This window comes from Streptomyces capparidis, from assembly GCF_054782095.1.
In genome coordinates this window covers 1-57,163 of the sequence record NZ_BAAGTD010000030.1, presented here as the reverse complement: position 1 = coordinate 57,163, position 57,163 = coordinate 1, and the positions used below count along the sequence as shown (strand labels likewise).

Sequence of the window (57,163 nt, the reverse complement as noted above, 5' to 3'; positions counted from 1 at the left end):
TCAGGGCTCCGCGCGGGACGTGCGCGTCCGGAAGTCCCCGAGCCTCCTGGCGTCCGCGCGGCTGTCCCCCCGAGATCGAAAGGCACGGGAGACGCATGGCTACCACAGAGGCGACCCGTCGGCGCCACGATGACACCCCAGACACCGCGGAGGAGTTCCGCAGGCTGGCCACGATGCCCGAGGGGCCCGAGCGCGACGAGCTCCGCAAGGCCATCACCTGCGCGTGGATGCCGGTGGCGGAGAGGCTGGCGCGCCGGTTCCGCAACCGGGGGGAGAACCAGGAGGACCTCGTCCAGGTCGCGGCGCTGGGCCTGGTCAAGGCGGTGGACCGCTACCAGCCGGACCGGGGGACCGCGTTCGAGTCGTTCGCCATCCCCACCATCGTCGGCGAGCTGAAGCGGCACTTCCGCGACCATCTGTGGAGCCTGCACGTGCCCCGGCGGGTGCAGGAGCTGCGCAACAGGACCCGCTCGGCCCGCAACGAACTCCTCCAGGAGCTCGAGGGGCGCGGCCCCACCGTCAGGGAGCTGGCCGGGTACACCGGCCTGTCCGAGGAGGACGTGCTGCTGGGGATGGAGGCGCAGGACGCCTACAGCACCGTCTCCATAGACGCCCCGATGCCCGGGTACGACGACTTCTCCATCGCCGACACCATCGGCGGCCCCGACTCCACCATGGAACTGGTGGTGAACCGGGAGTCGCTCAAACCGCTGCTCGCGGAGCTGCCCGAGCGGGAGCGGCGCATCCTGTACCTGCGGTTCTTCAAGGACCTCACCCAGACCCAGATCGCCGACATCGTCGGGATATCGCAGATGCACGTGTCCCGTCTGATCAGCAGGACGTGCAACGACCTGCGGGAAGGACTGCTCGCCGACGCGGCATGACCGGCGAGCACCGGCCGCTCCCCCACCCGGCCTCCGGGGGAGCGGCCGTTTTCCGCGTGCTCAGGGGTTTCCGCGCTCAGGGGTCGCCGTGCCAGAGGGCCCGGCGGGCCCCGGCGCCTACTCCTCGCGGGGCAGCAGGGGGCCGAGGGGGCCCAGGTCGAGGTTGAGGTCCTCGGGGCGGAGGCCGTAGCGGTCGCGGAGCTCGGCCATGCGCTCGTCCAGGAGCATCAGGGTGAGGCCGATCCGCTCCTCCTGGTCCTCGGTGAGGCCGCCCTGGTCCACCCGGCGCAGGGCCTGGCGCTCCATGAGCTGGCGCAGCAGCTCCACCACGGTCAGGACCAGCTTCATCAGGTCGCGCTCGACCGTGTCCCGGTCGGTCTCGATCCGGCGCGGCAGCTTGTAGGCCTCGGTCATGGGTTGTCCCACCTGTCCCAGGGCGAAGGGATGTCGGCCCGCACGGAGGTGATCACCGCGTTGAGCGAGATCCGCACCAGGTCCACGTCCGCGATGCTCAGCGTGACGTCCCCGGTGATCACCACTCCGCCCGCGAGCAGCCGGTCCAGGAGGTCGACCAGCGCCACCTCCCGGCTCTCGGCGGTCGTCAGGGGCAGCGTGCTCACGCGGGTGCCCGCCCCCCTGCCCGGTCCTCCTGCGGGGTGAACGAGTAGGGGGCCCACGGCCCGGTCAGCTCCACCCGCGCCGCGGTCTCGCGGGCCGCGAGCTCCCTGACCCGGGCGGTGAAGGCGTGTTCGCGGGCGCGGGGGACCAGGTAGGCGGCGTTGAGCACCATCTGGCCGCGCGCCCCGGACAGCTTCGGGTCCTGCGCGCGGTGGTGGCGGACGTCGTCGGCGAGGGTCCGCAGCGCCTCGTCGATGCGCCGGGCCAGCTCGGCCGCGCGCCGCAGGCCGTCCTCCCGCCGGTGGCGCTCGCGCAGCCGCCGCTGGAGGTAGGCCCGGCCGCCGGCGGCCGCCGGTTCCTCGTCGGCCGCCGGCGCGGTCGCGGGTGTGTCGGCCGCGGGCTCGGCGTGGACCTTCACGCCCCACTCGACCCGCCCGTCCAGGCGCTCCAGCGCGGCCCTGAACTCCGCGTCCCGCTCGCGCAGCACCTCGCGGACCCGGTCCCGGTCGCGGTAGACGGTGGCCAGGCGCAGCGGCAGCACCGTGGCGTGCGAGGCAACCGCGTCCACCACGCCGTGGTGGGCCCTGGCCAGCGCCTCCAGGTGCCGGAGGTCCTCCAGCCGCTCGCGCAGCGCGCTCTCGGAGAACTCCTCCGGCGGGACGTCGCCCACCAGCGCCACCAGGCCGGTGTGCTCGTCCCGCACCGGCCGCACCGCCTCGCCCGCGACCCCGCGCACGCCCGCCAGGCGCGCGTCGTCGGCCCGCCCGGCGACGGCGTACAGGTACACGCTCATCGCTTGTGCTCCTCCTCCGCCTCGGCCGCCCCGTACTCGCCCGCCCCGTACTCGGTCGCGGGGACGGCCGGGGGAGCGGCGGCGGAGGCGGCGGGAGCGACCCGGTCCGCCGCCCCGGCCTCCAGGGCGGCGAGCCGGGCCCGCAGCTCCCGGTTCTCCTCGGCGAGCGCCCGCTGCTCGCGCTCCTCGCGCTTGGCCGCTCCGGACGACAGGGCGGGGTCGTGCTCCCACCAGTCGATGCCCATCTCCCTGGCCCGGTCCACCGAGGCGACCAGCAGCCGCAGCTTGATGGTGAGCAGTTCGATGTCGAGCAGGTTGATCCTGATGTCACCGGCGATGACGATGCCCTTGTCGAGCACCCGCTCCAGGATGTCGGCGAGGTTGGCGCCGCCGCCCTCGGCGTACACGCTGCGCGCGGGTACGCCGGAGCCGCGGACGCCGGGCCCGTCGAAGTCGGGGAAGCCGGAGGCCGTGGAGCCGTGGGCTCTCGGCGTCGGGTTCGTCACGGTCGGGTACTCCTTCCGGGCGGCGCCTGGCGGCGCCTGGCCTCGTCGAGCCGGTCGAGCAGCTCGTCCTCCCGGCGGTCGAACTCCTCCTCGCCGATGCGCCCCTGCACCAGGTCCTCCTCGAGGGCCCGCAGTTCGCGCGTGATCGCGGCCGGGTCGTAGTACTCCCGCTCGGCCGTCTCCACGACCTGGCGGATCACCCAGCCCGCGCAGCGCACGGGCGCGGCCGGGAGGAGGAGCAGCTCACCGATCAGACCCATGGTCAGGCCGTCCGGAGCGCGGGCTCGACGAAGCTGTACGGAGGCAGCGGCCCGTGGACGCGCACCTGGAGGTGCTCGTTCGCCTTCTCCAGCTCGGCCGCCGCGTCCCGGAACCTGTCGGCGGCGGCGCGGTCCACGAGGAAGGAGTAGTTGCACAGGCAGTCGCCCACTTCGGGCGCGGTGGCCTCGGCCTCGGCGAGCGGGCGCAGCCGGCCGCGGACCAGCTCGGCGTCCCGCGCCTGCTGCTCGCGCACCGCACCGGCGACCAGTTCGCCCAGGCGCAGCTTGTCCTCGTGGGAGGCGCCGGCGCGGGTGCGGGCGTTGAGCTCCCGTATCCGCTGGTCGGTGGAGACGATCCGGCGCAGCACCTGCTCCTCGTGGTGCACCGCCTTGACGTTGAACTCCACCCGGCCGTCGAGTTCCTCCAGCCGCTTCAGGAAGTGCTCGGTGCGCTCGTGCAGCACCATCCGCACGGCGGCGTCGTCGTCGGCCACGCTGCCGAACCGCATGGGCAGCACCGGTCCGGCCCCGTCCAGCGCCGCCAGCACCCGCTGGTGGGCCAGCAGGTCGCGGCGCTTGGCCCGCAGGCCCTCGGGGGCGTCGCTGACCACCGCGGTGAGTCGGCCCTCGGTGACCGGCCGCACCTGGGCGGCGGGCTCGCCGACGCCGAGCAGCGGCTCGTCACCGAAGCGGTGACCGGCGCGCACGATGGCGTAGACGTAGCTGCTCACTCACCCGCCTCCTTCTCTTCCTCCTTCTCGGACTTGCCGCGGCTCGTGGTGGTGCGCCGGGTCTTGGGGCGCATCTCCTCGAGCTTGGCGCTCGCGTCCTCCCGGACCTGCCGAAGCGAGTCGGTGACGCTCTGCGCGGCTCCGCCGATGGCCCCCTTGGTCTTGTGCCGGGCGCCGCTCTCCTGCATGTCGCCCACGAGTTCGGGGAGCGAGGCGCTCTTGTTGGGGCCGCTCTCCAGGTCGAGGCGGTTGCACGCCTCGGCGAAGCGCAGGTAGGTGTCGACGCTGGCGACGACTATGCGCACGTCGACCTTGAGGATCTCGATGCCGACCAGCGAGACGCGTGCGAACACGTCGATCACCAGGCCGCGGTCCAGAATGAGCTCCAGGACGTCGTACAGCGAAGCGCTGCCACCGCCTCCGCCGCCGCGCGCGCCGTAGGTCTGCGTCTGCTCGGCTGCCGCGATGGTCATGGCTGGAATCACCTTCTTCTGGTGGTTTTCCGGGAATATCCGGCTTATTGTGGGCGGCCGTGGCCGTTCGGACCGGAGTGCCGGCCGCTGATGAGCCGCCGGGTCACGCCGGACGGCCGTGGCCGCGCCGGCGGCACCCGCGGGAACGCCGCGAGCCGTGCCCGGTCAGCGCCGGTCGGCCCGGCCGCGCTCGTAGCGCGCGACGCGTTCCCATCCGGTGAGGCCGCCGTCGGGGTCGGCCCGCACCTCGTAGCTCGCCATCAGGCTCATCGTGTCGGGAACGCGTCGCAGTTCCAGCACCTCGGCGCGCAGGACCCAGCCGTCCTCGTCCCGCCGCATCGAGGTCACCGCCTCGGGCTGATGACCCGTCAACTCACTGAACTGCGACAGGATCTCGCGCATGACGCCGGCGGTGTCCGCCATGCCCGCTCCTCTCGCTGTCGCGTGTACCCGCCGCTCGGGCGGGATTTCCCTGTCGGGGTGCGGGTGCCCGGTTCCCCGACCGGCAAACGCCCGCTCGACCGAGGCGGGAACACCTGCGCCATTTCCGAAGCGGCGATGCCGCAGTACCGTGCCGTGCGGACCGGTCGCCCCGCGCCGGGGCCACCGTCGCCGCAGCAGTTCCCGGCACCACTGCGCAGCAGCGCGGACCACGTCGTCCGCGGCACCGTCATCGCAGGAGGAGGCAGGTACATGACGGTCTACGAGGCCCCGGGCAGTCCCGGCAGCCCCGCGACCTACGCGTCGCGCTACGACAACTGGATCGGCGGCAAGCGCGTCGCTCCGGTCGAGGGCGGCTACTTCGAGAACCCGTCCCCCGTCACCGGCGAGGTCTTCACCGAGGTCGCCCGGGGCACCGCGGCCGACGTCGAACTCGCCCTGGACGCGGCCCACGCCGCCGCGCCCGCCTGGGGGCGCACCCCGCCCGCCGAGCGCGCCGCCGTGCTGAACCGCATCGCCGACCGCATGGAGAAGCACCTGGTCGAGCTCGCCGTCGCCGAGACCTGGGACAACGGCAAGCCGGTGCGCGAGACCCTCGCCGCCGACCTGCCGCTGGCCGTGGACCACTTCCGGTACTTCGCCGGGGTGGTCCGCGCCCAGGAGGGCGGCATCTCGCAACTGGACGACGACACGGTCGCCTACCACTTCCACGAGCCGCTCGGCGTGGTCGGGCAGATCATCCCGTGGAACTTCCCCATCCTCATGGCGTGCTGGAAGCTCGCCCCCGCCCTGGCCGCGGGCAACGCGGTGGTGCTCAAGCCCGCGGAGCAGACCCCCGCCTCGATCATGTACCTGATGGACCTGATCGGCGACCTGCTGCCGCCCGGCGTGCTCAACGTCGTCAACGGGTTCGGCGTCGAGGCGGGCAAGCCGCTGGCGTCCAACCCCCGCGTGGCCAAGGTGGCGTTCACCGGCGAGACCACCACGGGCCGGCTCATCATGCAGTACGCGAGCCAGAACCTGATCCCGGTCACGCTGGAGCTGGGCGGCAAGAGCCCCAACATCTTCTTCGCCGACGTGGCCGCCGAGCCGGACGAGTTCTACGACAAGGCGCTCGAGGGCTTCGCCATGTTCGCCCTCAACCAGGGCGAGGTGTGCACCTGTCCGTCCCGGGCGCTGGTGCAGGCGTCGATCCACGACGGCTTCCTCGGCGACTGCCTGGAACGGGTGCGCTCCATCCGGCAGGGCAACCCGCTGGACACCGACACCATGGTCGGCGCGCAGGCCAGCAACGACCAACTGGAGAAGATCCTGTCCTATGTGGACATCGGCGTGCGGGAGGGCGCCAAGCTGCTCACCGGCGGGGAACGGGTGGACCTCGGCGGCGCCCTGTCCGGCGGCTACTACGTGGCGCCCACCGTCTTCGAGGGCCGCAACAGCATGCGGATCTTCCAGGAGGAGATCTTCGGCCCCGTGGTGTCGGTGACCGCCTTCGACGACTTCGACGACGCCGTCGCCATCGCCAACGACACCCTGTACGGCCTCGGCGCCGGCGTGTGGACCCGCAACGGCAACACCGCGTACCGCGCGGGCCGCGCCATCCAGGCGGGCCGCGTGTGGACCAACTGCTACCACGCCTACCCGGCACACGCGGCGTTCGGCGGCTACAAGAACTCCGGGATCGGCCGGGAGACGCACAAGATGATGCTGGAGCACTACCAGCAGACGAAGAACTTGCTCGTGAGCTACTCGACGGAGGCGACGGGGCTGTTCTGACGAGCCACGCGGACGCGCCTGACCTGCGGTGACGCGGGTCAGGCGCCTTCCGGAGCGGAAGCTCGAGCCGCGAAGCGTTCTGTGGTTCTCCTCCCGATCTCTCCCGCCGGTATCCCACCTCCGACCAGAAGATCCGGACCACACACGGCCCAAGCGCGGGCCGGATCGTGCCGCTTCGCGGCCATCGCTGCGATCGCGGGGGGATGGGGCACGAGGACGGCCGCGATGTCTTCCGTCGGGCTCACGCTCGAGGGGAGCGGCTGGACCGGAGGCGTGGTGCAGCACTCGGACGGCAGCTACCCGCGGGACGAACCCGGGCCGCCGTGCCACGGACCGATCCGGTCGTAGACTGCCTGACGCCGCCCTGGCCTGCGGGGCCCGGTACAGGGTCCGGTGAGATCGTGCTGCGCCCCCAGGGAACTGGTCGACGACGAGGGCCGGACCGCCTGGCGCACCCGCACCACCCTGTGGGGCACCACCACCTGGGCGCGCGGCTCCACCGCGTACACACCGCTGCGCTTCCCCGGCCAGTACCACGACCCGGAGTCCGGCCTCCACTACAACGTGCGCCGCTACTACGCCCCCGAGACCGCCCGCTACACCAGCCGCGACCCCCTGGGTCTGCGTCCCGCGCCCAACCCCGCCGCCTATGTGCGCAATCCGCATGCCCAGACAGACCCGCTGGGTTTGTCTCCTTGCACCACGGGCAGGCAGGACGAACGTGCGGCCAATCGAAGAGTTCTCCCACCGGCAGGTCACATGGCACTTTCATCGCGCGGCCCCGGGGGATGCGGCACTTCACGCCCGCCGTCCCCGGAACAATCCGTCACGGCCTCCTACCGGCACCTTCGTGCACCGCAACCACAGGAGGCCGAATCAGTTGGCCGCCTCCCACCCGCGGCTTTTGCGCGTCGAAGGCCGGGACCTGTATGTCACCGATCTCGACGCGGTCGGTGGAACTCCGGTCATCGACCTTGCTCCTTGGTTCCCCGCCATGGGGCCCCGCGGGGAAGTCCGCGTGCCGCATTGGGTTCAGGAGATCCTGCGGAACTACTGGGCAAACGCCGAGGATCGCCCCTGATCGTGGGCAGCATCCCTCGTTGCCACCCCACCGCTGGAAACCGGGAACTCGGGAGGGCCGCCGAGCGCGTCCACCTCGTCATGGGCGTGGCCTCCCGCCGCCGAACCGAAATGGTCGACCGGCGCCCGGAGCGGTTCCGCCGGCAGCTCGCCCTGCACCCGGCAGCCACCAGCGCCACCGCGCTGGGCATCAACGACGTGCTCCAGCACCACCGCGCGCAGACCGCCAAGGCACTGCCCCCGGGGGTGCCTCCATGTGTTTCGTCAAGCGAGGCGTGGGGGTCTGGGTTCGTAGAAGGTGCCGTCTCGGAGCATGGCGAACAGGACGCTGATGCGGTGCCGGGCCAGGCGAAGGAGGGCTTGGGTGTGGGTCTTCCCGCGGCCTCGGCATTTGTCGTAGTAGGTGCGGGAGGCGGGGTCGTGCAGGGAGGCGAATAGGGATAGACCTCGATACGCCTGGTTCTGGCGGTCGCGGATGGCGCGACCGTCTGATCCACCGCATCCGCCGTGAACGCGACCGCGGCCCATGCCACGGCCGCCGCAAAGGCTTCACCGAGTCCGAAGACGCCCGCCTGCTGGACACTGCCCACCCGACCTCACGTCGTCATAGCCCCGCTGATGAAGATCCCTATATCGGGTCGACGCCGTCAATGGTCGGCACGACCGGTCGGATGCTGCCATCGGCGTTGAAGTACAGGCGGTCGATCATGGTTTCGCGGTGGGTGCCGTCGCCGTTCGGGATGGCGAAGCGGTGGTAGGCGATGTACCACTGGTCGGTGCCGGGGACCTGGACGACCGAGTGGTGACCGGTGGCCTTGATGCCTTGGCTCAGGTCCTTCTGGAGGATCGTCCCGACGCGGTTGCTCCAGGGCCCGGTCGGTGAGGAGCCGGTGGCGTAGGCGACCTGGTAGTCCTCTGAACGGGTGTCGTTCTCCGACCACATGAAGTAGTACGTGTTGCCGCGCCTGGCGACGAAGCTGCCCTCGTTGTAGTTCGCTGGCCGGTAGGTGCGCACCTGCGAGGAGTTGAACGAGACCATGTCGCTGTTCAGCGGCACCTGGTGCGAGGAGCCCTGGCCCCAGTACAGGTACGACCTGCCGTCGGCGTCGGTGAATACGGCCGGGTCGATCATCTGGCCCGCATAGGAGCCGGCCGGCACGAGCGGCTTGCCGAGGGCGTCGCGGAACGGGCCGGTGGGTGAGTCGGCCACCGCCACACCCAGGTGCTTGCGGGTGTCGCCGCTGGCGCGACCGGCCGAGAAGTAGAAGTAGTACTTGCCGTTCTTCTCGGCGATGCCCGGGGCCCAGGCCGAGTTGTCCGCCCATGCGATGTCGCTGTCGACGTCCAGGATCACCCCGTGGTCGGTCCAGTTGACCAGGTCCTTGGAGGAGAAGGCCCGGAACTGGGTGCCCGACCAGCCGGCGAAGCCGTCGGTGGTCGCGTAGAGGTAGTACGTGTCGCCGAACCGCACGATGTTGGGGTCGGCGAACAGTCCCGGGATCGCGGGGTTCGACACCGTGTTCAGCTCCCACTGCTGGTTGGACCCGGTGCCGCAGGTCTGCTGCCGGAGGCGGGTGCCGTTGGCGGTCGAGGCGCCCGGGACCTCGAGGCATTTGCCGGAGTGCCGCGCCATCAGCCGGGTGTGGCCGGCGCCGGTGTTCTCGATCTTCCACTGCTGGTTGGTCCTGGAGGAGCACGACCACTGGATGACCGCCGCGTTGTCGGCGGCAGAGGCATCCGAGACGTCCAGGCACTTGCCGGAGTGGCGGGCGGCGAGCCGCACATACCCGTTGCCGAGGTCGCGGATGCGCCACAGTTGATTCAGCCCGTCATTGCACGTGTACTGGCCGACCTCGGCGCCGTCGGCCGTCGAGGCGCTGACGACGTCGGCGCACTTGCCCGAATGCCGGGCGATCAGCTCGACCGAGGTCCCGTCGGTCAGATGGTGGGCGGCCGCCGCCGGGGAGACGGTGGTGAGGGCCAACCCGAGGCCGAGTATGCCGGTGAGCGCCGTTCTGCCTGCCGTTTGCATGACAACTCCTGAAGGTGTGATCGGAGGAATGCGGGTGCTGTTCAGCCCGGGGCGAGTTCGACGCAGTCGAGGTTCGGCAGACCGCCGGCGCCGGTGGGGTTGAAGCGGATGATGTTGCTGCCCTCGTCGAGGTTGTGACGATGAGATCCGCGGGCCGGGCCAGTCGTGGTGCCATGGGCGAACCTGACCGCGATGGTGGCGGTGCCCGCGCCGGCCGCGCTCACGGTGAACTGTGCATAGGCGCCGGCGGCGTTGTCACCGTCGCAGAACCCGGTGCCCGAACAGCCGGGCCAGTCGGCGTCGATGGTGCCGCTGCACACCGCCGGCGCCGACGCCATCGATCTTCTGGTATTCCGTCGAGCCGTTCACGGTCACGTTGCGGCCGCCGGAGCCGGGGGTTCGATCGCGGCAGTGCCGGCGACAGCCGTTATCATCGCGGCCATCACGGCGAGCAGTCGACTTTTCATGGCGACCTCAGCAGGTCGAGTTCGTTTGGGTGAGCAGGCCGAGCCGCCACGGCAGCAGGCTGTACGGGTCGCCGGCATTCGGGTCTTTGCCCTGATACAGGTACCGCATCCCGCACGGGCTGATGGGCAGTGTCTGGTCGATGCCGTTGCGGATCATCTCGCCATGGCTGATGTCGCGCGTCCACGTCGTGCCGCTGAATGTCACGTTCGCCGCGCCGGCGAACGGACTGGCCTCTGTCACGGCCAGCGCCGTCCACGGTCCGGTGATGGCCGGTGACGTCCACGAGCGGAAGTAGCGCTTGCCGCCGGAGCCGATCGCCTCGACTATGAGCAGATATTGCGAGCTCGCTGAGCGGTACACGTTGGCCGCTTCCCACAGCGGATATCGAGCGCTGTCCTGCATGGCGATGACGGTGTTACCGAAGCCGTTGGGGAAGTTTGACAGTGAGGTCTCCGACCGGTACAGGTGGCCGTTGTCGTCGGAGGAGAACAGGTAACATTTCACGCTGTCACAGATCACCCAGAAGTCGACCCAGTAACCGTTGCCGATGTTGTCCCTGATGATCTGCGGCATTCCGTCGGCGTAGAAAGGCTTCGGCGCGCTCCACGACCGCGGGTTGCTGATGTCGGACGTCGTCGAGTACGCCGCGTTCGATCCGGTCTGGAAGACGAGATACCACTTTTGCTGCGGCGCGAAGTAGAATACCTGGGGCGCCGCTTTGTAGCCGCCGCCGATCGCGGTCTGGTCGAGGTAGTGCTGCGTGGCAGAATTCGCCTGCGACCAGTCGGTGAAGTTCAGATACACCATGCTGTATGCGCCACTTTGGTTGGTGGTCGTGGCGAAGACGTGATACCGGCCGTTGTGGTGCACGACCGACGGATCCTTGAGTGCGCGGATGTTGTGCGTCGCATCGGATTTCGGCGAGATGAGTATCCCGCTGGAGCTCCACTGGAAACTGCCCGGAAGCCCGCCCCCGAGATTGAAGTCCAGATAGTCGATGTTGGGCAGCCCGGTGGCGGCAGCCGACCTGATACGGATGATGTGGTCTCCGGCGCTCACCGGCACCGTGAGCGTTTTCGTCGTCCAGGACGACCAGGAACCGGTGGGCTCGAACGAGACACTTTGGACGGTCGCGCCGTCGACCAGAACGTCTGCCGGGCGCGCGGTTGTTCCACCGTTGGCGAAGCGTATGCCGAGCGTGGCTGTGCCCGCCGTCGCCGCGCTCACGGCAAATTGTGCGTGCGCCCCGACGGCATTGTCCGTGTTGCAGAAGCCGGTGCCGGAGAACCCGGACCAGTCCGCATCGATGGTGCCGACGCAACTGGCGGCGGCGCTCTCCGCCTCGTACCGCGCCGCCGCCGCGTGCGCCGAATTCCCTTGAGCCACAACGAACGTACTGATGAGCAGGCATAAGGCCGCGATGGCAGACTTCAGTCGCATGACGGCTACTCCAGGTGGTAAGTGGCGTCCGCGCGGTCGGTGGCGGTGCTCAGCGGCTGGGCGTAGAGCGCGTAGCTGTAGTGGCGCAGGTAGCGGCCCGGGGTGCTGACGGACTCGAAGCTCACCGCGGCCGGGTCGGCCTGGCCTGCCCGCCGGGTGAAGCTCGCACTGTTCTTGAACCCGGTCGTGCCGTCGCTCTTGTCCAGCCAGATCTCGTAGTTCCGGTTCCGCAGGTAATAGCCGGGATTGCTGGTTGACTCCAGCGACACCGTGCCGCTTCCGGCCAGCCCGGTGACCATACGGAACTGCGACTCGGCCAGGTTCGTCATATCCGCGTCGATCCGTCCGCGGAACGAGACCTGCCGGATGTAGCGGTCCGGGAAGTTGTACGACCTGAACCGGTACGGCGTCACCCCGTCCGGCACCGGGATGCCGAAGTTCGGCGTGCCGTCGGCGTTCCAGTACAGCTTCTGGATGCGGGTCCGCCGGTTCGGGTCGTTGAGCGGATCGCCGCTGATGTCGCGGTAGCTGCGGTCGTGGTAGACGAGGATGTCGCTCTGGCCGTCCTCGGAGACCGTGAACGAGTTGTGCCCCGGGCCGTACTGGCTCGTCGCGGCGTTGCTCCTGAACACCGGCTGCTGCCTCTTGCTCCACGACGCCGGGTTCATCAGGTCGGCGGTCACCGGAGCGGTCAGCATTCCCATGCAGTAGTTGCTGTCCGTGGCGCTGGCCGAGTAGGTCAGGAACACCCTGCCGTTGCGGATGAGCACCGACGGGGCTTCGTTGACCTTGTGCCCTTTCGTCTCCCACGACAGCGTCGGCGCGCTCAGCCGTGCCGGGGTGCCGGAGATCGTCCACGGGTTGCTCATCGGCGCCAGGAAAAGGCTGCTGTTGTTGCCGATCGTCGGGTCCTGCTGGGCCCAGGCCAGGTAGCGGGTGCTGTTGTACGCGAATGTGGTCGCGTCCAGGGAGAACGTGTCCGCGTTGGTGACGATGCGCCCCTTTTCGGTCCACGTGCCGGTGAACGGGTCGGCGCTGCTGTTCTCCAGCACCCACATCCGGATCCGCCAGACGTCGTTGCTGCGGCCCGCGGCGAAGTAGATGTACCACTTGCCGTCGATGAAGTGGATCTCCGGCGCCCAGATGTGGGCACCCATGTCCCCGCTGGCGTGCTTGCGCCAGATCACCGACTCGCTCGCGCCGCCCAGCCCTTGCAGCGTCGATGCCCGGCGCAGGATGATCCGGTCGTACTCGGGCACCGTCGCGGTGCAGTAGTAGTAGCCGTCGGTGTGCCGGAAGATGTGCGGGTCGGCCCGCCGTGCGATCAGCGAGTTCGTGTACGTCACCGGAGGTGACGCCCATGCCGCTGATCCGGTCAGCAGGGTTGCCGTGGCCGCCGCGCCCAGTGCGGGGACGGCGAGGAAGGTACGTCTGCGCATCGGTCGCTCCTTCCTCAGACGGGTTGCAGCTGCCACTGCTGGCAGTTGTTGTTGAGCCAGCGCCACTGGCGTACTGCGGATCCGTCGGCGGTGCCGCAGCCGGGCACGTCGGCGACCTTGCCGCTGTTGACGTTGGTCAGCCGCACCCAGCCGCCCTGATCGGTGACGGGCATGCGATATTTCTGGCAGTTGTTGTTCAGCCACGACCACTGCTGGATATTGGTGCCGTCGGCGGTGCCGCAGGCGTCGACGTCGAGCGCCTTGCCGCTGCGGACATTGACCAGCCGGCTGGTGTCATCGCCGAGATCCTCGATGCGCCACTGCTGGTTGGTGCCGCCGGTGCAGGTCCACTGGATGACGTCCGCGCCGTCCGCGCCGGAGGCGCCGGACACGTCAAGGCATTTGCCGCTGTGGCGGTTGACGATCCGGTACGCGGACGGCGTGGTCACGGTCTCGCCGGCCGGGCCGGCGAGCGTCACGCCGGTTGCCGCCGGAGTCCCGAGGTTCGGCGTCCCGTTCGCGTTCCAGGTGAACTTCTGCGCCCGGGTGGTCCGCGCGTTGCCGCAGCCACCGTTGGAGGCCGAGTTCGCGTGGTAGACGATCCAGTTCTCGGTGCCGTCCGGGGAGGTGAAGAAGCCATTGTGACCGGGCCCGTAGGCCCTGTTGGCGTCGTTGCGCTGAAAGACCGGACCGGCTGCCTTGGTCCAGGACGAGGCGGACAGCGGGTCGCCGCCGTTGTAGGTGAGCAGGCCCAGCTTGTAGTCGGCGGTCTGGCACGAGCTCGCCGAGAAGGTGACGAAGGTCTGGCCGTTGCGTTGCAGCGCCACCGGGGCTTCGTTGACCGGCGCGCCGGACCGCTCCCACGAGTTGGTCGGCTGCGAGATGACGCTGAACGTGCTGCTGGCGAGGGTGTACGGGTTGCTCATCGGCGCGATCACCAGGCTCTGCGCACCGCCGCTCACGAACCCGCTGCCGAGCAGGTAGAGCGAGCCGCTCAGACGCAGCACGCTGGCGTCGATGAGCCAGCCACCCGGAGTGAGATTGGAGCCGGCGAGCATGTTCTTGTACGTGTACGGGCCCATCGGGTCGGCGCCGGCGCTCTCCAGCACGTGGGTGCGCTGGCTGTCGCAGCAGGCGGCGCCGACCTGGCCGGCGGAGTAGTACAGGTACCACCGGCCGTCGATGAAGTGGATCTCGGGGGCCCAGAAGTTGGTCCCGCGCGAGGACGTGCTGTCCTCCCAGACCTGCACGCTGGGCGCGGTGGCGAGCCCGGCCAGCGTCGGCGCCTTGCGCATCAGCAACTTGTTGGTGAACGTCGTCGTGATCAGGTAGTAGTTGCCGTTGTAGTACTCGAGCCAGGGATCGGCCCCCTTCTGAGCCTTGATCGGATTGGTGTACGGGCGGCCCGGTGCGGCGGAGGCCGGCTGCGCGATGCCAACAGACAGCGCCGTGCACAGCGCCATCAGTACGGCCAGGAGGACGCGGTAGCGAGTACCGGACATGTCGGAGCCCTTTCGACACTGATCGTTTCGGTCGCTCCACGACGGGGCGGCTCAGCCCCAGCGCTGTAGCAGCCGGTCGTACTCGGCCTGGGTGACGGGGAGGACGGTGCCGTGGCGCGGCCGGCCGGGCAGGGAGTAGCCGGAGACGGGCGCCCATTGCCGGACGTTCAGGTCGGTGGTCGTGAACGGGACGTAGCCCCGCCCGCCGTACTCGTCGATGAACATGTACCAGCGCTCGTCGGTATTCGATTTGAAGACCAACGGGCCCTCGCCCTGGCTGATCGCGTTGTTCCCGAGGCATTCGGCGACGAACGAGTAGGTGCGGTTGAGGATGGTCGCCGACTTCTCCGCGAGGATGAACTTGCCGCACGCGGTCTGCGACGCGCTCCGCTCGTCCTTCGTGAAGCGGTAGTACGTGCTGTCGTGCTTGATCAGCGTCGAGTCGATCGTCGAGTAGCCCTTGTCGACCCAGACCTGTGGGGCGCTGAAGGTCCGGAAGTCGGATGTGGTGGCGTACATCATTCGGTTGTAGCTGCTGCCGGTGTGGTTCGGATCGCCGGCCGAGTACAGCTTCGACGCCCAGAAGACGACGTACTTGCCGAGTTCTTCGTCGTAGTATGCCTCCGGGGCCCACGTATTGCCGGCCGTGTCCGGTGAGATGCGTGCCAGGCGTGGCGCGCTCCAGTTCACCAGGTCGGTCGACTCCCAGACCACGATGGACTTGCTGCCCGTCCGCTGGACCTGGTCCCAGTTGCCGTTGCCGTACATCCGCAGGTCGGTGGCGATCTGGTAGAACTTGTCACCCTCCGGTGAGCGGATGATGAACGGATCGCGCACGCCGCGGGTGCCCACGGTCGAGGTCAGCACGGGCCGTCCGTCGTTCAGGTGGCGCCACCGGGTCGGGTCATTGCCCTGGCTGAGCGCGAAGTAGACCTGCTCGCCGGCGGAGGTGTTCTCACCGGTGAAGTAGGTGAACAGATAGCCGGCGTACTTCGGGACCGGTGCCGCGTCGACACGGACCAGTTGCCACTGCTGGTTGGTGGCGCCCGTGTCGGTGTACTGGGAGATCCGCGCGCCGTCGGCGGTGGAGCGCTCCCAGACCTCCAGCGCCTTGCCGCTGTTGTGGTTGATGAGCTTGACGTATCCGCTGTCGGTGTCCACGACGCGGAATTGCTGGTTGGTGCCGCCGGTGTCGGTCCATTGGATGACGTTCGCGCCGTTCGCCGTGGACGCCGAGGAGACGTCCACCACCTTGCCGCTGTGCCGGGCCCGGAGCTTGTAGTAGCCGCTGCCGGAGTCGACGAACTGGAACTGCTGGGCGGCCTGGTCGGCGCGGGTCTGCTGCTGGACGGCGGCGCCGTCGGCGGTCGACTGGTCGGCGATGCCGATTGCTTTGCCGCTGTGCCGCGCCACGAGCTGGTAGTACGCGCCCGGATCGATCACGGCCGCATTCGCCGACGGTCCCACGATCGCCGCGAGGCAGCTGGCGATCAGTGCGCCGACGAGGACGAATATCGTGCGGCGGCGCAACGGACGTCTCGGTGCGGCCGGTGCGTGGAAAGGCTGTCTCACGGAACCCTCCTGGGTTGCAGATGGCTGACCAGGGACAGGTTGTGTTCGCGGACCCCCTCGACGACCAGGTCCGCCATCTTCCCGGCGCCGTACTCGGAGAAGTGGGTGTTGTCCGTGACCCCGTCCTCCGACTGGCGCAGGTAGAGCGCGGCGGAGCTGGTCGGCCCCAGCGACTCCACCAGCGCTTTGCTCATGGCGGTCAGGTCGATGACCGGCACGTTGAGCGCGGAGCCGATCCTGCGCATCTCGGCCGGCAGGTCGACGCCCACGCCGTTGACATGGAGCGCGGTGGGAGTGAGCCGGTCACCGTTGAACTGCCGCCGCACCGGTGGTGTGACGAGAACGGGGTCGCCGCCCTTTTCCCGCACCTGGTTGATCATGGAGGTGAGGTTGCTGCGGAACGCCGATGCCGACGTGGACTTGTCGTTGTGTCCGAACTGGATGAGTACCAGGTCGTTGCTCTTGATCAGTGGCTTCATGGTGGGGAACAGCGCCGAGTTGCGCAGGAAGCTCCCCGAGCTCTCGCCGGAGTCCCCGTAGTTGGCGATGGCCGCGCCCGCCGTCACATGCGTGGGCAGGATCTGGCCCCAGCCGGTCCACGGAGCGAGCATCTGGTCACATGTCGTGGAGTCCCCCGCCAGGTACACCACCAGGGGGTCGGTCGCCGCCTGCACCGTCAGGCCGGACAGCCGCGGCGCCGTTCCGGCAAAGGTGATGTCCAGTCCGGGAGTGCCCGTCCCGCCTTGGCCCGTCGGCTGGCCCTCCGGCTGCCGCACGTTGATGGTGAAGGTGTGCTGGGTGAGCGTGCCGGCCGCGGTGTCGACCGCGGGCAGGACGCGGCGGCGGGCCTCCACGGACATCGAGGTGTTGCCCGCCGCGGCGCTGTCGCCGATCCATGCGGTGACGGTGTAGTTGCCGGGAACGACGTCGAAGTGGCAGACGATGGGTGCGCCGCCGGAGCACTGCGGCGGCCGGCCCGGCGGCTCGGACGACGTACCGGCCTCGACGTCGAGGTGGTCCACATTGGGAAGACCGACGGCGCTGGTCGGACTGAGCCGGATCGTGTTGCTGCCCGGATTCAGCCGCACCGACGAGGTTTTCGTGGCCCATCTGTTCCATCCGCCGGTGGGCTCGAATGACGTCGACAGCACGGTGACGCCGTTCACCGTCACGGCGGCGGGGCGTGCCGTGGTGGAGCCGTTGGCGTATCGGATCGCCAGCGTCGCCGGACCTTCCTCAGTCGCGCTCACCGTGAACTGCGCCGCCGCGCCGACCTCGTTGTCGCCGTTGCAGAATCCGGTGCCGGAGTAGCCGTCGTGGTTCGACTCGATCAGCCCATCGCATGTGGCCGGCGCGGCTTCCGCCTCGTACCGGGGGGCCGCGGCGGACGCCACCGCGGGGCTGACCATGTGGCCGGCGCCGGCCAGTATTGCGGCAAGTACGGCAGTGAGCAGCGCTCCGCGCCGTCCGGCTAGAAGCATGATCGACCTCCAGAAGCGTGGAGTGGGGCGGTGCCGGATCATCGGCCCCGCCCCACCACACGTCAGACGCGGCGACGGGCGAAGCGCTGGTTGGCGTTGCCGGAGTAGGTGTACTGGGTGATGCGACCGCTGTTGGCGGTGGAGTACTCCCAGACGTCCATGGCCAGGCCGGACTCCCGGTTGACGAGACTGATCACGTCACCGCCGTGGTCGACGACGCGCCACTGCTGGCCGGTGGCGCCGGAGTCGGTCTGCTGAACGATGTCCGCGCCGGTCGTGGTGCCCGCGGGCTGGAGGAACAGGCCACTGTGCCGGGCCTTGACGCGGACGTGGCCGTCGCCGGCGTCCACGAACTCGAACTGCTGGTTGGGGAGGCTGTTGGCGGTGTACTGGACGAGCCGGGCGCCGATGGCGGTGGAGGCCTCGGAGATGTCGGCGGCCTTGCCGCTGTGCTGGGCCACCAGGCTGTAGACGGCCGGGCCGCCGGGGGTGCCGCCGCCTAGCTGGGCTTCCCACCTGGTGTTGGATCCGGCCGCGTCGGCCGGGAGGCGGTCCCGTGCGGCGGTGTCGTCGTACATCGTCCAGCGGGCCCAGTCGACGACGGTCCTGGGGAAGCGCTGGTCGCTCCAGAAGCTGGTGTGGCTGCCGCCGACGAAGGTGAGGAACGCCTTGGGCCAGGTGATCTCCGAGTACGCCTGCCGGGCCGAGGAGTACTGCGTGGTGGAGTCCCGGTCGCCGTGCACGAACAGGACCTTGGCCGTGACCGAGCTGGACGGGTTGCCCATGTCCACGCAGGACTGGGGGTTGGCGGAGATGATCCTGCTGTCCGGCCAGGAGGTCAGCAGGCCGTGGGTGACCATGCCGCCCAGGGAGTGGCCCGAGACGCCGACGCCGATGCCGGTGTTGATGCGCCCGGCCAGCGGTCCGCTCGCGTTGAGCGCGAGGGTGTTGGTGAGGATCTGCGTGACGTCCTTGGAGGTGTTGCCGTTGTTGACGTCGCTGAAGTTGTGGTTGAAGTGCGGGGCGGGGACGATGAAGCCCGCGGAGGCCAGGGCTCGGATGATGAACAGGGAGTTCTGCGGGCTGCTTCCGTAGCCGTGGGTGAAGTTGTAGACGGGGAAGACACCGTCGGCGGCCGGGGCGTCCGTCACCGGGTTGCCGCCCGGGGTGCCGGTGGCGGGGTAGTAGACGTAGGTGGTGCACGGACGGCTGCCGCGGGTCCAGTTGTACCTGCGTACGCCGACCGCGAACGGCGTGGTCGGCGCCGTGCCCAGCGGGCTGACGGCGGCCGGTGCCGGTCCCGTGCCGAGCAGTGACAGACCCACGCCCGTCGCCCCGACGGCGCTGATGCGCAGGAATGTGCGTCTTTGCATGGTCATGGATGGCTCCTTGGGTAGGGGGAGAGGGGGCGCTCACGACCTGTTGGCCGCTTTGGGGACGACGTCGACGACCGCCGTGACCGGTCCCTTGCCGGTCATCCCGGTGACCGTCACCTCACCCGGCTTGTCGGTCGCGCCGGGCGGCAGCGGCTTCCAGCGGACGGGGACGCCGTTGATCGTGTCGTTGGCGGTGGTGAGCATGCGGATGGAGGAGGGCAGCTTCGGGGCGGCACCCACCGTGGTGGCGGTGTAGACGGTGTCCTGGAGGATGTGCTTGGCACGGCTGGCGTTGAAGACGTTGATGGACGCGTGCGGCTCCCATGTGTTCGGCAGTTCCGGCACGACCCGGAACATCGGCTGGAAGCCGGCCGGCTCCCACACCAGCACTCCTGAACCGCGGTTGTCGACCACGTCGTTGGCGGCCTGGAAGACCCGCTGGATGGCATCCGCCTGTCCCTGAATCGTGCGCGGGTACGGTGAGCCGGGCACCGGCGAGCCGTCGCCGCCCGAGGCGGGGTAGGCGGTTTCGGCGACGTCGACTTCGTAGTCGGGGTAGGTGGTGGCGATGGTGTTGAGGTTGTGATCCAGCGCCTCGGGCGTGCCATGCCATTCCGGGTAGTACGAGATGGCCAGCACGTCAGGGTTCTGGCCTTTTGCCTTCACCCGGGTCAGGAACTGGTCCCAGAACTCCATGGTTTTGGCCAGCCCGTCGTTGTCCTTGTCGACGATCACGTGGATCTCGACCTTGGACTTCGGTGACGCGTCACGGACGGCCTTGATCCCGGACGCGGCCAGGGTGGTGAAGCGGTCCCACGACTCGTCGTAGAGCTTCCGCTCCGCCGGGTCGGTTGACTTCCAGTACTTCCAGAGCAGGCCACCGCCGGGTTTCGACTGGTAGACATCGGCCTGGTCAACGAAATACGGCGGATTCGTGGTTCCGATGTGGGCCGCCTCGCTGCCGTACATGAATCCGTTGATGATCTCGTTGCCGACGGCCACTTTCTCCGGCGTGGTGCCCTGCTTGATCAGCCGGTCCAGGTAGTCGGCGGTGTAGTCGTACACGGCCTTGGACAGGTCCGCGAACTCCAGCTCGGCCCAGCGGCGTGGTTTCGGCTGCTTGCTCGGGTCGGCCCATGAGTCCGCGTAGTGGAAGTCGATGCCCAGGCCCATGTCCCGCTGCTTGATCCACTTGGCTGAGGTCAGTGAGCGCTCTGGACCCTGGCGCGGCACCGGCGTCGGTTCGCCGGTTTCCTCGCTGCGCGGCTCGTTGAAGATCCGCAGCCGGGCGTACTGCATGCCACGGTCCTTGGCCACGTCGAGCAGGTGTGGACCGGCGCCGCGGTCCTCGGCCAGGGGATTGACCCAGTACTGCCGGTCCTGGACGTCGTCCATCCAGGACAGATCGGCACCGAGGGTGAGGTTGTCGCGCAGGTAGTTGAAGACCTGGAGCTCGCTGACCCCGGTCCGGGGACTCCCCTGCCCACCGGTGAACATCAGCCGGACGAAGCGCGTTCCCGGCCGGGTGAACAGGTGCACTTCCCCGCGCGCCACGGCCCGGTTACGGGACCGGTCGGTGATGGTCTTCCACCGGCGGCCGTCGGATGAAGCCTCGACCACGTACGGGTAGGCCACGCCACGGTCCGGGAAGATGACCTTGACCTTGCGCAGGTTGTCGTACCCGCCCCCGAGATCGACAGTAAGCCATTCCCGGGCGCCGGCGCGATCGGGGTGCCAGGACGTCGTCGGGTCGCCGTCGATGGCCAGCCCGGCCTGTGACGAGCCGCTGCTGGCCGTCGCCGAGGCCCAGGCCTTGGCGGCGATATTGCTTTCGATCGGCTTGATGTCCGCGCTTCCGTAGAGCGCATTCGCCGGCGTGGACGCCATGAGCAACGTCGCGGACGCCACGGTGACCAACGTCGTCGTGGCTGCGATGACGCGGGCCGGACGCTTGCCGCTCATTCCTTCTCCTGACCATGTGACGGTGTCGTGGTCCGAGGCAGGCGGTGCCGCACGCTCTGCCGGTCGGAGAAGGAGACCGGCAAAGCGTGCAGCGGGTCAGGCAGCCGGGGCAGCGACATCGAGGCAGTCGATGTTGGGTAGTCCGGCTGCCGTGGTCGGATCCAGCCGGATGGTGTTGCTGCCGGCTTTCAGCGAGACGGTTGCGGTCTTGGTCGACCAGTTCGACCACGCGCCGGTCGTCTCGAGGGAAACGGGTCCCACCGTGGTGCCGTTGACGACGAGGTTCGCCGGCCTCGCCCCGGCACTGGCGGCGTTGGCGAACCGGATCCCCACCGTCGCCGTGCGGGCGGTCTCCGAGTCCATGGTGAACTGCGCGTACGAGCCCGCGGCATTGGCGCCGTTGCAGAACCCGCTGCCGGAGAAGCCGGAGTGATCCGAGTCGATCGTGCCCTGGCACTCCGCCGGGGCGGTCTCCACCTCGTAGCGGACCCCCGGCGGCGGTGATGTGTCGCCGGAGGTCTTGACGAGTGAGAGCTGGTCGACGATGACGCCGCCGGATCCGGACGCCCGCACGGTGACGGTGGCGGCCCCGCTGGGTAGCTCGATGCCGGTGAGCTCGCGCTTGGCCCAGCCGCTCGACGACGGGATGCTGAGGGTGCGTGCGCTGCCGTTGGCGCCGGTGATCACGACCTGTCCGGCGCTGCCCCGGGCGTGCAGGGACAGGGTGTAGGTGCCCGCGGGCACCGACGCGATCCGCTGCTCGACGCCGCCGCTGTTGCTCACCTGGAGGGCGAAGCGAGAGCCGTTCACACCACCGTCGACGTTGGTCACCGAACCGCCCAGGTTCCGCCAGCCCCGCACGCTGGAGACGATGATGCGGTCGGCCTGGATGTCGGGGTTGAGGATGTAGTTGTTTGCCGGCCCGACGCGCCACTCGCCGGTCGTGACGTTGAACTGCCACTGGCTCATCGAATGGAACTGCGGCCGCGCACCCGTCTTGGTGATCGGCACCCACTGGTTGTAACCGATGCCATTCCAGGCGAAATCGGCCCAGCGGTCGCCGGCATAGAGCACCGTGTTCTGTTTGGTGCCTTTGACCGTTACGAAGAACCCGGTCTGGGTCACGTGGCTGTAGTCCATCTCGGTGCCGGCAAGGACATACTCGCTGCTGTAGGAGCCCTGGACGTTGCCGCTGGTCGACTCATTGACGTAGTTGACCGAGGTGTTCCAGCCGTGCAGGTCCGACGCCGCGTGGTAGTACTTGCCGTCGAGCTTGAACATGGCATTGCCCTCGCGACCGTCGCCGCGGCGGATCTCCACGCCTGGCTCGATCCGCAGCGAGTCGGACTCCCGGAACTTGGCCACGAATCCGCGTGAACGTCCTTCGCGGTTGGAGAAGATCAGGTAGTCCTTGCCGTCGTCGTCGGTGAAGACGGTCTGGTCCCCGGTGCCGGTTGTGGGCGAGTTGGTGATCTGGGTCTGGAAGTAGCCGTAGTCGAAGGTGTCGGTCGGCGAGTCGCCCTGTAGCAGCAGAACGCCGTGCCCGCCTCTGCCGGTGTGCCACATTTGGGTGGCGAGCACGTACTTGCCGGTGTTCTCGTTGTACGAGACGCCGAGCCGCCCGACCCAGCCCGCACCACCCATGTTGGCGCCGCTGCCGACGCCGGTGGAGCGCGTCGCGACGCGGTTCTCGAACTTCCAGTTCACCAGGTCCTTGGACGAGTACACGGGGATCGATACGAAGCTGACGTCGCCGTCGTACTTCCTCGTCGGATTGGCCCGGTAGAGTTCGGCGCCTCGGTAGTGGACGCCGTACCAGTAGTACGTGTCGCCGAACTTGAAGACCCCGCCGCCCTGCGAATAGATCGGGTTGCCGTCGGTGTCGTTCCAGAAGGTGTTGTTCGTGATGGTCTGGAACGTGCCCTCGTCAGCGGCCTTCAGTTCGCCGGCGGCGGCCATCAGGGCTGTCTTCGCGTCGGCGACTTCCGACTTGCCGGCAGATGCGTCGTCGGCTACCGCAGCCGCGGTCCGCAACGCCTTGGCGAAGGGTTTCCAGGAGCGGGCCGTGTACTTCGACGGAGTCCGGGTCTGGTACTCGGACACGATGTGCTTCAGGCCGCGCTCCTTGACCGGTGCGGCAGCGGCACGCTGGTCTTGGACCTCCTTCTCCGGCGCCTGCGCCGTCAGTTTCTCCTTGACCGGTGCCTCTGCCGCAGCGGTACTCGCCGACACCGGGGCCGCCAATGCCATGGATAGCACCGCGGCGGCGGCCCACTTCCAGTACTTCGAGACAGCACGCGATCTGTGTCGCAAGATGTCACCTTCCATCATTCTCAAAGGCGCCGAGATCCGGCGCACTTCCGCTGAAGGGCAGCCCCACATTGGTGCCCCTGTCGATCAGGGCACTGTTCGCCGCGGGACGGAGGTGGGGCAGCGCCGGCAGGCTTCCGTCGGTCTGGCGGGGTGCGTCCCAGCCGGCCGTCGACACGCTCTGGAACTGGGAGTCCGACAGGGGGATGCCGAGATTCCAAGTGTTGTGCGCGGCGTTCGTGCCGTCCATGTAGGACGTCGGCGTCCCGGTGTAGGCGATGTTGTTGCGCAGATTGCCCCGGCCGACGGCGGCGCCGCTCGAGTTGATCCCCCGCATGTTGAAGTTGGGGTGGTTTCCGTAGCCGGTGTTGTTGAAGAAGTCGTTGGCCACCGGGTGGTGGTTGGCGTAGAAGCCAGCCGCCTTGTTGAGGAACGCCACCGAGAAGCGGACGGTGTGCTTCGGCGCGTTCGCCTCGTAGTCGCCCCCGTAGCCGCCCGACTTGAAGCCGGCTCCGTTGCCGGAGGGCGTCGTCGTCCCCGGCACGTATCCATTGCGCCAGGCCCACGAGTTCTCGATGATCACGGGCGAGTAGGTGGAGATGAGGTCGAAGCCGTCATCGGCGTTCCACCACGCGCGGCAACCCCGGAACACGTTCGCGGCGCGGCCGGCCGGGGTGTAATGCGCACCGAACCCGTCGGCGTTCTCACCGGGCCCGTCATTGCTGCGCAGGTCGTAGTTGTCATGCGAGTCCGAGTTGAGGACGAGGTTGCCACCGCCGCCGTTGATGAACAGGCCGGTTCCCATGTGATGGTGGGTGTCGATCTGCTCGAAGACGTTGTTGCTGCCGGACACCCAGATTCCCCAGGACTCGGCGTTCTGGTTGTTGTTCTGGGGAACGCCCTTGACCTCCAGTCCCTTGAGATGGATCCAGCTTCCGGTGACGTTGAAGCCCTTGATGCGGCAGTTGTCCGTCATTCGCGAGAAGTCGAAGACCGGTTTCTCGCCCGGCTGGGCCCAGTACCGGATCGGGTTGCCCGAGCTGCCGCTCTTGTTCAGGGTGATCGCGTCGACTCTGGCGGACTGGCTCGAACAGGCGCTGTTCGCCCGGGTGTAGGCGTAGGTGCCACCCCGGAAGTAGACCGTGTCACCCGCCTTGGCGACGGCCTGCGCACGGGCGATCGATGCCCACGGAGCGGCCTGCGTGCCTGCCGCGCCGTCATTGCCGTTCGGGGCGACGTAATAGATGTTTCCGGCCGCCGCACCGATCGCGGACGCCGAGCCGGCGGTCATCGGGATGGAGCCCGCCGCGACCACCGAGAACAGGACGCCAGGGATGACGGACTTCGCGATTCTCACAGTGTCATCTCCCGGGGTAGGTGATGTTCGGCCGGGGCGGCCGGGCCATCCCGGCACCGAGGAAGTAGTCGACGTGGTGGGACTGCATGTATCCCTTGAGCGTCATGGCGTTGCGGTAGGCGGGGTTGTGCGCGAGCGTGTACAGCCTTGTGCTCGTCGGGTGATTGGTGGTGAAGATGATCAGCTCGTTGTAGCTCGCGTTGGTGTACACGGCTTCCTCACGCCAGTCGCCGAGGATGTCGCCGTAGAAGGTGGGCTGGACGTCCTGGCTCGCATCGACCGCTCCGTAGTTCGAGGTGGTGAGCAGCCTCGGCAGGCTGTTGCTGGGCGTGGGGTTGTTCGGGTTCCACTTCTCGAACTTGCCGTCGTTGAGCAGTTCCATCGTGATGTCGCCGTCCCACCACAGGCCCAGCTGCGGCCACGGCCGCAGCGAGGTGTTCGGTTCGGTGAGGCGGTTGGCAGGCGCGTTGTAGAGGCCCGAAAAGGACCAGACCTCCATGCCGGGGAACCGCGGGTCGATGTCGCCGGCCATGCCGCGTCCCACGTCGGCGGTGCCGGACGCGGTGTGTCGCCAGATGATGGAGCCGTTGGTGGCGTCGTAGTAGTACTCGCGCAGACCGCTGGGGTTGTCCTGTTGGACGCCATAGCCCTGCAAGCCGGGGCGGTTGGGGTCCATTTTGGCGATGTGGAAGCGGTCGCCGTGAATGATGCCCGCGGGGCCCAGGGAGTACCGCAGGGTGCCGTCGCCGTTGAGCACGAACCCGATCTCGGCGACCTCGTCGGTCCCGTCCCCGTTGACGTCGACAACGCGGGTGTTGTGCCCGTCGGGTGTGTTCTGATTGCCGCGCAGCCATTTCCACTGCTGAGTCAGGGACTGACCGTTGAACTGCCAGGCCCCCATCATGAGGTTGAACCCCCCGTTGCCGATCCGGTTCTTCATGAAGGCGACCAGACTGGGCCGGGAACCGTCGAGGTAGCCCACACCGAACCGGGCGTACATCGGGCCGTCCGCCAGGTAGTCCGTCGGCACGGGAGCGGTCGCGCGAGGCGCCCCGGTCATGCCGTCGAGAATCGCGATGAACTGGCGGTTGTTGTCGCTGTTGGTGAATGTGGTGCCGTTGCCGAAGCGGACACCGTTGGCGATCCGCACGGCCACCTCGGCGCGGCCGTCGCTGTCGAAGTCGTAGACGGTCACGCCGTCGTTGTGGCCGACGTTGATCGTGGACGATCCGCCTTCGATGTTGTTCTGGTTGGTGCTGTTCGGTCCCATGTTGACCGACCAGAGGAGCTGCCCGTCGCGCCGGTAGGCCTCGAGTGTCTGCGGCGATGTCTGGCGGTCCAGGACGAAGTCGTACTCACCGTCGCCGTCGAGGTCACCGACCCAGACGAACTTCACCGGGCCGCCGGCGCGCAGCGGTACGCGAACGGCCGGCTCGACGGCGTGGTTGGCGGTCAGGGTGAAGGCGCCGCTCGGCGGCTGCTCCGCGCCGTTGATCACAGGCCGTACCCGGTAGGTGTTCGACCGGGTCAAGTCGGCCGTCGAGTCGGTGAAGTTGGTGCCTCCGGTCAGAACCGCGGAGTTGAGCTTGACCTCCTGGCCGCCGGCGGTGGACCGGTACACGTTGAACCCGATGCCGTCCGGATCGAGTCCCAGTAGCCGCCAGGAGACGAGAACACTGGTACTGCTCGACCGCACGGCCACGACGCCGCGGCCGAGGTTCTCCATCGGTCTGGCGGCCGCCGCCGCGACGCTGCCCGCCGGCGCCGCGGCGCCCGCGTCGACCGAGAGCGCCGTGGCCGCGGCGGACATCAGGACGGCCGTGGCCCCGGCTATCGAGATCTTGATGGACTGTTTCATGGATCCTCCCGTGCGGGGCAGGGCAGGTGATCACCATCGACTGGCGCCGGCACGGCTTGGCCCGTCGAGGTGGTGAGGGACAGCTTTCTGCCGCGGGGCGCGGCGCCGACCGGGGGAGTGGGACGGGAGAGCTCGGGCGTTGGCGCCCTAAGACGCTGTTAAAACGTTTACTATCAGCGGGTGGCATGATCGTGTCAAGACAGCGGGCACGCTCTCCGTAGTCGGCACTGGTACTGATCATGCTGCGACTCAGTCTTGAGCCCCGAAGATCACTGCAAACGCTTTAATCGATACTCCCCCGGTCAACGGATTGCCGTCTCCCCGCACGGGATGGACCAGGCACACGGGGGGTGCCCGGGTGTCGGCGGACCGCGCGACCCGGACGGGATCGAGGACGGGCTCGAGGCCCTGCCCGGTTTCCGTGCCGCCGCGACCGTGGAGGCCGTGGACACCGATGCGTTCGGCGTGTGCTCCGCCCCGCCGCACCTGGTGGCGCAGCTACCACGGGTGTGAATGATTGAGTAACCGTTTTCGCCTTCTGAAACAATGCTTCCGATCCCGCGGTGGGAGGAAGGGCGGTGGACAATGGCGCGACGGGCGAGCGAGCCCGGAGGCGGGCGACGGCGGCCCACGATCCGCGAGGTGGCGGACCGGGCCGGGGTGTCCGTCGCCACCGTCTCCCGGATCCTGACCGGCGACTACCCGGCCTCACCCGCCACCCGCAAGCGGGTCATGCGCGCCGTCGAGGAACTGGACTACGTGGCGAATGCCCACGCCCGCGCCCTCGCGGGCACACCCGCCAAGAGCATCGCCATCGTGCTCAACTCGGTGATCTCGCCGCACTACGCGCATGTCGCCCAGGGCGTGGAGGCCCAGACCGCCGCCGAAGGCCGGCTGTGCCTGATCGGCACGACCGGCGGTGACCCCGAGCGCGAACTCTCCCTGGTGAAGTTCATGCGGGAACAGCATGCCGAGGCGGTCATCCTGGTCGGCAACGTCATCGCCGACGAGAAGTACCGGCAGCGCATGAGTCAGTACGCACACGCCCTGGCCGCCATCGGGTCCCGGCTGGTGCTGTGCGGCCGCCCGCCGCTCGGCCCCGACGTGCCCGCGGTCGCCGTGGAGTACGACAACACCGGTGGCGCGTTCGCCGCGACCAGCCACCTGCTGTCCGCGGGCCACGAGCGGATCCTGTGCCTCGGCCACCGTCCCGGCTACACGACGGCCGAAGGCCGGGTGGCCGGGTACCGCCGGGCGCTGGCCGCGCACCGCGTGCCGCACGACCCGGCGCTGGAGGTCGAGGGCATGCTGGAATGGCACGAGGGCTACCGGATGATGAAGGAGCGGCTTGCCGCCGGCCCTCCCGACTTCACCGCGGTCTTCGCCCTCAACGACCTCATCGCCGGGGGTGCCTGCCGGGCACTGACCGAGCACGGGCTCGGGGTGCCCGACGACGTGTCGATGGTGGGATTCGACGATCTCCAGTCCTCACTCGACCTCAATCTGACCACGGTGCACCTGCCGCACGAGGAGATCGGGCGCACCGCCGTGCGCCTCGCACTGGAGCACGAGGCACGCGGCGGCACACCTCCGCACGTCGTCCTCGGTACCCACCTGGTGGTCCGCGGTTCGGTCCGCCCCCGCGTGACCTGACGCCCGGGTGGCGGGCTCAGCCGGCGGTGGCGTACTCGTCGATCAGTGGTCACGGCGACGTTGGACCGTGGCCGACCGGGCCACAAGCACCACACCCCGCTGATACCGCTGCTGGCAGCGTCCCCGCCGATCCGCGGCAAGCGCGGCCGTCCCCGGAAGCGTCCGAGACAGGTCCTGGCCGACCGCGGCTACGACCACGACTGCTACCGCCGTCAGGTCTGGGCGAAGGGCATCAAGCCGGTCATCGCCCGCCGGGGCACCGAACACGGCTCGGGGCTCGGTGCCCAGCGCTGGGTGGTGGAGCAGCCCCTCGCCCTGCTGCACGGCGTCCGCCGTCTACGGATCCGCTGGGAGATCCGCGACGACATCCACGAGGCCCTCATGCGCCTCGGCTGCATCCTGATCTGCTGGCGCCGCCTTCAAACCACATTCCGGTAGGAACTCTTAGCGCCGGTTTTCGTTCCGATGTTCCTCAACCCCCAAGAGTCCCGTGAGTTCACGCGAACTGAAGGGTCCTCGGTGGGAACTCAAGGGTCCGTCGTCGTGCTCTGCGGAGTTGCTCACGTGGGTTCGGGGCCAACTCGCGACCTTGCCGTTCCTGGTCCCCTGGACCGGCAAGACGCCGAGCGGCCCCCTGCCCGAACGCAGCGAAGCGGAGTCGAGAGCTTGGGGGCGGGGCAGCCTCGGGTCGCTGCTGTACCGGCGGGCGCCGGGCGCGGCCGTCGCCACGGCGCTGGCGGTACGCGACGGCGCGCCGTCGACCGGCCCCGCACCCGCGTACGCGCAGGTGCAGGCCCTCGTCGACCGGCCCGGCGTCATGTGCCGGTGAGCTTGTCGAGGTCGGGGGCGTAGACGGTCATCCAGTGCGGGTTCAGCCGGTAGTAGACGACCTCGCGGTTCCAGTCGAAGGCGTCGTCGCCGTAGAAGTCCTTCAAGTAGGCGAGGAGTTCCTGCCAGTCGGCCGTGGTCTCGGCGTCCTCGGGGTTCATCTCCTCCACCGTGCCGTGGGTGAACACGCCGAGGTCCTCGCCGCGCATGTGCGCGACGCTGGCGGCCGGACGGGCCGCGAGATGACGGGCCTTGGCGGCGTTGCGCGCCGTGCCGAAGTGCCACCGGCCGTGCAGGAAGTGCCCGTCGGCGCCGCTGATCCGCGGTTCGCCCTTTGCGGTCACCGTGGAGAGGGCGAGCGTGCACATGCCGGTGAGGACCTCGGTGAGCTGCGCCGCCGTGATGGTGCGGCCCTCGACGATCGAGCGGAGGTGTGCGGTCGAGCCGGAGAGGGAGGAGTCGAGGAGGGACTGGAGCTTGTCGAGTTCTTCTGGGGTCTCGCGCATACGTCCATCGTCGGCCGTAAAGGTGACACCCTCTGTCGTCATTGATGAAGCAGCGGTGAGGTTGCTCCGCGCGGGTTGCGCTCGGTGCTGCGTGGATGGCAACAGGTGGGGGACGAACGCCGGGACATGTTCATGTCTTCGCGGTTGATTGACGAGCTGTGATGCCGTTGGTCCTGCTGTCAGGCCGCACGACGCGGTGTTCCCTTGAACTGATTGAGCAGCCATGATGTGCCGCAGCGACGGATTTCGTGGTTTTTCTCGCCATCGCAGTGATCGGGTTAGTGGCGACCGGCTTGGGAGCGGTTGTTGGGGCGGGGGCAGCTAAGTTCGGCGCGGAAAAGAACGCCGAAGCCGTCCGGCGGCAAGTACAGGACCAAGGTGCCGTCGAGCACGGTCACTGGATGTGCCAAGAACGCCTCAACACCTACGAGAGCTTTCTTGAAGCCTGGGGTGAGTGCCTGCGCCTCTCCCAAGGATCTGCTGACGCCGACTCCAAGTCCCGTCAATCCGGCCAAGTTCTTTTCCTGAGGGCGATGCCGAGTGCTCGGCTGCCTGTTCCAGTAGTGCCCGTGCGGAGTCCGCGTAGCGCATCGCAGTCTTCTCGTCGAGCCCGAACACCTCGACGAGGTGAAGCGGATCGGGCCCGTGGGTCAGGGCCTCTTCGAGCTGCCGGTCGACGCGGAGCCGCTCCAGCGTCGCGTCCTGGCTGCGCATCGAGGAGCTGATCCAGTGGTTGCTGGCGCGGCTAGTTTGGTGGCGGTCTGGTTGTTTATCAGCAGGTGGAGGTCCGCGGTGCTCGGCCACCGGTTTCGCCGCTGCTCCAGCCAGTCCAGCAGCAGTTTCAGGGTGAGGTCGTCGAGCGGGCGGACGCGTCCGGCGATGGTCAGCGTCGGTTGCCGAGGTCGACGTCGTCGAGCATGAGCATGCCGATCTAGCGGGGCACTGGGCCGTGTGTGGTCTTCGTCGAACTGGTTCAATAAAAACCCCCCCGTGGAAAAACGATCCTCCGCCCGAGTGGCAGGCGGCCCTGGCATGGATCCTTGTTCCGCACCATCTGGGTGAACGCCTGATCGGTGAGGGAGGGCATGGCTGCTTCAGTGAGGATGCGCAGGGCTTCGAGCCGGCCATCTTCGTCCTGGCGCCCGGGTACGTACAGCGTTGAGGCGAGGGGGCGGCCTCGCAGGGAGTGCTCGTCCAACCCCCGCAGGAGCGCGGCAACGGCTGGCGGCGGTGCCGGAAGTTCGACGGGACCGTCCTCGTCAGGTTCCGGCTCGCCGGGCACGAGTGACGTCTGGATCCTCTGGCCTTCCTCGGTCAGGTGGATCCGACCATCGAACGGGTCTGCCAGGTCCAGTGCCCGAAGCCAGTTCGTCCGCGCGCGCACCGGGCCCGACGAGTCCCAGCGCAACCCATAACGTTCCTCGGCCAGCTCTACGAGTTCCTGGTGCGTGGCGGGCCGCTCCGCGAGCGCATTCATCAGCTCGCCGACGAAGCGGACATGGGCGTGGACTGATGAGCCCGAAGGAACCCCGCCTCGTGGCCGCACGGTGTGGGTTCGCTGTCTGGCGATCTCGTTGCCCGAGTCCTACGAACAAGATCCGGACCAGTTCCGGACCGGCCTGCTTCGATCCGGGGTGCTGGAAGCCATTGCCGCAGGTCAAGACGGCAATGTGTCGTGTACCACCAGCAGACGAAGAACCTGCTGGTGAGCTACTCGACGGAGGCGACCGGGCTGTTCTGACGCCCCACGCGAAGGCGCCCGACCCGCGGTGACGCGGGTCGGGGGCCTTCCGGAGCGGAAGCCTGCGCCGCGAGGCGCCTCGGGGCGCCCCCTCCGGGTTCCTCCACCGACCCGCGGGCCACGCCGGTGTGGGCGGGGCCGAGGGTGACCAGCGAGCGGAGGTGTCCGGCCCGGTCTCCGGCACGTGGCTTGCCGCCTTTGCGGGAGGCGGTCGAAGCCCGGTCCGAGGCGCGGCGCGCTCAGCAGACCGGATTCGGCCATCGCATCACGCGCGTCACTGGCGCGTTTTCCGGTCGCCATTCTCCGGGCGCTCGGGAACTGTCGCTGATCCCGATGAATGCCGAGAGTTGTGCTGGTGGCGGGGAGAGGCCAGCGCATAGAATGCGCGCGCTGCTCGCGATCGCGGTCGGCGGAGGCGGGTGGCCGGGGGGGGCCGTGGCTGTTCCACGAGCACGGACGACGCGGGGCGGTCCCGCCCGAGGCTCTGACCGCGCGTTCGACCCTCCTCGCCCGCGGTGTTCACGGCTCGCCCGTGCCATTCCCCGATCGATCACGATGAAGCGGTCCACGGAACAGCCGTGGGCCTTTTGCTTTTCCGTGGTGGTCGCGCCCGGCGTCCGCGCCCGGGCGGTGGACGTGCGGCGAGAAGCAGGTGCTTCGTTTTCACGACAAGACGAGTGTGGGATGTGATGCCATGAAGCGAGTCGGCAGAGACTCGCGCCGGGCGGCCCGGAGGCTTGTGGAGCCTCTGGCGCGCACGGGCTTATCCGTTCTCCTGCTGGCGGGCGGCGTCGTGGGGGCGACGGCCGCAACGGCCACCGCTTCGACCACGGACGGCACGCTGACGGTCTCGGTGCTGCGCGACTTCTTCGGCACCGGCGTGATCAACGCGACGATGGACGTGCCGCAGCGGGGCATGAAGGTGGAGGTCTCCGACCCGGCCGGGCATGTGGTCACCGGCGTCACGGATGCCACGGGCAAGGTCGTCGTGTCGGGGTCCACCGTGCTGAGCGGGGGGCAGTACCGCGTCGATGTCAGCATCCCGGAGCCGTACAGCGACCACCTCCAGGCGGCGCCCGCCTCCACCGCGGAGAACCACTTCGACAGCTTCACGTCGTTCGTGGACGTGTCGGACGGGAAAGACGCCTCGGTGGTGACGGCGGTGTGGAACCCGGCCGACTACGCGCTGCCGGACTCGCGGTACTTCGTGCCGGTCCACAACGGCGCCAACGGGACCGACACCCGGGCGCTGGTGGCGTTCGGGACGCAGGCCCGGGGCACGTGTCCCACCGACGCGTCGTGCCCGACCACGCTGGCCACGCAGGACCAGGTGGGCACGACGTTCGGGTTGGCGTACGACAAGTACCGGAGCCGGCTGTTCCAGAGCGCGTTCGCCCGCCGGTACGCCCCGTACGGGCCGCACGGCGGTGACGCGATCTACACGGTGCCGGTCAGCGGTTCGGGTGCGCCGGAGCTGTTCGCGCGGGTACCGGGCGCCACCGAGACGCCGCACGACACCGCCAACATGATCAAGGACGCCGGGTTCACCGACGCGCCGGGCAAGGAGAGCATCGGCGGCCTGGCCCTGTCGGAGGACGGCTCCACGCTGTACGCGGTGAACCTGCTGACCCGCAGCCTGGTGAGCTTCGACGCGACAGGGACCACCGCCGCGGCGCCCGAGTCGACGGTGCGGATCCCGGACCCGGGGTGCGCGAGCCCCGACGACTGGCGGCCCTTCGGTCTCGAGGTCCACGACAACAGGCTGTACGTAGGCGGCGTGTGCAGCGCGGAGAGCACACAGCGGCGCGCGGACCTGGAAGCCGTCGTCCAGACCTACGACGGCGAGCGGTTCACCGAGGTGCTGAGCCACCCGCTCACGGCGAAACGCGGCAGTGTCTTCGGCTCCGGCGACCGGGCCACCCACTGGAACCCGTGGAACACCGGCCTCGACACGTGGGACGAACGGAAGCAGGGCAACGTCTTCATCGACCCGCAGCCGGAACTCGCCTCCCTCGCCTTCGCCCGCGACGGCTCGATGATCCTGGGTTTCCGCGACCGGTTCATGGACGTGCTCAGTTGGGGAGGGCTGGACCCCCGCCCGGGGAACGACACGCCGGAGAACGGCATGTCCGGTGGTGACATCACCATGGTCTGCGCCACTCCCACCGGTGGGTACCAGTGGGAGGGCACCGGGAGCTGCCCCAACCACGCCACCCCGGCCAACAGCGGCAACCAGGGCGCCGACGTCGTCGAATACTTCCCGGGCGACTTCTTCGGGGGCGGCGTGCACCAGGAGACCGCGCTGGGGTCGGTGGCCTACATCCCGCAGCAGCAGTGGGTCGTCAGCACCGAGTTCGACCCGGTGGTCAACGTCGCGACCTCGGGGACCGGGTACCACCACATCACGACCGGTCAGGGCCCGGGCAACGGTCCCACCGCCAACGGGTTCCAGTTCGTCAGCGCGGAACAGAGCGGGTTCGGCAAGGCAGGCGGGCTCGGTGGCATCGCGTACGCGGCGGCGAACGCGCCGATCCAGATCGGCAACGTCGTGTGGTTCGACGGCGACCGCAACGGGATCCAGGACCCGGGGCACGTGCTGCTGCCGGGGGCGACGGTCAACCTGCTGGACGCGGACGGCAAACAGGTCGCCACGACCAGGACCAACGCCGCAGGCGAGTACTACTTCGGTGGTGTCGGCGCCGCGTACGAGCTCACGCCGGGCGCGAAGTACACGGTGCAGTTCGACGTGTGCACCGCGGACACCAGCAAGGTGCCCGAGCAGCCTCCGGCGGAGGACCTGCGGTTCACGCTCCCGCGGGCCGGTGCCGACCGTGCGCACGACTCCAATGTGACCCCGCCGACCACCGGGCGGTTGTGCAGCGGTCACGCGCCTGTCACGGCGCCGGACAGGCCGGGCGAGGTCGATCACACGATCGACGCCGGGGTGCACATCAAGAGGGACACACCGCCCCCGACCCCGACCCCCACCCCGACCCCCACACCGACACCGACCCCCACCCCGACGCCGACCCCGACGCCGCCCGCGGGCTCCACGCCGCCGCCCGCGCCGCCCGCCAACCACCCGACCCCGGGTGGCGGAGGCGGAGGTTTGGCGAACACCGGTACACCCGGGCTGCCGGAGCTGATCGGCCTCGTCGGTCTGCTGGCGGGTGCGGGCCTGGTCATCGTGTTCGTGAGCCGGAACCGCCGCCTCGGGAGGCACTGAACGAACCGAGCGACAGTGACCTGCCCGCCCGCGATCCGCAAGGCGCGGGCGGGCAGGTCACGTCCCGGCCGCTCCACGAGGGCCGGCCCTGGCGTCGTCCGCCACCGGACTGCCGAGTGCCGCCGGGAACCCGCCGCGACCCCGCGGCGGCCGGCGGTGTGGTGATGGAGAGGGTGAATCGAAGAGTGTCAGCGTCGAGCCGCGTGCGCAGCGGGAGAGTCCGGCAGGCCCCACCGGGCCGTGCGGCCGGCCGGCGCCGATGGCCGCGGTCACGCCGGGCCGTGGCCGTCATCGGCATGGCGGCCGTCGCGGTGGCCGCGGTGGCCGCGTTCCTGGTCGCCGACGGCGGCTCCGGCGACGGCGGTCCGCGCCCACTGACGTCGGACGAGGCGAACCGGCTGGCGATCGCGCGGTTCCGGAACCATGAGGCGCACGGCCGCGCGGTGACGATCACCGTGCCGGGCAGCGCCGGCGCACTGACCGTCACCGGGTCCGTCGACTACCGGCGCAAGCTCGGTTACGGCGTGGTGCGCGGCACCGGGCGCAGCACGTCCAGCGACGGGCTGATCCAGTGGACGGCCACCACGGTGCACGTCCGCCCGATGACGGACGCCCCGGCGCACGCGCCCGCGTCGCCGCCCCGCTCGGGCTGGTACGACCGTCCGCTGCTGTCGTCCGGCAGCGCGTTGGACAGTTCGCTGGCCATCGCGCTCGGTCTCGGCAGCGACCGGCCGGACAACGCCGAACTGCTGCCGCAGAACGGCGCCGCCTGGTGGGGACGGGACCGGGTGGACGGGCGCCGGGTGGACGTCATGTCCGGACCGGCCGCCCCCGACCGCCCCGGTACGGCGGGCAATGTGCGCTACTGGGTGGACGCCGACGGCACCATGCACCGGGTCCGCGTCAGCATGGCTTCCGAGCCGGAGCCGGTGCTCATCGATTTCGACACCCGGGCGTACGTTCCGGTCAAGCCGGCCCCCGGGGTCACCCCGACCCGGTAGCCGCCGGTCAGGACACCCGCACCCGCGCGTTCGCGGCGAGCAGGGACGTCGGCGGCAGCGGGATGTCCTCCGTCTTCGGCAGCTTCGGAACGGGCGGGACGACGGTGGGGCCCGCGGTGGCGGCGTCGGGGAACTGCGGCTGCGGACCGGGCGCCGCGACCTCGGTGAACGGGATGCCGCGGGGTGCCGTCGGCGCCGCCCACCCGCCGCTCGGCGAGGGCGACCCGGCCGGAAGCGGGCAGGCCGCGATCGTCGCCAGCGGGGCGGGCACGGTGGTGCGCAGCTCGTTGCCCCGCAGGCAGTTGCCCCGTCCCCGCGTGGCGCTGGGGAACGTCCAGCCGACGTCGACGCCGTTGCCGGTGAACGTGTTGTCCACGATCCGGTTGCCGTCCGGGGGTATGTCGGAGGTCGCGGTGATCACCAGTCCGGCGTTGCTGTTGCCGGTGATGCGGTTGCGGACGAACCGGTTGTCGCTGCCGCCGTCGATGCCGACGCCGATGCCCCACCCGCCGTCGGCCTGCTCCGGGGTGGCCGTCTGCTGGTTCGCGGCGATCAGATTGCCCGCGAAGACGGCGCCCCTCTGCGGGAGCAGTTTCTCTTGGTGGTTGGAGTTGGTGGTGAGTCCGACCCGGTTGCCGACCAGGCGGTTGCCGACCACGTACATGTGCTCGCTGGCGTTGGTGCCCTCGTAGCCGACCGCGTTGAGTTCGGCGACGTTGTCCCGCACCACGATGTTGCAGGGCCTGCACTGGCCGACGTAGATCCCCGAGTCCGCCCCGCCCGACGCGTAACTGTGCTCGATGACACCGTTCTGCGCGGAGAACGCGTAGACGCCGTACAGGCCGTTGCGGGTCGCGGTCACGTGGGAGACCCGGAACGACTTCAGGAAGGTGACGGGCTCGTCGCCGGTGTCGTAGCCGCCGCTTCGCCCCGGCAGGCCGGCGGCCGCCTTCGCCGAACCGGTGACCAGGACCCCGTTCTGCGTGTTGTTCCGCACGGTCAGGTTCTCCACGGCCACCCCGGGCGCCGCGACGACGACACCGGTCGGCTGCCGGGACCGCCCGTCGATGACGACCTTGTCCCGGGACTCGCCGCGGACAGTGACGCGCGCCGTGTCGACCTTCACCGACTCGTGGTAGACCCCCGGAGCGACCAGCACCAGGTCACCGGGCCGGGCCAGGGACACCGCGGCCGAGATCGTCGGGGCGTCGGCGGGCACGCGGATCGTCACACGCTCACCGGACGGTCGCCGGCCTTCGTCCGATCCGTCGTCACCGCCGCATCCGGGTACGAGTACCAGCGCGCCCAGGGCCGCCGCCAACGCGCGAAGAGCTAATCGAGGCACGGTCCCAGTCTGGCACGACGCGGGCCCGACACCCCACCGGAAACCGGGGGTTGAGCGGCGTCCGCGATCGGGGTGTGGCACCCTGCACACCATGCGCCGAGCCGATCACCGCCCGTCACGCCGCAGGTTCCTCGATGTCACCGGCGCCATGGTGGCCGCCGGCCTGACCGCCGGGTGCACCTCGGACTCCGCCCGGCCGGACCGGCGCGCCCCGTCCACGGCGGCCACGCCCGGGCCGGTTCCGGCGGTGGGCCGGCACCAGGCGGGCGTCACGGCCCCGCAGCCGGCCCAGCGCAACCTGCTGGCCGTGGTGGCCGACCTCGGTGCCGCGGTGGCTCCCGGTCCGTTACTGGCCGAGCTGGGCCGGGCCATCCTCGCACTGGTCGCGGGGACCGACCCGCGGCTGCTGGGCCTGCCGCCGGGCGACCTCACCGTGACGGTCGGCGTGGGCCCCCGGCTGGTGCGCACGGCCGGTGTCTCGCTGCCCGGCGCGGCCGACCTCCCGCGGTTCTCCCGCGAGCGCATCGCCCCACGGGCGCGCGGCGGGGACCTGCTGCTACAGATCTGCGCCGACGACGCGCTGCTCCCGCCGGTCGTCGCCGCCGCGCTGCTGGACGAGGCCGGTGACCGCGTCCGCGAACGCTGGCGGCAGTCCGCACGCCGCGGTGCGCACGTGTCCCTCGGCAACGGCGTGGCCGCGCCGCGGAACCCGCTCGGTTTCATCGACGGCATCGTGGGCCCGCACACGACCGCGGAACGACGACGCGACCTGTGGCTGGCCGGGCCCCCCGCGGTCGCCGGCGGCACCATTGCGGTACTGCGGCGCATGGAACTCGACCTGCCGCGGTTCGCCGCCCTGTCCGTGGCGGAGCAGGAAGCGGTCATCGGGCGGCGCCGGGCCAGCGGTGTCCCCCTCTCCGGCGGCACCGTCGCCTCGGGCCCCGATCTCGGCGCCAAGACACCGGACGGGCGCTACCTGGTCCCCGTGGACGCCCACGCGCGCAGGGCGAACCCCACCGTGGTCGGCACCGGCCTGATGCTCCGCCGCTCCTACGGCACCGACGAGCCGGCTCCCGGCCTGCTGTTCATCAGCTTCCAGAACGACCTGCGGACCTTCACCGCCACCCTCACCCACATGGATGCCTCCGACGCCCTGCTGCGCTTCACCACCACGACCGCGAGCGCGACCTTCCTGATCCTTCCCGGCTTCGACCGGCGCCGCCCGCTCGGTTCCCCGATGTTCGGCTGAGCCCGCCCGGCCCGCCGCCCGCGGTGGACGCCCCGATCGTCGAAATTTCTGGCCCCGTTCGGAAAAGCACTGGGTCACGGATGCCGGGGACCCGGCCGACCGGGTGTCGGCACTCTCCCCGAGGCCGCCCCGCATCGGCTCCGGTGCCGCCGAACCGGCCATGCGACGGTGTGACCTGTGCTGTTTTGTGCGGGTAGGTGATCGAACTTTTTCGGCGTTGGTAGCGACACCTGCGAAAAGTATTGACGTCGTTCACCGGCTCCTTATCATTCAGTTTGCTCGATACTCCGACTGATATTCGATATTTCGAACATGTCGGGGTCGCTCCATCGCACAGCAGGGCATCTCCGCGTCCACGCCGAGCCGCAAGGAACCTGCCGCATGCGTATGTCATGTCTAGACCAACCCGGTTCCGTCGTCGCGCACCGGCGAGCGCCACCGGCCGCGGCCGCAAGCGGTCTGCCGTGGTGCTCGCAGACCACCGCACCTCGCACAGCACCGACAGTCCGGACAACCTCCGACGAGGCCGACCGGAACCGCCTACTCAAGGTTGGGAAAGTCCTATGCACAGAGGAAGTTTCAGCCGCAGGCATCCGTCCGCGGTGCTCGCCGCCGCGGTCGCGACCCTGGGCGCGCTGGCGGCGATGCTCGTCACCCCACCGGCTCAGGCGGCCAGCAGTGGCGCCTTGCGCAGTGTCGCGTCGAACAAGTGTCTAGACGTGGTGGGCGCCGGCCAGACCGACGGCACGGCTTTGCAGCTCTACGACTGCTGGGGCGGGACCAACCAGCAGTGGACGTCGACGGACAGCAACCAGTTGACCGTGTACGGCAACAAGTGCCTGGATGTCCCGGGCCACGCCACCACGCCCGGTACCCGGGTGCACATCTGGAGCTGCACCGGCGGTGCGAACCAGCAGTGGCGGGTGAACACCGACGGCACGGTCGTCGGCGTGCAGTCCGGGCTGTGCCTGGAGGCCGCGGGCGCGGGTACGGCCAACGGCACGGCGGTGCAGATCGGGACGTGCAACGGCGGCAGCCACCAGAAGTGGACCGGGCTGACCGAGACGCCGGGCGGGACGTGCACTCTTCCGTCGACGTACCGGTGGTCGTCGACGGGTGCGCTGGCGCAGCCGGCGAACGGCTGGCTCTCGCTGAAGGACTTCACCGCCGTGAAGCACAACGGCCAGTACCTGGTCTACGGCTCGAACTTCGCGGGATCGGCGTACGGCTCGATGGTGTTCAGCCCCTTCACGAACTGGTCGGACATGGCGTCGGCACGCCAGTTGGGGATGAACCAGGCCGCGGTGGCGCCCACGCTGTTCTACTTCGCGCCCAAGAACATCTGGGTGCTGGCGTACCAGTGGGGGCAGTGGCCCTTCATCTACCGCACGTCGAGCGACCCCACCAACCCCAACGGCTGGTCCGCTCCGCAGCCGCTGTTCACCGGTAGCATCTCCGGCTCGGACACCGGCCCGATCGACCAGACCCTGATCGCCGACGGCCAGAACATGTACCTGTTCTTCGCCGGTGACAACGGCAAGATCTACCGGGCGAGCATGCCGATCGGGAACTTCCCGGGCAACTTCGGCTCGTCGTACACGACGATCATGAGCGACACCAAGGCCAACCTGTTCGAGGGCGTGCAGGTCTACAAGGTCCAGGGCCAGAACCAGTACCTCATGATCGTCGAGGCGATGGGCGCGAACGGGCGCTACTTCCGCTCCTTCACGGCCTCCAGCCTGAACGGCTCGTGGACCCCGCAGGCCGCGAGCGAGAGCAACCCCTTCGCGGGCAAGGCCAACAGCGGTGCCACCTGGACCAACGACATCAGCCACGGTGACCTGGTCCGCAACAACCCCGACCAGACCATGACCATCGACCCCTGCAACCTCCAGTTCCTCTACCAGGGCAAGGCCCCCAACGCGGGCGGCGAGTACAACCGGCTGCCGTGGCGGCCGGGTGTCCTCACCCTGCGTCGGTGACCTTCCCGACGCCACGACGACCGTGACGTGGTGCGGTCAGCGGGCGTGTGGTCGAGCGGCTCGCGGCGTGGATGACTCCACCCGCTGACCGACACCCACGCCTGGAGGGGAACCCCGGCCTTCGCGGCCGGGGTTCCTCGCGTCTCCGGTGCCGTCGTCCGGTCCGTGCCCCCTTCGCGCACCTGCGGATCATCGGCGACGCCGTAGTCGCCCCCGCCGCCCCCGGCCGGTCCGACCCGGCCGGGGGCGGCCTGCGCGTCACTGCCCGTACGCCTCCAGCAGGCGCAGCCAGATCTCGCTCACCGTGGGGAAGGCCGGGACCGCGTGCCACAGCCGGGCCAGCGGGACCTCGCCCGCCACCGCCACGGTCGCGGGGTGGATCAGCTCGGCGACGCCGGGGCCGGTCAGGGTGCAGCCGAGGACCACCTCCCGCTCGGCGTCCACGACCAGCTTCGCCCGGCCCCGGTAGCCGTCCGCGAGCAGCCCGGCGCCCGCCACGTCGCCGATCGCGTACTCGGCGGTGCGGACGGGCAGGCCCTCGGCCCGCGCCCGCGCCTCGGTGAGCCCGACGCTGGCCAGCTCCGGCGTGGTGAACACGGCCTGGGGCACCGCCGTGCGGTCCGCCGCGGCCGACCAGGGCTCCCAGCGCCCGGGGCGGGGCTCCCGGCCGGCGGCGCGCTCGACGATGGCGGCGGCGCAGGCCCGGGCCTGGTACTTGGCCATGTGGGTGAGCAGGGCCCGCCGGTTCACGTCGCCGACCGCGTAGAGCCACCCGCCGTCGGCCGAGGCGGCCCGGCAGGTGTCGTCCACGTCGATCCAGTCGCCGGGGACGAGGCCGACGGTCTCCAGGCCGATGTCGCCGGTGCGCGGTGTGCGGCCGACGGCGACCAGCAGCTCGTCGCCCTCCACCACCTCACCGTCGTCCAGGAACGCGGACACCGCGCCGCTCGCCCCGTCCCGCTCCGCCCTGGTCACCCGCACACCCGTGCGGATGGTGACGCCCGCGGCCCGCAGCCCCTCGGCGGCCTCCTCGCCCGCGAACGGCTCCCAGCCGGAGAGCAGGCCGCGGCCGCGGACCAGCATGGTGACGGCCGAGCCGAGCGCGCTCCAGGCGGTGGCCATCTCGCAGGCGACGACCCCGCCCCCGATGACGGTCAGCCGCTCCGGCGCCGCGGAGGCGGAGGTGGCCTCGCGGCTCGTCCAGGGCCGCACGGCGTCCAGGCCCTCGACCGGCGGCAGCGCGGCGGCGGTCCCGGTGCTGACGACGACGGCGTGCCGGGCGGCCAGCGTCCTGCGCCCGCCGTCGGCGCCGACGACCTCCACCAGCCGCTCGCCGGCGATCCTGCCCCGGCCGCGGACCAGGTCGATGCCGGCGCTCTTCAGCCAGCCGGCCTGGCCGTCGTCCCGCCAGTCGGAGACGAAGGCGTCCCGCCGCGCGAACACGGCCGCGGGGTCCAGCGCGCCGGTCACCGCCTCGCGGGCGCCGGGGACCGCGCGGGCCGCGTCCAGCGCCGCCGCTGGCCGCAGCAGGGCCTTGCTGGGGATGCACGCCCAGTACGAGCACTCGCCGCCCACGGCCTCGCTCTCCACGACCACGGCGCTCATCCCGCCGGCGACCAGGCGGTCCGCGACGACCTCACCGGCCGGGCCGGCCCCGATGACGACGACGTCGTACTCGGCCGGTGTGCGCTCCGGCTGGTGGTCCATGGCGACTCCTCCGTGCGGCCGGACGGGTGAACGCCACCGCGGCCTCGGTGCGGACTGGGCTGTCAGGCTAGCCGCTGCGGCCCCGGGCCCACCGCCCCGGACGGCGGGCGCGCCGCGGCCGGGGAGCACCTGTTCGCGCCGGGTGGCCGCGGGTAGCCTGGGGTTGACGGTGAGTGAACCCGATCCGGCCTCCCGCTCCGGCGTCCGCGGCGGGCCCGGCCCGGGGCACCGGCGCCGTCGCGTCCGCCGCTTCCGTCCCGAGCCGACGACCACGACGACGGGGAGGCACCATGACCGAGCCCGGGTTCAGCAGGGTGGCCGTCACCGACCGGGCGGCCGGGCTGCTGCGCGAGCTGAGCGCCGTGCACGGGCCGTTGATGTTCCACCAGTCCGGCGGGTGCTGCGACGGCAGCTCGCCGATGTGCTACCCGGCGGGGGAGTTCCTCCTCGGGGACGCGGACGTGCACCTGGGCGACCTGGCCGTGCCGGGACTGGCGCCGGTGCCGGTGTGGATGGCCAAGGACCAGTTCGCCTACTGGAGCCACACCCATCTGACCATCGACGTGGTCCCGGGCCGCGGCAGCGGCTTCTCCGTGGAGGCGCCGACCGGCAACCGCTTCCTGATCCGCTCCCGGCTGCTGACCGACGAGGAACTGGCGGCCCTCGGCGACTGAGCCGCCGCCCGGCAGGGGGGTGGTTCCCGGGCGGTCCGCAGCAGGGCGGTCCCCGGCGGGGCGGGACGGCGGTGCTCGGGCGGCGACGTCCCGTCGGCGGCCGATTCCGCGGGGTGCTCCCGGCGCGGTCCGCCGTCACCCCGCGGGGGCCGTGGTGTCCGCTTCCCCATTCACTTCCGGCGCCCGTCCCGGAGAACTTCCCGCCCCTCCCCGGACTGAGGCGCGGGGCCTGGGAGGGGCAGGGGAGGGGTTGGGGAGAAACAGTGGAGATCGCGCGGGCTATGGTGTTCTGTGTTAGGGGCCCGGGTAGGCGAGTCGGAATCGGCGGGAATTCCTCTCCGGGCCGCCGGACGAATAGCCGCTCCCGGCTTTGCGCGCGGTGCGCCCCATTGTCCGCCCCGTTTTCCCCGGGCGCCACCGGTGCGGCGCCGGGTCCCGCGGAGAAATCCCCGGACGGGTGAGCCGCTGATGATAAACACACCCCCGCCCGGCTGTGACGGAAATGTGACGATCTACCGGCGGCACGGCGATGAAGGCATGCCTTCCGTCCCGTCCCCCCGGCGCCTACGGTGGCTTGCATGTCTCACGCACCGCATCCACCGGGCTCCCCGGACGACGCCATGGACGCCTACGTCGGCCTGGACGAGGCCGCGGCCCGCGCCCGCGCCGAAGCCGCGGGCTGGACCCATGTCCGCACCCTCCCACCAGGGGCGATCATCACCATGGAGTACGTGGTGGGCCGCATCAACTTCACGGTCGGCGACGGCCGGGTCGAGCGCGCCTGGGTCGGCTGAGGCCGCCCCCGGCGAACGGCGACGGCCCCGCCGCCCGGACCGCGAGGGTGCCGGCGGCGGGGCCGTCGGGGGTGTGCGTACCGCCCCTGGGCCCGGCGGGCGTCAGCCGCCCGTGCGGCCCCGGCCGGACACGGGCGAGCCGCCGCGGCCGGGGCGCTGCTCCGCGGGCCGTCCGCGCCGTGTCCCGGGCAGCGGCGCGGCGGGCGGCAGCCCCGGGTGGCCGTGGTGGCCGGTGCGGACCGGGTGGTGCACCCGCTGGTCGGCCATGACGGCGGTCGCGGACGAGCCGGAGCCCTGCGGCCTGGACCCGGAGACCGCCACGGCCGGCGGGCGGGCGTACTCGCCCTCGTCCTCCGCGGCGGGGCGCGGCGCCACCAGGCCGCGCGCGGCGACCGGCGAGGGCGTCGGCGCGGGCAGCGGCCCCAGGGAGGCGCGCAGACGGGACCACAGCAGCCGGATCCGGGCGTCGAGCAGCGCCACCAGCGGCTCGAACAGCGGCAGGCACAGGATGATCAGCATGCCCGCGGTCCACCCGGCGAGCACGTCCGTCACCCAGTGGGTGCCGAGGTAGATGGTGGTCATGCCGACGGTGAAGGCGAACGCCCCGGTGATCGCCGCTCCGGTGCGGCGGTGGCGGGTGGCCAGATAGGCCAGGACCCCCCAGGTCACCACGGCGTTCGCGGTGTGCCCGGAGGGGAATATGTCGCCACCTTTCCACATCTCGGCGGAGCCGACGGTGGTGGCGTAGTGCGGGCCGAGCCTGCCGAGCCCGTACTTGACCGCGCCCACGGTGACGTTCAGCAGCAGCAGCGCGATGCCCAGGACCAGCAGGGGGCGCAGTTCCCGCCGCCGGATCCCGCGCCAGGCCAGATACGTGAAGACAATGAGCGCGGTGGGGCCGCGCTGTCCGAGAACCACCACGACCTCGAGCAACTGGTGGAACTCGGGCCACTGCTTGTACGGCCTGAACAGCATCACCTGCCAGTCGAGCCGTACCAGCCACGAGGTGGTGAGCACGCCGACGACGACCGCCGCGTAGGCGGCCACGGTCGCGCCGATGAGCAGCTTCCGCGTTCGGCTCAGCGGCGGAAGGCCGCGCTTGGTCGGCCGCTCCCGCGACAGGGCGGCACTCGGATCGGTACGCACCTAATCGACGTTACAACGTGTGACGGGCCGGTTCGGCCGAGGGTGCTGCTTTGTAATCCTCATGTGATGTGCGGAGGATGCCGCACGGGCTTTTTTCGGACGCCTCAGGCATTCGCCGGCGCTGTCTGCCGCATTGGCCGTCCACTCGCCCGCTCCCGACCCGCTGAATTCCGGGGCCCGCCGTTTTCCCGGAAGTTTCCGCTGGCGTCTCCTTCCGTCAATCCTGGGTTATTCCCGTACACCTGGAGGACGACCGCCTGTCTCCCTCCCGTTACCGAACGATCGTTCGACGAAGTGGCTCCCCGGTGAACGCGGGGCCCCTTCGCCGCGTACCCCACGAGGACGGCGCGGCCCGCCCGGGGCGGCCGTGCGCCGGACGCCGGCCACGCGGCACCGCCGCCTTCTCGCGTACGCTTGCCGCTCGATCGCCCTTGTCGCCGGGGAGCAGGCGGCCGGTGACCTGCCCCGGGGCACGAGGGGGCGGCGTTCAGGAACGGCGCGGGAGGTGCGTACATGACCGGAAGGAACACGTCCGGGGCGACAGGCGCGACGACCGCCCGGGTCCGCGGTTCCGACCGGGGGGAGTGCGACCGCTGGGCCGTGCTCGTCGTGCTCTGCGCCAGCCTGCTGCTGGTGGCCCTGGACTCCACCGTGCTCCACGTGGCCGTCCCCGCGGTCTCCGAGGACCTGCGCCCCAGCGCCGTCGAGCTGCTGTGGATCGTCGACTCCTACCCGCTGGTCGCCGCCGCGCTGCTCATCCTGTTCGGCACCCTCGGCGACCGCGTCGGCCGCCGCCGGGTGCTGCTGCTCGGCTACGCCCTGTTCGGCGTGGCCTCGGGCGTGGCCGCGTTCGCCCCCGACCCGGCGACGCTCATCCTGGCCCGGGCGCTGCTCGGCGTCGGCGGCGCCATGATCATGCCGGCGACCCTGTCCATCCTGCGGCAGGTCTTCCCCGACCGACGGGAGCGGGCGATCGCCGTGGGCGCGTGGAGCGCGGTCGCCGCCGCGGGGGCCGCCGTGGGCCCGCTGCTCGGCGGCTTCCTGGTCGAGCACTTCTGGTGGGGCTCGGTCTTCCTGATCAACATCCCGCTGATGGCCCTCTCGCTGCCCGTCGGCCGCAGGCTGCTGCCCGAGTCCACCGGCGAGAGCGAGGGCCCGTGGGACGTGGCGGGCGCCGTACTGGCCGCCCTCGGCATCGTCGGCGTCGTCTGGGGCGTGAAGCGGGTCGGGGACGGCGCGGGCCCGGCCTCGCCCGGCGCCGTGCTGCCGCTCCTGGCCGGGGTGGGCCTGCTGGTGCTGTTCGTGCGCCGCCAGCGCCGCCGCGAGCACCCCCTGGTGGACCTGCGCCTGTTCGCGCGGCCCGCTTTCGGCACCGCCGTCGGCTGCATCGTGCTGGCGATGCTCGCCCTGGTCGGGCTCGCGCTGCTCGCCGTGCAGTACCTCCAGCTCGTCCTGGGCATGAGCCCGCTGGAGGCGGGGCTGCGCCTGCTGCCGCTGACCGTCTCCGCGATCGCCGCCGGCCTCGTCGGCTCCCGGCTGCTGCGCGGCCTCGGCCCGCGCGCCATGGCCGTCTGCGGCTTCACCATGACCGCCTCCGCCGTGGTCGCGCTCACCGCGGTCGGCGCCCACGACCGGCCCGCCCTGCTCACCGGGTGCTTCCTGGTGCTCGGCTTCGGCATCCAGACCACGCTGTTCGCCGCCTACGAGAGCATGCTCAACGACGCCCCCGCCGGGCAGGCGGGCGGCGCCGCCGCGATCGGGGAGACCGCCTACCAGCTCGGCGCCGGCCTCGGCGTCGCCGTGCTCGGCAGTGTGATGAACGCCGCCTACGCCCCCGCCGTCGGCGGCGCCCCCGGCATCCCCCGGGACTCGCGGGCCGCCGCGGACAACTCCCTCGGCGAGGCCTACGAGGTCGCCGCCGGCCTGCCCCGCCCGGCGCGCGACGCGCTGCGGGAGGCCGCGGCGCACGCGTTCGTGCACGGGCTGCGCGTCACCCTGCTGGTCAGCGCCGCGCTGCTGCTGTTCGGCGCGCTCGCGGCGCTGCGCCTGCCGCGCGCCTTCGACGCCTGCCCCCGGGTGCGGGACGCCGGTCACGGCGCCGAGCGGGTGCTGACCGCCGCGCGCGGCGACACCACCCGGCGCGACTGAGCCCCGCCCCGCGCCGCCGCCCCGTGGCCCCGCGCCGCCGGGGGCCGCCGCCCCGCCCGCCGCTGGACCGCCCGGGGCGCGGACCGTACCGTCTCCTCCCGGACACGAGGATCAGGACCGCACCGGCGCGCGGAGCACCCCCCTCCGCGCCGGTCGCGGCTCCGGACCGCACAAAACCGATGCGAAGGGCCGCCATGACCGCCAGCGCACCGCCGCCGTTCGACCCCCACGACCCGCTCGGCCTGGACGACCTGCTGGACGACGAGGACCGCGCGGTGCGCGCCACCGTGCGCCGCTGGGCGAACGAGCGGGTGCTGCCGCACATCGCCGACTGGTACGAGCGCGGCGAGCTGCCGGGCGTGCGCGAGCTCGCCCGCGAACTCGGGGCGCTCGGCGCGCTCGGCATGCCGCTGCACGGCCACGGCTGCGCGGGCGCCACCGCCGTCCAGTACGGCCTCGCCTGCCTGGAGCTGGAGGCCGCGGACTCCGGGATCCGCTCCCTGGTGTCCGTGCAGGGCTCCCTGGCGATGTACGCGATCCACCGCTACGGCGCCGAGGAGCACAAGGAGCGCTGGCTGCCGCCCATGGCCGCGGGCGAGGCCATCGGCTGCTTCGCCCTCACCGAGCCCGACCACGGCTCCGACCCGGCCGGGATGCGCACCCGCGCCAGGCGCGACGGCGGCGACTGGGTGCTCACCGGCCGCAAGATGTGGATCACCAACGGCTCGGTGGCGGACGTCGCCGTGGTGTGGGCGCGCACCGAGGAGGGCGTGCGGGGCTTCGTGGTGCCCACCGGCACCCCCGGCTTCTCCGCCTCCGACATCCGCCGCAAGTGGAGCCTGCGCGCCTCCGTCACCAGCGAGCTGGTGCTGGACGAGGTGCGGCTGCCCGGCGACGCGGTGCTGCCCGGAGTGACGGGGCTGCGCGGCCCGCTGAGCTGCCTGAGCCACGCCAGGTACGGCATCGTGTGGGGCGCGATGGGGGCGGCCCGCGCCTGCTTCGAGGCGGCGCTGGACTACGCGGCGACCAGGGAGCAGTTCGGCCGGCCCATCGGCGGCTTCCAGCTCACCCAGGCCAAGCTCGCCGACATGGCCGTCGAACTGCACAAGGGCGTGCTGCTCGCCCACCACCTCGGCCGCCGGATGGACGCCGGGCGGCTGCGCCCGGAGCAGATCAGCTTCGGCAAGCTCAACAACGTCCGCGAGGCGCTGGACATCTGCCGCACCGCCCGCACGATCCTGGGCGCCAACGGCATCTCGCTGGAGTACCCGGTGATGCGGCACGCCACGAACCTGGAGTCGGTGCTCACCTACGAGGGCACCGCGGAGATGCACCAGCTCGTGCTCGGCAAGGCGCTGACCGGGATCGACGCCTTCCGCTGAGCGCGGGGCGCCGGCGCCCGCCGCGGGCACCGGCGCCCCGCCGGGCCGGGTCCCGCGACGCGGTGGTGAGGGCGCGTCAGCTCTGGTTGAAGAACTCCCGGTCGAGTTCCCGCGTCGCCGGGCCGCCGTCCATGACCTGGTAGTCGGCCGGTGTCAGCAGGAACACCCGGCTGGCCACGCGCTCGATGGAGCCGCGCAGCCCGAACGTCAGGCCCGCCGCGAAGTCCACCACCCGCTTGGCGTCGGCCGGATCCATCGTGGTCAGGTTCACCACGACGGGCACCCCGTCGCGGAACAGCTCGCCGATGCCGCGGGCGTCGCGGAACCCGGTCGGGGTCACCGTGGCGATCCGCCGCCCCGCCTGCGTGGCGGAGTCGGAGGCGACCTGGATCCTGGGGTCGGTCACCCACGAGGCCGGCCGGGGGTCCTCGGCGTACTCGTCGTCGTAGTACCGGTCGTCGTCGTTGTCGTCGACGAGTCCCAGCCAGGCACTCGCCCTGCGTACCGAACCCATGGACGCCTCCTTTCACACGCGGTCGTCACCGCCCGCTCCCCTATGGTCGTCCATGCTTCGGACATGGTGCCAAGTAGTTGGGGCGCACGTCCGTGTTTCGTTGCAGGACTGGTGCATGAGCGGCACCGGAGAATCAGTCTTCCGGTGTGGTACGGAAACTGACGGGCAGCGAGAACAGACCCCGCATGATCACGCTCGGCCACCAGCGCAACGCGCTCTCCGGCACGGCCAGTTCCAGCCCCGGCAGACGGCGCAGCACCTCGCCCACCGCGATCCGCGCCTCCGCCCTGGCCAGCGCGGCGCCCACGCAGAAGTGCGGTCCGTGCCCGAACGCGAGGTGGCCGGGGGCGGGCCGGGCGGGGTCGAAGGCGTCCGGGTCGGCGCGCAGCGCCGGGTCCCGGTTGGCGGCCAGCAGGCACACCAGCACCGGGTCGCCCGGCTCCAGCCGTGCTCCACCCAGGCTCAGCGGCCGGGTGGCGAAGCGCCAGGTGGCGTTGCGGACCGGGCCCTGGTGGCGCAGGACCTCCTCGACCACCGCGGGCACCCGCTCCGGGTCGGCGCGGGCCGCGGCGAGCTCGTCCGGGTGGCGCAGCAGTGTCAGCAGGGTGTTGCCGATCAGCGCGACCGTCGTCTCGTGGCCCGCGACCAGCAGCAGGAACGCGGTCGCGGTCACCTCGTCCCGGGTGGCCTCGCCCGCCAGGTGGCGCGCGGCGAGCTCGCTGAGCAGGTCCTCGCCGGGCCGGGCGAGCCGGTCGTCCACCAGCGCGGAGATGAACTCCTCCAGGGCGTCGGTGGCCTCGCCGATCCGCTCGGTCTCCACGGCGGCGGCCGAGTCGATCACCGAGGCCCTGCGGTGGAACTCCGCCCGGTCCGCCTGCGGCACCCCCAGCAGGTCGCAGATGATCCCCATGGGAAGCGGGTACGCCAGGTCGGCCACCAGGTCGGCGCCGCCCCGCGGGGCGACCGCGTCCAGCAGGGACCGGGTGAGCGCCTCGGCCGAGTGCCGCAGGTGCTCGGTGCGGCGCGGGGTGAACGCCCGCGACACCAGCCGCCGCAGCCGCGCGTGGTCGGGCGGGTCCGCGTTGAGCATGTGCCGCACCAGCGAGGGCCTGTGGTCCAGGGGCAGCCCGAGCCCGGCCCGCCGCCACGCCTCGCTCGCCGCCGCCGGGTCCTTGCCCAGCGCCGGGTCGGCCAGCGCCCGCCTCGCGTCGTCGTACCGGGTGACCAGCCACGCCCGCACCCCGCCCGGCATCTCGATCCGGTGCACCGGGGCGTTGCGCCGCAGCCAGGCGTAGGCGGGGTACGGGTCGGCGTCGAAGGCCGGGCCGTACAGGTCGGGCGCGCCGCGGGGTTCGGCCATGTTTCCTTACTAGCGGACCGGCGCCGCGCTGTCCCCCCGCGGGCCGGAAGTGGCCGAACGTCGCCGGCGGCGACAGAGAGCTGCCGGCGGCGACAGAGAGCTGCCGGCGGCGACAGAGAGCTGCCTTTGGCGGGCAGGGGGCTGCCTTCGGGCTGCGGGGGGCCGCCCGGCGCGGGCCCGTCCGCGGCCGAGGGGGACCGCCTCGATCCGCGAAACCGGTCCCCGGTGGCCGGAACTGCCGGACGGGTTGGCGCCGTCTCACTCTCCGGCGTTGGCGGCACCCGCCGCCGGACCCCATCCGACCAGGCATTACGATGACGGACCGCTTGACGGGCGCACATCAGGGGGAAACTTTGTTCGGAATCATCCGGCCGTGTCGGCACCGGCTCTCGGCGAAGCTGCGCACCTCCTGGATGGCGCATCTGTGCGGCCTGTGCCTGGCCCTGCGGGACGACCACGGACAGGTGGCGCGGGTCGCCACCAACTACGACGGGCTGATCATCTCGGTGCTGGTCGAGGCGCAGGCCCCGGCGGAGCGCGCCGGGTCCGGGCGCAGGACCGCGGGGCCCTGCCCGCTGCGCGGGATGCGCTCGGCCGAGGTGGCGCACGGCGAGGGCGCGCGCCTGGCGGCCGCGGTGTCGCTGGTGCTGGCCTCGGCGAAGGTGCGCGACCACGTGGCCGACCGGGACGGGGTGCTGGCGCGGCGGCCGGTGGCGGCGGCGGCCCGGGCGGTGGCCTCGCGGTGGGACCGCGGGGGCGCGGTGGCCGGGGCGGACCTCGGGTTCGACACCTCCGTGCTGGTGGCCGCGGTGGAGCGGCAGCCGCGGGTGGAGGCGGCGGCGGGTCCTGGCACCTCGCTGCTGGCGGTCACCGAGCCGACGGAGACGGCCACCGCGGCGGCGTTCGCGCACACCGCGGTGCTCGCCGGGCGGCCGGGGAACGCCGAGCCGCTGGCGGAGGCGGGACGGCTGTTCGGGCGGCTGGCGCACCTGCTGGACGCGGTCGAGGACCTGGCGGAGGACACCGAGGCGGGCGCGTGGAACCCGCTGACCGCCACCGGCACCGACCTGGCCGAGGCCAGGCGGCTGTGCGACGACGCGGTGCGCGGGGTGAAGCTGGCCCTGGCCGACGCGGAGTTCACCGACGGCAAGCTGGTCCATGTGCTGCTGGTGCACGAGCTGCGCCGCGCGGTGGACCGGGCGTTCGGCACCGCGGGCCACGCCTGCGCCGCCGGGCCGGGGGCCGCGCACCCGCCGCAGGCCCCGGGCGCGCCGACGCGGAACCCGTTCGGCCCCGGCGGCCCCGACGGCCCCCTGCCGCCGCCGGAGCCGCCGCGCCGCAGGCGGGGCATGACGGCCGGGTGCGCCGTCTGGCTCGGCCTGCTCTGCACCTGCCAGCTCTGCTGCAAGGACCCCTACCACGACCCGTGGACGGGGGAGCCGCGCGAGGGCTGGTGCCACAAGTGCTGCGACAACTGCGGTGACGCCTGCGACTGCTGCGACTGCTGTTCGAACTGCGAGTGCGACTGCTGCGACTGCGGGTGCGACTGCGGCTGCTAGGCGGTGTCCGACAATCCCCGCCGGGCGCGCGACGCCCGGCACGGCGCCTCGCCGCGTTGTCGGATCACCCGAGTACGCCCAGTACGCGGGAGATCCTCCGCCTTGCGAGGCACTGCACCGGACGCCGCGCGCTGATCCGACGCGGATTGTCGGACACCGCCCAGGGCCTGTCGTCCGAATCCCCGTCCGCCCCGCGACGCCCGGCACGCGCTCGGGGCGCGGCCGGGGGCGTCCCCGGGCGGGCGGGGGCGGCCCGGCCGGGGGGCGCGTTGGGCCACCGGGTGCGCCCTTTTGGGCCGCCGGGGCGTGCCCGGCGGGGGCGCGGCGACACGTAACACCGAATTCACTCGGGTTTTTGCCTGGCTTGCCCCCTTCTGTCACGATCTTTGTCGCCGTTGGTGCAGACCCCGGCCTGAACGCCCCCTTGTGCGCTCGCCCCTGCCGTCCCAATACTTCCTTCCGTCTCTTGTCAGGGGCACGTCCAAAATGATCGTGCTCCGGGCGAGTGGCAGACGGGTCGGCCCACCGGTCGGCTCTCCTTCACAGGGAGGTTCTTCGAGTGAAGCTCAGGCGTTCCGTTGCCACCGGCTCCACCACCCGGCGCGTCCGGCTGATCGCCGCTGCGTCCGGACTCGTCGCGGCGAGCGCGTTCGTCGTTCCCGCCGCGACGTCGGCCTCCGCCGCGCCGACCGCCACCGCCGCCGAGGCCCAGGCCCTCGTCGAGTCGCTGGGCGCGACGCAGACCGCGGGCACCTACCTGGACCGCGAGTCCGGCAAGATGATCGTCAACGTCACCAGCGAGGAGGCCGCCGAGGCGGTCCGGGACAGCGGTGCCGTGGCGAGGGTCGTCAAGCACAGCTCCGCCGAGCTGGCCAAGGCCGACAAGGCCGTCAAGGAGCAGGTGAACGTCGCGGGCACCGCGTGGGGCGTCGACCCGGTCTCCAACAAGCTCACCATCGACGTGGACTCCACCGTCAAGGGCGCCGCCCTGGCGAAGGTCAACAAGGTCGCCGACAGCTTCGGCGACGCCGTGTCCGTCAAGCGGGTGAACGGCAAGATCCAGAAGTTCCTCTCCGGCGGCGACGCGATCTACGCCTCCGGCGGCTGGCGCTGCTCCGCCGGCTTCAACGTGGCCAGCGGCTCGACGTACTACTTCGTCACCGCGGGCCACTGCACCGACGGCAACCCGAGCTGGTACACCAACTCCGCCCGCACCACCCTGATCGGCCCGACCGCCGGCAGCAGCTTCCCGAACAACGACTACGGCCTGGTCCGCTACAGCAACACCGCGGTCCCGCACCCGGGCACCGTCGGCAGCGTGGACATCACGCGCGCGGCCAACCCGGCCGTCGGCGCCACGGCCACCCGCCGCGGCAGCACCACCGGCACCCACAGCGGCTCCGTCACCGGCCTGAACTACACGGTGAACTACGGCGGCGGCGACGTCGTCTACGGCATGATCCGCACCAACATCTGCGCCGAGCCCGGCGACAGCGGCGGCCCCATGTACTCCGGCAGCACCGGCTACGGCCTGACCTCCGGCGGCAGCGGCAACTGCTCCACCGGCGGCACCACGTACTTCCAGCCCCTGGTCGAGGCGATCAACGCCTACGGCGTGAGCATCATCTGACGCCCGTCCGCTCGTTCCACCTCCACGAGGCCCCGGCCTCCCGCCCCGCGCGGGAGCCCGGGGCCTCGGCCCGTTCCCGGGAGTACCGTGGCGGTAGAGCCCTGGTCGAGCAGGGCGCACGGCTGGACGGCAGGGGGTGCCGCAATGCTCGTGGAGATCGTGGCCGGGGTGCTGTCCGGCGGAGCGGTGACACTCCTGGCGGGCGCCCGGGTGGTGCAGCAGTACGAACGGGGACTGGTGTTCCGGCTGGGACGCCTGAGGGACCGGGTGCGCGGGCCCGGGTTCACCATGGTGGTGCCGGTCGTGGACCGCCTGCGCAAGGTCAACATGCAGATCGTGACCCTGCCCGTGCCCGCGCAGGAGGGCATCACCCGCGACAACGTCACCGTCCGGGTGGACGCGGTCGTGTACTTCAAGGTGGTGGACCCGGCCGACGCGCTGGTGAAGGTGGAGGACTACCGCTTCGCCGTGCTCCAGATGGCGCAGACGTCGCTGCGCTCGATCATCGGCAAGAGCGAGCTGGACGACCTGCTGTCCAACCGGGAGCACCTCAACCAGGGCCTGGAGCTGATGATCGACAGCCCGGCGGTGAGCTGGGGCGTGCACGTGGACCGGGTGGAGATCAAGGACGTGTCGCTGCCGGAGGCGATGAAGCGCTCGATGTCCCGCCAGGCGGAGGCGGAGCGGGAGCGCCGGGCACGGGTGATCAACGCCGACGCCGAGCTGCGGGCGTCCCACACGCTGTCCGAGGCGGCGCGGGTGATGGGGCAGACCCCGGCGGCGCTCCAGTTGCGGCTGCTCCAGACGGTGGTGGCGGTGGCCGCGGAGAAGAACTCCACGCTGGTGCTCCCGTTCCCGGTGGAGCTGCTGCGGTTCCTGGAGCGGGCGGCGGAGCGGGGGGACGGGCCGGGGGAGCGGCGGGAGCCCGCCCCGGAGCTCGCGGGAGAGGCGCCTCGGCCGGAGGAGGCGGAGGCCCTGCGGAAGGTCGCCGCGGACGCTCCGGCCCCGGACGAGGACACCGCCCCGCGCATGGCGAACGCCCTGTTCGGTCAGGAGGGCGGGGCCGGCGGCACGCGGCGGTGACCGGCGCGGGCGACCGCGCGCACGGCTCGGCCGCCCCCGCGGGCTTGAGCGGCCCACCCCCGGGGCATGCTTGACATGCCCACGCCTTATCCTGGTGCGGCCCGGGCGCGCCCCCACGGCGCCCGGGCGCGCGACCCCCGCGGAGGACACGCGCCCCGGGTCCCGTCCGCCTCAGTCGGCCGGCTGCTCGCTGCGGTCGCCGCCCCACAGCGTGTGGAACGAGCCCTCGCGGTCCACCCGGCGGTAGGTGTGGGCGCCGAAGAAGTCCCGCTGCGCCTGGGTGAGGGCGGCCGGGAGCCGCTCCGCCCGCAGCGCGTCGTAGTAGGCGAGCGCCGCGGAGAAGCCCGGGGCGGGCACGCCGTCCCGCGCCGCCGCCGCGACCACCGTCCGCCACGCGCCCTGCGCCGCGCCCACCTCCTGGGCGAACTCCGCGTCGGCCAGCAGCCCCGGCGCCTGCGGGTGGGCCGCGTAGGCGGCGCGGATCCGGTCGAGGAAGCCCGCCCTGATGATGCAGCCGCCGCGCCAGATCGCCGCGACCGTGCCCAGGTCCAGGTCCCAGCCGTACGCCTCGCCCGCGGCCTGCATCTGGTGGAAGCCCTGCGTGTACGACACCACCTTCGACGCGTACAGCGCCTGCTCCACCTGGTCGGCGAACCGCGCGGCGTCCCGCGGGTCGAGCCGGGTGCGGCCGGGCCCGGGCAGCGCCGCCGCCGACTCGCGCAGCGGCACGTGCCCGGACAGGGAGCGGGCGAACACCGCCTCGGCGATCCCGGAGACCGGCACGCCCAGGTCGAGGGCGGTCTGCACGGTCCAGCGGCCGGTGCCCTTCTGCTCGGCGCGGTCCTGCACCACGTCGACGAACGGCTTGCCGGTGGCGGCGTCGGTGTGCCCGAGCACCTCCGCAGTGATCTCGATCAGATAGGAGTTCAGGCGGCCGGTGTTCCAGGTGCGGAACACCTCGGCGATGCGGGCGGGCTCGTAGCCCGCGACGTCCCGCAGCAGGTGGTACGCCTCGGCGATGAGCTGCATGTCGGCGTACTCGATGCCGTTGTGCACCATCTTCACGAAGTGCCCGGCGCCGTCCGGCCCGATGTGGGCGCAGCAGGGGCTGCCGTCGTCGGCCTTGGCGGAGATGTCCTCCAGCAGCGGGCCGAGGGAGCGGTAGGACTCGGCGGAGCCTCCGGGCATGATGCTCGGCCCGTTGAGGGCGCCCTCCTCGCCGCCGGAGATCCCGGCGCCGACGAAGTGGATGTCCCTCGACCGCAGCCGCTCCTCGCGGCGGCGGGTGTCCTCGAAGTGGGCGTTGCCCCCGTCGATGATCATGTCGCCGGGTTCCAGCAGCGGGGCGAACTCGTCGATGACCGCGTCGGTGGGACCGCCCGCCTTCACCATGACCACCAGCCGGCGGGGGCGCTCCAGGGAGGCGACGAAGTCCTTCGGGTCCTCGGCCGGGAGGAAGGCGCCCTCGTGCCCGAACCGCTCGACCAGCGCCCGGGTCCTCGCCGGGGTGCGGTTGTGCAGGGCGACGGTGTGGCCGTGGCGGGCGAAGTTGCGGGCGAGGTTGCCGCCCATCACCGCCAGCCCGGTGACACCGATCTGGGCCAGTGTGTTCTCCATTGTGCTGCTCCTTGCAGACAAGCGGACGGCCGCGGGAGAAGGGGTTCGAACGTTACCCCGCCGTGACCGGCGTGCTCTCGAATCCCGAAAGAAGTGGCGACGATCACCGTGGGGCCGGGACCGGGGCCGGGGAGCCGCCCCGGCGGGAGCGGGCCGCCGCCGCGGCGGCGACGGCGAGCGCCGCCGCGGTCAGCGCGGCGGCCACCCACAGCGGCGAGCGGGGGCCGAGCCCCGCGCCGATGGCCGCGCCGCCCAGCCAGGGCCCGAGCGCGGCGCCCACGTTGAACGCGGCCGTGGCGAACCCGCCGCCCAGCGTGGGCGCCCCGGCCGCCGCGTACAGCGCCCGCGCGATCAGGGTGGAGCCGACCGCGAATGCCACGGTGCCCTGGAGGGCGGTCAGCGCGACCACCGCCACCGGGTTCCCCGCCGTCCAGGCGAAGACGGCCCAGCCGGCGAGCAGCAGCACCCCGCCGCCCGCGAGCAGCGGGCCGGGCCGGGTGTCGGCCACCCGGCCGCTGAGGGCCACCCCGGCGAACGACCCGAGGCCGAACAGCGCGAGCACGGCGGGCACCCACCCGGACCCGAGCCCGCCGACGTCGGTGACCACGGGCGCCAGGTAGGTGAACGCGCAGAACGTCGCCCCGTTCACCAGGGCGCCCAGGAGCAGGGTCACCGCCAGCCGCGGCTCGCGCAGCGTGCGCAGCTCCCGGCGGGCGCCGGCGGCGTCCCGGGCGGGAGGCGCGCCGGGCGGCACCGACCGCGCGACGGCCACCAGGGCGGGCACGGTCAGCGCGGCCACCGCCCAGAACGCCGCCCGCCACCCCCACACCTGCCCGAGCAGCGCCCCGCCGGGGACGCCCACCACGCAGGCCAGGGTGGTGCCGCCGAGCAGCACGGAGGTGGCGCGGCCCTTGGCGTCCGGCGGGACCAGGCCGGTGGCCGTCACCAGGGCCACCGCGAGGAACCCGGCGTTCGCCAGGGCCGCGACGACCCGGGTGGCCAGCAGCACCCCGTACGAGGGGGTGAGCGCGCCGACCACGTGGGCCAGCAGGAAGGCGGTCAGCAGGACCAGCAGCGCCCGGCGCTGCGACCAGCGCCGGGCGACGACCGCGAGCGACGGCGCGCCGACGACCATGCCGACGGCGAACGCCGAGGTCAGGGCGCCCGCGGCCGGAATGGACACATGCAGGTCCGCGGCGATGTCCGGCAGCAGCCCGGACAGCATGAACTCGGAGGTGCCCTGGGCGAACACCGCCAGGGCGAGGAGGTACAGGACGACAGGCACAGGAGACTCCGCGACCACGTGGAAGCACCCCCGCGCGGGAGCGGGCACGGCGGCACGGCGCGGCCGAGGCCCGGCGGGGGCCCTTCAGGGGATGAGGGGGAAAAGCAGTCCGCGGTGCGGTGGTCCGGTGGCGGGGGAGCGCGCGGGGGCGCGGCCCGGCGGTCGAGGGGCCGGGGCCGCGGGCCCGAAGGCGGAAGGAGCCACCGGACTACCGGTGGCTAGCGTCTGTCGGCCTCGGGACTGAACACGACGGGCACTGTAGCAACCCCCGCCGCCCCACCTCCACGGGTTTTCCGCCGCCCCGCCCGCCCGCGCGCCCGCCCCGCCGCCCGCCCGCGCCCCGCCGGGGCCCGCCGCTCCCGCGCGCCGCCGCG

45 protein-coding genes and 5 pseudogenes are annotated in these 57,163 nt (G+C 71.2%); 20 read left to right on the top strand and 30 right to left on the bottom strand.

Annotated features, from left to right (window positions below; genetic code table 11):
• Positions 1-95: 95 nt before the first annotated feature.
• The gene (locus ACYVO2_RS23395; RefSeq protein ID WP_461009907.1) at positions 96-884 is read left to right on the top strand and encodes a SigB/SigF/SigG family RNA polymerase sigma factor; all 789 of its coding nucleotides are present in this window, start codon (positions 96-98) and stop codon (positions 882-884) included.
• 117 nt (positions 885-1,001) lie between these two features.
• On the opposite strand, the gene ACYVO2_RS23390 is transcribed toward ACYVO2_RS23395, so the two are convergent.
• From ACYVO2_RS23390 to ACYVO2_RS23355, 8 genes are all read right to left on the bottom strand, one after another.
• Positions 1,002-1,298: a gas vesicle protein K gene (locus ACYVO2_RS23390; RefSeq protein WP_461009906.1), complete on the bottom strand. Its 297-nt coding sequence runs from the start codon at positions 1,296-1,298 to the stop codon at positions 1,002-1,004.
• Entirely contained in the window at positions 1,295-1,489 is a 195-nt protein-coding gene (locus ACYVO2_RS23385; protein WP_461009950.1) for a gas vesicle protein, read from the bottom strand. The genes ACYVO2_RS23390 and ACYVO2_RS23385 overlap by 4 nt, the downstream gene beginning before the upstream one ends.
• An 11-nt stretch (positions 1,490-1,500) precedes the next feature.
• Positions 1,501-2,295 (bottom strand): GvpL/GvpF family gas vesicle protein, encoded by a 795-nt coding sequence (locus ACYVO2_RS23380; protein WP_461009905.1) that lies wholly within the window; start codon positions 2,293-2,295, stop codon positions 1,501-1,503.
• The gene (locus ACYVO2_RS23375; RefSeq protein ID WP_461009904.1) at positions 2,292-2,801 is read right to left on the bottom strand and encodes a gas vesicle protein; all 510 of its coding nucleotides are present in this window, start codon (positions 2,799-2,801) and stop codon (positions 2,292-2,294) included. Before ACYVO2_RS23375 ends, ACYVO2_RS23380 begins: the two co-directional genes overlap by 4 nt.
• Positions 2,798-3,061, bottom strand: a complete 264-nt coding sequence (locus ACYVO2_RS23370) for a gas vesicle protein GvpG (RefSeq protein WP_461009903.1) — start codon at positions 3,059-3,061, stop codon at positions 2,798-2,800. Before ACYVO2_RS23370 ends, ACYVO2_RS23375 begins: the two co-directional genes overlap by 4 nt.
• A gap of 2 nt (positions 3,062-3,063) precedes the next feature.
• Entirely contained in the window at positions 3,064-3,792 is a 729-nt protein-coding gene (locus tag ACYVO2_RS23365; protein WP_461009902.1) for a GvpL/GvpF family gas vesicle protein, read from the bottom strand.
• On the bottom strand, positions 3,789-4,265 hold the full coding sequence (locus tag ACYVO2_RS23360; RefSeq protein WP_461009901.1) for a gas vesicle structural protein GvpA: 477 nt from the start codon (positions 4,263-4,265) through the stop codon (positions 3,789-3,791). The genes ACYVO2_RS23365 and ACYVO2_RS23360 overlap by 4 nt, the downstream gene beginning before the upstream one ends.
• 165 nt (positions 4,266-4,430) lie before the next feature.
• On the bottom strand, positions 4,431-4,688 hold the full coding sequence (locus ACYVO2_RS23355) for a gas vesicle protein GvpO (RefSeq protein ID WP_461009900.1): 258 nt from the start codon (positions 4,686-4,688) through the stop codon (positions 4,431-4,433).
• A gap of 270 nt (positions 4,689-4,958) precedes the next feature.
• Here ACYVO2_RS23355 and adh point away from each other — a divergent pair, with 270 nt between their 5' ends.
• From adh to ACYVO2_RS23340, 3 genes and pseudogenes are all read left to right on the top strand, one after another.
• Entirely contained in the window at positions 4,959-6,482 is a 1,524-nt protein-coding gene (gene adh, locus ACYVO2_RS23350; RefSeq protein WP_461009899.1) for an aldehyde dehydrogenase, read from the top strand.
• Between the two features lie 411 nt (positions 6,483-6,893).
• Positions 6,894-7,181 (top strand): annotated as a pseudogene (locus ACYVO2_RS23345) (RHS repeat-associated core domain-containing protein); the annotation flags it as partial.
• A 31-nt stretch (positions 7,182-7,212) separates the two neighbouring features.
• Positions 7,213-7,563 (top strand): annotated as a pseudogene (locus ACYVO2_RS23340) (TrmO family methyltransferase domain-containing protein); the annotation flags it as partial.
• Positions 7,564-7,826: 263 nt separating this feature from the next.
• Here the strand turns inward: ACYVO2_RS23340 and ACYVO2_RS23335 are convergent.
• Positions 7,827-8,006, bottom strand: a pseudogene (locus ACYVO2_RS23335) (IS110 family transposase); the annotation flags it as partial.
• 29 nt (positions 8,007-8,035) lie between these two features.
• Here ACYVO2_RS23335 and ACYVO2_RS23330 point away from each other — a divergent pair.
• Positions 8,036-8,152: pseudogene (locus ACYVO2_RS23330) on the top strand (IS630 family transposase); the annotation flags it as partial.
• 38 nt (positions 8,153-8,190) lie between these two features.
• Here the strand turns inward: ACYVO2_RS23330 and ACYVO2_RS23325 are convergent.
• The 12 genes from ACYVO2_RS23325 to ACYVO2_RS23270 all read right to left on the bottom strand — a co-directional run bounded on the left by ACYVO2_RS23325 (position 8,191) and on the right by ACYVO2_RS23270 (position 26,359).
• Entirely contained in the window at positions 8,191-9,594 is a 1,404-nt protein-coding gene (locus tag ACYVO2_RS23325; protein WP_461009898.1) for a family 43 glycosylhydrolase, read from the bottom strand.
• Between the two features lie 41 nt (positions 9,595-9,635).
• On the bottom strand, positions 9,636-9,932 hold the full coding sequence (locus tag ACYVO2_RS23320; RefSeq protein ID WP_461009897.1) for a carbohydrate-binding protein: 297 nt from the start codon (positions 9,930-9,932) through the stop codon (positions 9,636-9,638).
• Positions 9,933-10,068: 136 nt separating this feature from the next.
• Positions 10,069-11,502, bottom strand: coding sequence for a non-reducing end alpha-L-arabinofuranosidase family hydrolase (locus ACYVO2_RS23315; protein WP_461009896.1), 1,434 nt, complete (start codon positions 11,500-11,502; stop codon positions 10,069-10,071).
• A 5-nt stretch (positions 11,503-11,507) separates the two neighbouring features.
• Complete coding sequence (locus tag ACYVO2_RS23310) at positions 11,508-12,941, bottom strand: family 43 glycosylhydrolase (protein ID WP_461009895.1); 1,434 nt, start codon at positions 12,939-12,941, stop codon at positions 11,508-11,510.
• A 14-nt stretch (positions 12,942-12,955) separates the two neighbouring features.
• On the bottom strand, positions 12,956-14,443 hold the full coding sequence (locus ACYVO2_RS23305) for a family 43 glycosylhydrolase (protein WP_461009894.1): 1,488 nt from the start codon (positions 14,441-14,443) through the stop codon (positions 12,956-12,958).
• A gap of 51 nt (positions 14,444-14,494) precedes the next feature.
• Complete coding sequence (locus ACYVO2_RS23300) at positions 14,495-15,910, bottom strand: RICIN domain-containing protein (RefSeq protein WP_461009893.1); 1,416 nt, start codon at positions 15,908-15,910, stop codon at positions 14,495-14,497.
• Between the two features lie 101 nt (positions 15,911-16,011).
• Entirely contained in the window at positions 16,012-17,496 is a 1,485-nt protein-coding gene (locus tag ACYVO2_RS23295; protein WP_461009892.1) for a GDSL-type esterase/lipase family protein, read from the bottom strand.
• Between the two features lie 62 nt (positions 17,497-17,558).
• On the bottom strand, positions 17,559-18,875 hold the full coding sequence (locus tag ACYVO2_RS23290) for an RICIN domain-containing protein (protein WP_461009891.1): 1,317 nt from the start codon (positions 18,873-18,875) through the stop codon (positions 17,559-17,561).
• A 33-nt stretch (positions 18,876-18,908) separates the two neighbouring features.
• Positions 18,909-20,834, bottom strand: a complete 1,926-nt coding sequence (locus tag ACYVO2_RS23285) for a glycosyl hydrolase 53 family protein (RefSeq protein WP_461009890.1) — start codon at positions 20,832-20,834, stop codon at positions 18,909-18,911.
• Between the two features lie 96 nt (positions 20,835-20,930).
• On the bottom strand, positions 20,931-23,084 hold the full coding sequence (locus ACYVO2_RS23280) for a family 43 glycosylhydrolase (protein ID WP_461009889.1): 2,154 nt from the start codon (positions 23,082-23,084) through the stop codon (positions 20,931-20,933).
• A 67-nt stretch (positions 23,085-23,151) separates the two neighbouring features.
• The gene (locus ACYVO2_RS23275) at positions 23,152-24,501 is read right to left on the bottom strand and encodes a right-handed parallel beta-helix repeat-containing protein (protein WP_461009888.1); all 1,350 of its coding nucleotides are present in this window, start codon (positions 24,499-24,501) and stop codon (positions 23,152-23,154) included.
• 4 nt (positions 24,502-24,505) lie between these two features.
• Positions 24,506-26,359, bottom strand: coding sequence for a rhamnogalacturonan lyase family protein (locus ACYVO2_RS23270; RefSeq protein WP_461009887.1), 1,854 nt, complete (start codon positions 26,357-26,359; stop codon positions 24,506-24,508).
• A 330-nt stretch (positions 26,360-26,689) separates the two neighbouring features.
• Between ACYVO2_RS23270 and ACYVO2_RS23265 the strand changes: the two genes are divergently transcribed.
• From ACYVO2_RS23265 to ACYVO2_RS23250, 4 genes and pseudogenes are all read left to right on the top strand, one after another.
• Positions 26,690-26,872: a hypothetical protein gene (locus ACYVO2_RS23265; RefSeq protein WP_461009886.1), complete on the top strand. Its 183-nt coding sequence runs from the start codon at positions 26,690-26,692 to the stop codon at positions 26,870-26,872.
• Between the two features lie 72 nt (positions 26,873-26,944).
• The gene (locus ACYVO2_RS23260) at positions 26,945-28,012 is read left to right on the top strand and encodes a LacI family DNA-binding transcriptional regulator (RefSeq protein WP_461009885.1); all 1,068 of its coding nucleotides are present in this window, start codon (positions 26,945-26,947) and stop codon (positions 28,010-28,012) included.
• A 63-nt stretch (positions 28,013-28,075) separates the two neighbouring features.
• Positions 28,076-28,450, top strand: a pseudogene (locus ACYVO2_RS23255) (transposase); the annotation flags it as partial.
• A gap of 151 nt (positions 28,451-28,601) precedes the next feature.
• On the top strand, positions 28,602-28,841 hold the full coding sequence (locus ACYVO2_RS23250) for a hypothetical protein (protein ID WP_461009884.1): 240 nt from the start codon (positions 28,602-28,604) through the stop codon (positions 28,839-28,841).
• Here ACYVO2_RS23250 and ACYVO2_RS23245 read toward each other — a convergent pair.
• A complete protein-coding gene (locus ACYVO2_RS23245) occupies positions 28,828-29,346 on the bottom strand; it encodes a pyridoxamine 5'-phosphate oxidase family protein (protein ID WP_461009883.1) in 519 nt (172 codons plus the stop codon). The genes ACYVO2_RS23250 and ACYVO2_RS23245 overlap by 14 nt on opposite strands.
• 973 nt (positions 29,347-30,319) lie before the next feature.
• Positions 30,320-30,823, bottom strand: a complete 504-nt coding sequence (locus ACYVO2_RS23240) for a hypothetical protein (RefSeq protein ID WP_461009882.1) — start codon at positions 30,821-30,823, stop codon at positions 30,320-30,322.
• A gap of 1,057 nt (positions 30,824-31,880) precedes the next feature.
• Here ACYVO2_RS23240 and ACYVO2_RS23235 point away from each other — a divergent pair.
• A complete protein-coding gene (locus tag ACYVO2_RS23235; RefSeq protein ID WP_461009881.1) occupies positions 31,881-34,313 on the top strand; it encodes an SdrD B-like domain-containing protein in 2,433 nt (810 codons plus the stop codon).
• Positions 34,314-34,609: 296 nt separating this feature from the next.
• Positions 34,610-35,314 (top strand): hypothetical protein, encoded by a 705-nt coding sequence (locus ACYVO2_RS23230; RefSeq protein WP_461009949.1) that lies wholly within the window; start codon positions 34,610-34,612, stop codon positions 35,312-35,314.
• 7 nt (positions 35,315-35,321) lie between these two features.
• On the opposite strand, the gene ACYVO2_RS23225 is transcribed toward ACYVO2_RS23230, so the two are convergent.
• On the bottom strand, positions 35,322-36,533 hold the full coding sequence (locus ACYVO2_RS23225; protein WP_461009948.1) for a right-handed parallel beta-helix repeat-containing protein: 1,212 nt from the start codon (positions 36,531-36,533) through the stop codon (positions 35,322-35,324).
• Between the two features lie 217 nt (positions 36,534-36,750).
• Between ACYVO2_RS23225 and ACYVO2_RS23220 the strand changes: the two genes are divergently transcribed.
• Together ACYVO2_RS23220 and ACYVO2_RS23215 are read left to right on the top strand one after the other, a co-directional pair.
• On the top strand, positions 36,751-37,908 hold the full coding sequence (locus tag ACYVO2_RS23220; protein WP_461009880.1) for a Dyp-type peroxidase: 1,158 nt from the start codon (positions 36,751-36,753) through the stop codon (positions 37,906-37,908).
• A gap of 563 nt (positions 37,909-38,471) precedes the next feature.
• Positions 38,472-39,890: a non-reducing end alpha-L-arabinofuranosidase family hydrolase gene (locus ACYVO2_RS23215; RefSeq protein ID WP_461009879.1), complete on the top strand. Its 1,419-nt coding sequence runs from the start codon at positions 38,472-38,474 to the stop codon at positions 39,888-39,890.
• Between the two features lie 258 nt (positions 39,891-40,148).
• Here ACYVO2_RS23215 and ACYVO2_RS23210 read toward each other — a convergent pair whose 3' ends face one another.
• Positions 40,149-41,597 (bottom strand): dihydrolipoyl dehydrogenase family protein, encoded by a 1,449-nt coding sequence (locus tag ACYVO2_RS23210; RefSeq protein ID WP_461009878.1) that lies wholly within the window; start codon positions 41,595-41,597, stop codon positions 40,149-40,151.
• A 290-nt stretch (positions 41,598-41,887) separates the two neighbouring features.
• Between ACYVO2_RS23210 and ACYVO2_RS23205 the strand changes: the two genes are divergently transcribed.
• Both ACYVO2_RS23205 and ACYVO2_RS23200 read left to right on the top strand, forming a co-directional pair.
• Complete coding sequence (locus ACYVO2_RS23205; RefSeq protein WP_461009877.1) at positions 41,888-42,271, top strand: DUF779 domain-containing protein; 384 nt, start codon at positions 41,888-41,890, stop codon at positions 42,269-42,271.
• Between the two features lie 578 nt (positions 42,272-42,849).
• Complete coding sequence (locus ACYVO2_RS23200) at positions 42,850-43,065, top strand: I78 family peptidase inhibitor (protein ID WP_461009876.1); 216 nt, start codon at positions 42,850-42,852, stop codon at positions 43,063-43,065.
• A gap of 102 nt (positions 43,066-43,167) precedes the next feature.
• Here the strand turns inward: ACYVO2_RS23200 and ACYVO2_RS23195 are convergent, their stop codons facing one another.
• Positions 43,168-44,211, bottom strand: a complete 1,044-nt coding sequence (locus tag ACYVO2_RS23195) for a phosphatase PAP2 family protein (protein ID WP_461009875.1) — start codon at positions 44,209-44,211, stop codon at positions 43,168-43,170.
• Positions 44,212-44,724: 513 nt separating this feature from the next.
• Between ACYVO2_RS23195 and ACYVO2_RS23190 the strand changes: the two genes are divergently transcribed.
• Entirely contained in the window at positions 44,725-46,359 is a 1,635-nt protein-coding gene (locus tag ACYVO2_RS23190) for an MFS transporter (RefSeq protein WP_461009874.1), read from the top strand.
• A 194-nt stretch (positions 46,360-46,553) separates the two neighbouring features.
• Positions 46,554-47,741: an acyl-CoA dehydrogenase family protein gene (locus tag ACYVO2_RS23185; protein ID WP_461009873.1), complete on the top strand. Its 1,188-nt coding sequence runs from the start codon at positions 46,554-46,556 to the stop codon at positions 47,739-47,741.
• Positions 47,742-47,817: 76 nt separating this feature from the next.
• On the opposite strand, the gene ACYVO2_RS23180 is transcribed toward ACYVO2_RS23185, so the two are convergent.
• A complete protein-coding gene (locus tag ACYVO2_RS23180; RefSeq protein WP_461009872.1) occupies positions 47,818-48,255 on the bottom strand; it encodes a cell division protein SepF in 438 nt (145 codons plus the stop codon).
• Positions 48,256-48,388: 133 nt separating this feature from the next.
• Positions 48,389-49,615: a cytochrome P450 family protein gene (locus ACYVO2_RS23175; protein ID WP_461009871.1), complete on the bottom strand. Its 1,227-nt coding sequence runs from the start codon at positions 49,613-49,615 to the stop codon at positions 48,389-48,391.
• Between the two features lie 353 nt (positions 49,616-49,968).
• On the opposite strand from ACYVO2_RS23175, the gene ACYVO2_RS23170 reads away from it, so the two are divergent.
• The 3 genes from ACYVO2_RS23170 to ACYVO2_RS23160 all read left to right on the top strand — a co-directional run bounded on the left by ACYVO2_RS23170 (position 49,969) and on the right by ACYVO2_RS23160 (position 53,887).
• Entirely contained in the window at positions 49,969-51,174 is a 1,206-nt protein-coding gene (locus ACYVO2_RS23170) for a DUF5685 family protein (protein ID WP_461009870.1), read from the top strand.
• 559 nt (positions 51,175-51,733) lie between these two features.
• The gene (locus ACYVO2_RS23165; RefSeq protein WP_461009869.1) at positions 51,734-52,804 is read left to right on the top strand and encodes a S1 family peptidase; all 1,071 of its coding nucleotides are present in this window, start codon (positions 51,734-51,736) and stop codon (positions 52,802-52,804) included.
• Between the two features lie 144 nt (positions 52,805-52,948).
• Entirely contained in the window at positions 52,949-53,887 is a 939-nt protein-coding gene (locus tag ACYVO2_RS23160; RefSeq protein ID WP_461009868.1) for a slipin family protein, read from the top strand.
• Positions 53,888-54,058: 171 nt separating this feature from the next.
• Here ACYVO2_RS23160 and gndA read toward each other — a convergent pair whose 3' ends face one another.
• Both gndA and ACYVO2_RS23150 read right to left on the bottom strand, forming a co-directional pair.
• Entirely contained in the window at positions 54,059-55,504 is a 1,446-nt protein-coding gene (gndA, locus tag ACYVO2_RS23155) for an NADP-dependent phosphogluconate dehydrogenase (RefSeq protein ID WP_461009867.1), read from the bottom strand.
• A 103-nt stretch (positions 55,505-55,607) separates the two neighbouring features.
• On the bottom strand, positions 55,608-56,789 hold the full coding sequence (locus ACYVO2_RS23150; RefSeq protein WP_461009866.1) for a Cmx/CmrA family chloramphenicol efflux MFS transporter: 1,182 nt from the start codon (positions 56,787-56,789) through the stop codon (positions 55,608-55,610).
• Positions 56,790-57,163 lie beyond the last annotated feature (374 nt).

Coding starts and splice junctions, on each gene's coding strand:
- ACYVO2_RS23395 (WP_461009907.1), top strand. CDS start 96: ATGGCTACCACAGAGGCGACCCGTCGGCGCCACGATGACACCCCAGAC.
- ACYVO2_RS23390 (WP_461009906.1), bottom strand. CDS start 1,298: ATGACCGAGGCCTACAAGCTGCCGCGCCGGATCGAGACCGACCGGGAC.
- ACYVO2_RS23380 (WP_461009905.1), bottom strand. CDS start 2,295: ATGAGCGTGTACCTGTACGCCGTCGCCGGGCGGGCCGACGACGCGCGC.
- ACYVO2_RS23370 (WP_461009903.1), bottom strand. CDS start 3,061: ATGGGTCTGATCGGTGAGCTGCTCCTCCTCCCGGCCGCGCCCGTGCGC.
- ACYVO2_RS23360 (WP_461009901.1), bottom strand. CDS start 4,265: ATGACCATCGCGGCAGCCGAGCAGACGCAGACCTACGGCGCGCGCGGC.
- ACYVO2_RS23355 (WP_461009900.1), bottom strand. CDS start 4,688: ATGGCGGACACCGCCGGCGTCATGCGCGAGATCCTGTCGCAGTTCAGT.
- adh (WP_461009899.1), top strand. CDS start 4,959: ATGACGGTCTACGAGGCCCCGGGCAGTCCCGGCAGCCCCGCGACCTAC.
- ACYVO2_RS23325 (WP_461009898.1), bottom strand. CDS start 9,594: ATGCAAACGGCAGGCAGAACGGCGCTCACCGGCATACTCGGCCTCGGG.
- ACYVO2_RS23320 (WP_461009897.1), bottom strand. CDS start 9,932: ATGGCGTCGGCGCCGGCGGTGTGCAGCGGCACCATCGACGCCGACTGG.
- ACYVO2_RS23315 (WP_461009896.1), bottom strand. CDS start 11,502: ATGCGACTGAAGTCTGCCATCGCGGCCTTATGCCTGCTCATCAGTACG.
- ACYVO2_RS23310 (WP_461009895.1), bottom strand. CDS start 12,941: ATGCGCAGACGTACCTTCCTCGCCGTCCCCGCACTGGGCGCGGCGGCC.
- ACYVO2_RS23305 (WP_461009894.1), bottom strand. CDS start 14,443: ATGTCCGGTACTCGCTACCGCGTCCTCCTGGCCGTACTGATGGCGCTG.
- ACYVO2_RS23295 (WP_461009892.1), bottom strand. CDS start 17,496: ATGCTTCTAGCCGGACGGCGCGGAGCGCTGCTCACTGCCGTACTTGCC.
- ACYVO2_RS23290 (WP_461009891.1), bottom strand. CDS start 18,875: ATGACCATGCAAAGACGCACATTCCTGCGCATCAGCGCCGTCGGGGCG.
- ACYVO2_RS23285 (WP_461009890.1), bottom strand. CDS start 20,834: ATGAGCGGCAAGCGTCCGGCCCGCGTCATCGCAGCCACGACGACGTTG.
- ACYVO2_RS23280 (WP_461009889.1), bottom strand. CDS start 23,084: ATGGCATTGGCGGCCCCGGTGTCGGCGAGTACCGCTGCGGCAGAGGCA.
- ACYVO2_RS23270 (WP_461009887.1), bottom strand. CDS start 26,359: ATGAAACAGTCCATCAAGATCTCGATAGCCGGGGCCACGGCCGTCCTG.
- ACYVO2_RS23265 (WP_461009886.1), top strand. CDS start 26,690: ATGGACCAGGCACACGGGGGGTGCCCGGGTGTCGGCGGACCGCGCGAC.
- ACYVO2_RS23260 (WP_461009885.1), top strand. CDS start 26,945: ATGGCGCGACGGGCGAGCGAGCCCGGAGGCGGGCGACGGCGGCCCACG.
- ACYVO2_RS23245 (WP_461009883.1), bottom strand. CDS start 29,346: ATGCGCGAGACCCCAGAAGAACTCGACAAGCTCCAGTCCCTCCTCGAC.
- ACYVO2_RS23240 (WP_461009882.1), bottom strand. CDS start 30,823: ATGAATGCGCTCGCGGAGCGGCCCGCCACGCACCAGGAACTCGTAGAG.
- ACYVO2_RS23230 (WP_461009949.1), top strand. CDS start 34,610: ATGGCGGCCGTCGCGGTGGCCGCGGTGGCCGCGTTCCTGGTCGCCGAC.
- ACYVO2_RS23220 (WP_461009880.1), top strand. CDS start 36,751: ATGCGCCGAGCCGATCACCGCCCGTCACGCCGCAGGTTCCTCGATGTC.
- ACYVO2_RS23215 (WP_461009879.1), top strand. CDS start 38,472: ATGCACAGAGGAAGTTTCAGCCGCAGGCATCCGTCCGCGGTGCTCGCC.
- ACYVO2_RS23210 (WP_461009878.1), bottom strand. CDS start 41,597: ATGGACCACCAGCCGGAGCGCACACCGGCCGAGTACGACGTCGTCGTC.
- ACYVO2_RS23205 (WP_461009877.1), top strand. CDS start 41,888: ATGACCGAGCCCGGGTTCAGCAGGGTGGCCGTCACCGACCGGGCGGCC.
- ACYVO2_RS23200 (WP_461009876.1), top strand. CDS start 42,850: ATGTCTCACGCACCGCATCCACCGGGCTCCCCGGACGACGCCATGGAC.
- ACYVO2_RS23190 (WP_461009874.1), top strand. CDS start 44,725: ATGACCGGAAGGAACACGTCCGGGGCGACAGGCGCGACGACCGCCCGG.
- ACYVO2_RS23185 (WP_461009873.1), top strand. CDS start 46,554: ATGACCGCCAGCGCACCGCCGCCGTTCGACCCCCACGACCCGCTCGGC.
- ACYVO2_RS23180 (WP_461009872.1), bottom strand. CDS start 48,255: ATGGGTTCGGTACGCAGGGCGAGTGCCTGGCTGGGACTCGTCGACGAC.
- ACYVO2_RS23175 (WP_461009871.1), bottom strand. CDS start 49,615: ATGGCCGAACCCCGCGGCGCGCCCGACCTGTACGGCCCGGCCTTCGAC.
- ACYVO2_RS23160 (WP_461009868.1), top strand. CDS start 52,949: ATGCTCGTGGAGATCGTGGCCGGGGTGCTGTCCGGCGGAGCGGTGACA.
- gndA (WP_461009867.1), bottom strand. CDS start 55,504: ATGGAGAACACACTGGCCCAGATCGGTGTCACCGGGCTGGCGGTGATG.